Raw genomic sequence first — 56,543 nt, forward strand, 5'->3', positions numbered from 1 at the left:
CCTGGTACATGGACCCGTCGGTCAACATTCCGGCCTATTTCATGCCGCAGGGCGTTTCCGCCGACCTGATCGCCACCAAATACGGCTTCAGCCGCGACGACGTCGATGCCTATGCGGTGGAAAGCCAGAAACGCTCGGCGGAAAGCTGGGACAAGGGCCATTTCGCCAAGTCCGTCATTCCGGTGACGGACCAGAACGGCCTGACCATTCTCGACCGTGACGAGCACATGCGCCCCGGCACCGACATGCAGTCGCTGGCGAGCCTCAACCCGTCCTTCGTCATGCCCGGCCAGATGGGCGGCTTCGAGGCTGTCGGCATCGCCGGCCACCCGGAAGTCGAGGCGATCGACTATGTCCACCATGCCGGCAACTCGTCGGGTATCGTCGATGGCGCGGCGGGCGTGTTGCTCGGCTCGAGGCGCGGCGGGAAATCCATGGGGCTCGAACCGCGCGCGAAGATCAAGGCCTTCGCCAATATCGGCTCCGATCCGACACTGATGCTGACCGGCCCGGTCGATGTGACCGAAAAGCTTCTCAAGAAGGCGAAGATGTCGATCGACGACATCGATCTGTTCGAGCTGAACGAAGCCTTCGCGGCGGTCGTGCTGCGCTACATGCAGGCTTTCGACATCGACCATTCGAAGATGAACGTCGCCGGCGGCGCCATCGCCATGGGCCACCCGCTCGGCGCGACCGGCGCGATGATCCTCGGCACCGTGCTCGACGAGCTGGAGCGCCGCGACCTCAACACCGCCCTGGTGACACTGTGCATCGGCGCCGGCATGGGCACGGCCACGATCATCGAGCGGGTGTGACCTCCATGTACCAGCCGGATTTCTTTCAGGAGAACGACCGCGACAGGCTGGCCGCGCTTGCCCGCGAGATCCAGTTCGGCTGCATCGTCACCGGCGAGGGCGACAGCCTCTACGCGACCCACGCGCCCTGTCTCATACGGCAGGACGGCGACGATCTCTTCGTCGAGTTCCACGTCGCCAAAGGCAACCGGCACTGGCAGATCGATCCTGACGCGCCGACCGTCGCGATCTTCCAGGGCGACCAGTCCTACATCCATCCCGGCTGGTATCCGACAAAGGCCGAGACCGGCAAGGTGGTGCCAACCTGGACCTATGTCACGGTGCACATGCACGGCCGGCTGGAGCCGATCACCGACGCGGGCGAACTCGAGCGCCATCTGGTCGATCTGACGGCGCACAATGAAGAGAGCCAGCCGGAGCCCTGGGCGGTCTCCGACGCCCCGCGGCCCTATACGGAACGGATGATGGCGGCGATCGTCGGGATGCGGCTGCGCGTCGAGCGCGCCGAAGGGGCGCTGAAGCTCAACCAGCACAAGAACGAGCCGGACCGGACCGGCGTGATCGCCGGCCTGCGCGAATCCGGCCCCCTCGCCGCGCGTGTCGCCGACCGCATGGACAGGGCCGGGCGCGGCCCCGGAGACCTGGCGTGACCGGCCTGCAATCCAAAGGCGGGACGGCACTGGTGCTCGTCGACGTGCAGAAAGCCTTCCTTGAATGGGAGGCCGCTGGCATGCGCCGGAACAATCCGAACGCCGTCGACAACATCGCGCGCCTTCTCGCCGCCTTCCGGCGCGCCGGCCTGCCCGTGTTCCATATCCGCCACGCCTCGCGCGAGGCCGGATCGGCGCTGCGTCCGGAGATGCCCGGCTACGAGCCGATCGACGAAGCGCGGGAGCGCGGCGGCGAGCCGGTCATCGTCAAGCACGTCAATTCGAGCTTCATCGGTACAGATCTTGAAGACCGCCTGCGCGCGGCGGGTATCACGACCGTCGTCATTTGCGGGATCACCACCAATCACTGCGTCGAGACCACGACGCGGATGGCGGGCAATCTCGGCTTCGACGCCCGGCTCGTTTCGGATGCCTGCTACACATTCGACCGAACGGGCCATAACGGCCGGCACGAAGCCGCCGAAGACATTCAAGCGATGACGCTGTCCAATCTGGACGGCGAGTTCGCAACGATCGAAACAACCGACAGCCTGCTGGCCGCGCTCGAAACAGGCGTTGCGGCATGAGGGGGTACGGCGTGCATAAACGGGCGATCGCGCCTTGGCCGGGACGGCTGCAGGCCTCAGGCGGCGATATTCACCGCCGAGATCGCCGCTGCGCTGACCGGCGGCAAGGCCTCGACGGCGGGGGGCGCGAACCAGTAGCCCTGGAACAGCGTCACGCCGGCAGCCTTCAACATCAGGAACTCGGCCTCGCTTTCGACGCCCTCGGCGAGAAGCGCGATATCGAGTTCCCGGCAGATGCCGGCGAGACCGGCGACGATCGCCTGACGGGCGCGGCTGGCATGGATGTCGCGAACGAGATGCATGTCGAGCTTGATCAGGTCGGGCTGGAAATCGGCGAGCAGCGCGAGGCCGGAAAATCCGGCGCCGAAATCGTCGATCGCCGTGACGAAGCCCTGCTTGCGGTACTCTGCGATGATGGCGCGCAGGTGAGCGGTGTCGTGGACGATCTCGTTTTCGGTGAACTCGAACATGATCGCGGTTTGCGGAAAATGGCAGCGTCGCGCCGCCGACAGCGTCTTGCGCAGGCAGGCGGCGGGTTCATAGACCGCGTTGGGCAGGAAGTTGATCGACAGTTTCGGCGTGTTCTCCTTCGGGAAGAGCTGCGCGGCGAGTTCGATCGCCTTCACCCGGCAAGCCTGGTCGAAACGGTAGCGCTGCTCGGGGCCGACGCGCGACAGGATCTCGCCCGCGCCTTCGCCAGCGGTGCCCCGGATCAGCGCCTCATAGCCCCAGACGATGCTTTCGGATGTTTCGACGATCGGCTGAAACGCCATCGTGAAATCAAAGCCAAGCGGCTCGCCGGACCGGCATCCCTCGCAGGTGTCAGCCATCTCTCAATTCCCGTTCAAGCGACCAGATTGCACTGAAAAAATTGAAAAAGCCTGAAATACCGCGCCGAAGCGGACGCGGAAACGTTCAAAGGAGAAATCCATGACCTATAAAAACTTCACCGTCGAAACCGACGCCGACGGCATCGCGCTCGTCACGTGGGACATGCCCGACAAGTCGATGAACGTCTTCACCGAGGAAGTGATGGACGAGATCGACGCGATCATCGACGCGGTCGTCGCCGACGACGCGATCAAGGGCGCGGTTTTCACGTCGGGCAAGAAGGACTCGTTTTCCGGCGGCGCGGACATCACCATGCTCAAGAAGATGTTCGACATCATCCAGACCGAGAAGGCCAAGGATCCGGAAAAGGCGGTGCAGATGCTGTTTGACGGCGCCGGCCGGATGAGCTGGCTCTGGCGCAAGCTGGAAACCTGCGGCAAGCCCTGGGTCTCGGCGATCAACGGCACCTGCATGGGCGGCGCGTTCGAATTGTCGCTCGCCTGCCACGGCCGGATCGCGGCTGACAGTCCGGCGGTCAAGATGGCCCTGCCCGAAGTCAAGATCGGCATTTTCCCCGGCGCGGGCGGCACCCAGCGCGTGCCACGCCTGACCAACCAGCAGGACGCGCTGCAGATGATGACGCAGGGCTCCAGCCTGACGCCGTCGCGCGCCAAGGCGATGGGGCTGATCCACGACGTGGTGCCGCCGAAGAAGCTGATCGCGGCCGCCAAGGCAATGATCGCGGCCGGCCTGAAGCCGGTGCAGCCTTGGGACGAGAAGGGCTTCAAGCTGCCCGGCGGCAAGATCTACACGCCGGCCGGCGCCAATCTGTGGCCGGCGGCGTCCGCGATCCTGCGCCGCGAAACCAACATGAACTATCCCGGCGCGGCGGCGATCCTGAAATGCGTCTATGAGGGCCTTCAGGTGCCCTTCGACACCGCCTTGAAGATCGAGCAGCGCTATTTCGCCCATGTCCTGCAGACGACAGAGGCCGGATCGATGATCCGCTCGCTCTTCGTCTCGCTGCAGGAACTCAACAAGGGCGCGCGCCGCCCGGATGGCGTCAAGCCGACCAGGTTCAAGAAGATCGGCGTACTCGGCGCGGGCTTCATGGGCGCGGGCATCGCCTATGTGACGGCGAAGGCCGGCATTCCCGTGGTGCTGCTCGACCGCACGATGGAAGCCGCCGAGAAGGGCAAGGCGCATTCCGAGGGCCTCGTCACCAAGGCGATGCAGAAGGGCCGCGCGACGGCAGAGGAGAAGGAAAAGCTCCTGTCGCTTATCACGCCGACGACCGACTATGCCGAGATCGAGGGCGCGGACCTGATCATCGAAGCAGTGTTCGAGGACTCAGAGGTCAAGAAAACCGCCACCGAACAGGGCGAAGCCCAGCTCAAGCCGTCCGGCATCTTCGCCTCCAACACCTCGACCATTCCGATCACCGCGCTGGCGAAGAATTCGAAGCGGCCGAAGAACTTCATCGGCATCCATTTCTTCTCGCCGGTGGACCGGATGATGCTGGTCGAGATCATCATGGGCAAGCGCACCGGCGACAAGGCGCTGGCAGTGGCGATGGATTATGTCCGCGCCATCAAGAAGACGCCGATCGTCGTCAACGACACGCGCGGTTTCTACGTCAATCGCTGCGTGCTGCGCTACATGAACGAGGCGTTCCAGATGCTCATCGAGGGCGTGCCGCCGGCAATGATCGAGAACGCCGCGAAGATGGCCGGCATGCCGGTCGGCCCGCTGGCGCTAACCGACGAGACGGCGATCGATCTCGCCCAGAAGATCATGAAGCAGACCATCCGCGATCTCGGCGAAAAAGCCGTCGATCCGGAGCAGGTCAAGCTGATCGACACGATGGTCGACACGCATGGCCGCCACGGCCGCAAGAACGGCAAGGGCTTCTACGACTACCCCGCGAAACCCGCCAAGAAGCACCTGTGGCCCGATCTGAAGACGCTCTACCCGCAGCAGGATGCGGACTCGATCGACTTCGAGGAACTGAAGCAGCGCTTCCTGGCCGTCATCGCGCTGGAAGCGGCGCGCGTGATGGAGGAAGGCATCGTCACCGACCCGCGCGAGGCGGATGTCGGCTCCATCCTCGCCTTCGGCTTCGCCCCCTATACGGGCGGCACGCTCTCCTACATCGATGGCATGGGCGTGGCGGAGTTCGTCGCGCTGGCCGAGAAGCTCCGCCGCAAATATGGCAAGCAGTTCAAGGTGCCGAAGCTGTTGAAGGAGATGGCCGACAATGGCGAAACCTTCTACACGCGGTTCGATCCCTATGCGCAGATGGATGAGGCGGCGTAAGCAAGTTGCCTGACTGATTTAGCGAGACCCCGGGGTGAGAGCTCCGGGGTTTTTTTGTTGCCAGTTACACGATGAACCACCGACAAGATAATCGGCGCGCGGGGGCTGACGCTATCGGCGAATTTGCCGAAAAAAGCGCGGACGGTGTTTGGTCAAGGGTGTGAGGAGCGGCTCGTCGATCGCGGCAGTCTGCGCCCTCAAATCGGCCCGAGAGGCCGATTTGAGGGCTTCCTGACAACGGTCATTTCCAGACCGTTTGGAGATCGGTTCAGAACTTGACCTTGACCCCTGCATTGGCAGCGTAATCCCAGGAGTTGTTGTCATACACGCTCGCGTTGGCGCCCGTGAAAACGGTCGTCTGGGAATTGAGTTTCAGTTCCGAGCTGACGCCGATCTTGCCGCCGAACACGTTGCGCTGTTCCGCGCTGGAGATCGTGAAGTCCGTGCCCTGCAACGAGGCGTTCAGGGCGAAATCGCCCATATTGTAGGTATCGAGGATCGTTCCCGTTACCGAATAGCTGGCCGTCTTCCCGTTGGCGAACTGTTGCCGATTGGTGATCTTCAGTTCCATCGCGGCCTGCAGGGCCTCGACCGAGCGGTTGCCGTAGGAGATGTTCTGCGACGAGCCCTGCTCGGCGTAACCATCGAACGACCCATACGTGTAGCGCAGCACGCTCTTCGGGGTCAGCACCCAGCCTGGCGCCACCTCGTAGTCGCCCGAAACGGCGATTTCCGGCGATGCGAACCAGCCATCATAGGTGCCGGTCGCCGTCTCAGCGCCGGCATTGATATCGCGTTCCGACGTCGAGAAGATCCCTCCAGCGATCAGGGACGCATCGAAATAACGACTGCCGGCGTCATGGCGGAGATAGAGGCCGCCGAACGCGGTATTTCCGGTGACTTTCGAGCTGTCGTCATTCGTCTGGTTGCGTATCGCGCCGATGCCGCCCATCGCACCGAAGCGGGTCTGACCGACAACATGATCGATACCGAAGGAAACGCCGTAATGGGAGGCGTTGGTATCGGTGCCGTCGTCGAAGCTCTGGCCGCCGAAACCGCGCAGCCAGACAAGGTTTCCGCCAGGCGCGACAGCAAGGCCTTCGCCAACCACCTTCGCCATGGCTTGTTCGGCATCGGACCCGGCTGCCTCCTCGGCATATCCGAGCGCGCCGTCCGGGCCTGCCCGCTCATCGACCGGTCCGTTGCGATCGATATCGAGGGACAGGATGTCGGTCATGACCATGCCAACGGTGGAGGTGATCGTCTGGGTGGTCGCGAAGGCGGACGCCATGCTGGTCGTCGTATCGACCACGTCGATCGTGCCCGAAGCCGTATCGGGATCGGTGTAGATGACGGATTGCCGGTTGTTGTTCAGCTCAACCGTGTTGCTGCCGGTCAGATACTCCGCGACCGGGATGGAATAGCTGCCGGTGCCGAAGGCCGTCGTGTTGCCCGTGGTGTTGTTGAAAGCCACCAGACCGCTGAATGCCGCGGTGGGCAGGATGTTCAACCGGTTGCCGCCCGCATCGTAGCGGATCGAGGCGGTGCCGCCGGAGATGGTTCCGGTGTTGGTGACCTCGTTGCCACTGCCGGCCAGCACGATGCCGTATTGAGTTCCCGAAATCGAACCGGCATTGGCGAGCGTTGCGCCCTCCATCGTCACGGCGTCGGCAACGCCCGATATCGAACCGTTCACCGCCAGGGTTCCGCCGGTCATGCCGAAGACGCCGCCCACGAAGCTGGATGTGTCGATCGAGAGCAGGCCGTCCTCGATCAGGACGTCGCCGGCATACTCCGAATAGTCGCCGGTGAGGCTGGTCGCTCCCCAGAGGACTTTCAGCGTGCCCGTACCGGTGACGTCCGACGCCAGCACATAGTCGGAGTCGGTGTGATTGAAAACGATCGTTCCGTCGCCGTCGCCGAAGACGATTTTGGGGGAGGTGATCGTTCCGCCACCGATGGCGGCATCGCCTGCCGCCGCGCCGATATTCAGCGTGCCGACCCCGCCCGAAGTCGTCGCGATGCGCAATTCATTGTCGACGGTGAGCGCCGCGCCGTCCGAAACGGTGACAACTGCAGTACCGCCATAGGCGACATAGACATTGCCGAGATAGTTGATCGAGGGAACAGCATAGGCATGCGCCGTGGTGCCTGCGCCCGTCAAGATGAGTTCGCCGGTCGAATCGGTATCCATGCCCACACCGATGGTGGCCGAAGTGACCGAAGCCGCGTCGGAGACGGTGACCGAGCCGTTGCCGCCCCCGCCGCCGCCTTCGTCGCCGCCGATATAGATGCGCCTGGTCGTGTCCCACGTGGTGCCCGGTCCGGTGACAGTCATGGTCGTCGCCTCGGGTCCGCCGCCGCCGATATAGCCGCCGTCGCTGTAGAAATCGACGCCGTCGGAAACGGTGATCTCGCCGCCGCTGAAGTAGACCCAGCTTTTGGATTCGTCGTCGTTCTCATCGCCGATCGTCACGCTCGTGCCGTTGCCGGTGAACAGCATCGTGGCGCCGGTGACGCCATAGACACCGCCGGCAACGGTGGCGGTGGCGCCATCGGAAATGGTCAGGTCTGCCGTCGTATCGCCGCCCCTGGCAAGGTCGACACCGCCCCGTTCCGTCCAGGTCGTCCCCGTACCGGTGACCGTCAGCGATCCGCTGCCCGTGCCGTCGGCTACGTAGTTCCAGCCGCCGATGGCAGTGCCGTTGGTGTCAAGCGACCCGCGATTGTCGACGGTGACGTTCGCCGTGCCCTTATAGCCGATCAGGAAGTCGCCGACCTTCAGGTTTGAGTCGTCGCCCGAAACCGTCACGGTCATGCTGCTGCCGTTTTCCATGGTGGTCCAGGCGCGACTGAGGTCGACCATGCCGCCATTGGAGATCTGCAGCGTGGCCGAACCGGAATAGCCGAGGAAGGTTACGCCGTCCCCGTTCCCGCTTGCCGTCCACTTGGAGCCATTTCCGGAAACAGCCACCGTCCCGGATGTGCCGGTCTGGTGGCCAACGGTCGACGACGTGCCAGGGCCGGTATTCAGAACGGCTCCGTTCAGGATGTTGACCGTGCCGATATCGTTCGTCAGATCGCCGACGACGAAGTTGTCGTAGTTCTCCGTGCCGGTCACGTTGTGGGTTTCGCCGCCCGGCTGGCCGACGATGAGGTCATTGGCAAGGACCGGTTGCCAACCAAGAACGGTGGAGGAGATCAGCGCCGTGACGCCGGACAGGAGTACGGATACCGAAGGGCGAACAATCCCGCGCTTTTCTGCGTATTTGCTCGGCTGCGGCGTTAAGCCGCCGGCTTTCCCCCAATAATTCGTCATTGCACACCCCCAAACGATTCTCATGATCTACATGTTGTCGCCGGTCGGGGCGGGATTTGTACACTATTAGACTTAATAGGATCGGCGATCGCAGGTGACGGAATGGACTTTTGGGTTGGGCAGGATGACTTCGATCTTCGCGGGGTAAGCGAGAAATCGGAGTTGATTCATCGGGCGGAGGCGTTTTGCGAGTCGATCGGCAGCAAGAACTTCAGCTATATGCTGCTGAACCCGCCACGGAACGCTTTGCTCAAGACCGATCCGGTGATAACGAATTGCCCGACCGAGTGGCTTGTCCGCTATACCGAGCGAGACTACCAGTTTCACGACCCTCTCGCGAAAATCTGCAGCCGGTCCCGTCTGCCGTTTCACTGGGGGCACCGGGAATTCTTAAATCTGTTGAATAAAGCGGAACGCGCTGTGCTGCATGAGGCCCGGGATTTCGGCCTCGTCGAAGGCTATGTCGTTCCGATCTCCGGACCCGAAGGCGATATGGGCGGATTGTCATTCTGCGTCGATTCGTCGGGCAGCGTTGCCGATATGGTTTCGGAATCCGCCGCGCGGATACAGCTTTTTGCGGCGGAGTTTCACGCGGCGGCGATTCGCGTCCTCTTCGACAAGGTTCCAACAAAGGCGGTGACCCTGACACCGCGGGAACGGGAAGTCTTGAGCTGGGCGGCCGACGGTCTTTCGAGCGAAGCCACGGCCGACCGGATAGGGCTGACCACGCCGACAGTGAACTACCACATCGCCAATTGTTGCCAAAAGCTTGGAGCCTCCAACAAGATGCATGCGGTTGCCATGGCTCTGCGGCAAGGCCTTATCTAAGAGCTGGTTTCGAAAGCCATTCTACCCGCGCCCGCTCAGGCGGGGCGTTTCGGCTTCTTGCCCTTGTATTTCGGCTTCTCTCCGCGATCCGTCGCCGGGCCTTTCTGTTTGTAGCCTGGCTTGCCGCCTTTCTTGAATTTCGGTTTCGCGTCCCGTGGCTTCGCATCCCGCGGCTTCGAATCCCTCGGATTCTCCTGCCTCGGCCTGCCGCCCGCTTCGCCGGCCGGGGCGATGATGATGCCTTTTTCGACACTCTCGGGCTGGCTGATGCGCTCCGCGAAACTCTCGGCCTTGTCGGCGGAGATTTCGAAACGGGTTTCGGCGGGATCGATCCGGATCGCGCCGACATCGCGCTTGGTCACGCCGCCGGCGTTGCAGATCATCGGCAGCAGGAATTTCGGGTCGGCGCGGTGCTTGCGGCCGAGCGAGATGGTAAACCAGACGCCGCCCTGCATGTCCGGGCGCGGCTCGCGGACCCTTGGCTGGTCTTCGCCGGCCTTGCGGTCGCGGGCAGAGCGTTTGTCGCGCAAGGCTTCGGGGGGAAGCGGCCACAGCTCCTCGGGAACGGGATGGGCGGCCATCTGCTGGCGCAGGAACGCCGCCGCGATACGCTCTGGCCCTGCCCGCTCCAGCAATTCGGCGACGAATTCCGCCTCCGTCTCGTCAGGCTCGGCGGCCGAGGCGGCGGCATCGAGTATCCGGCGGCGGTAACGCGCCTCGATATCTGCAATGCCGGGGGCGGCGCGCACGGTCGCCGTCAGCTTCGCCATGGCGAGCACGCGATGCGCCGCGCCGCGCCTGTGTTCCGGCACGATGAGCACGCAGACGCCCTTTCGGCCCGCGCGGCCGGTCCGCCCGGAGCGGTGCAGCAGGGTTTCGGGGTTGCTCGGCACGTCGGCATGGACCACGAGGTCGAGGTTCGGCAGGTCGATGCCGCGCGCCGCGACATCGGTCGCCACGCAGACACGGGCGCGCCCGTCGCGCATGGATTGCAGCGCGTTCGAGCGCTCCGACTGCGCCATTTCGCCCGACAGCGACACCACCGAGAAGCCGCGATTGGCGAGGCGCGCCGTCAGATGGCGCACCGCTTCGCGGGTGTGGCAGAACACCAGCGCGCTCGTCGAGTCGGTGTCCAGCAGCGCGTTGATGATGGCGTGTTCGCGCTCGTCGCGGCGCACCAGCATCAGCTGGTATTCGATATCCGCGTGCTGTTCGGTGGATGCGGTCGTTTCGATGCGCACCGCATCCGTCTGCACGGTTCTGGCCAGTTCGGCAATGCCGCGCCGCACGGTCGCCGAAAACAGCAATGTCCGGCGCTCCTGCGGCGCTGCGCCGAGGATGAATTCCAGATCGTCGCGAAAGCCAAGGTCCAGCATCTCGTCGGCCTCGTCGAGCACCACGGCGCGGATGGCGCTCAGGTCCAGCGCGCCCCGCGTGATGTGGTCGCGCAGACGCCCCGGCGTGCCGACGACGAGATGCGCGCCACGGCCCAGCGCGCGGCGTTCGTTGCGCATGTCCATGCCGCCCACGCAGGTCGCGATCTTCACCTGTGCCGCAGCATAGAGCCAGTCGAGCTCCCGCTGGACCTGGATGGCGAGCTCGCGCGTCGGGGCGATGATCAGGCCGAGCGGCGCCGCGGCCGCGTCGAAGCGCTCGGCGCTGCCCAGCAGGGTCGATGCGATCGCGATGCCGAAGGCGACCGTCTTGCCCGAGCCGGTCTGCGCCGAGACCAGCAGATCGGCTTCGCCATGGTCTCCACTCGTCATCGCCAACTGGACCGGCGTCAGCTGGCTGTAGCCTTTCGCCGTGAGGGCGGAGGCAAGGGCCGGATGGATGGCGGCGAAGGGGGATGTGCGGTTCTGGTCGGCACTCAACGTCATGGTCACTTTCTCTGAAAGGCGCGGAGTATCACGTTGTGTGCGATTTGGGCAGGAATTGTTTGGGGGGACCGGGCGCTAAATCATAAGCCGTCATCCTCGGGCTTGACCCGAGGACCCATTCCGTGAACTCGCCTACTGCCGGGATCGTGACGAACTCTCACCACCCCATTCCCCCGTATAGTTCGGACCAATCCGGATTCATGGTTTCGATCAGTTCGATCTTCCACTGTCGCCGCCAGCGCTTAAGCGACTTCTCGCGCTGGATCGCGTCGGTGATGTCGTCATATTCCTCATACCAGACGAGCCGGACCGCGCCGTATTGCGAGGTGAAGGCCTTCGCGTTGATGCGCTGCTTGTGGTCGTAGACGCGCTGCGACAGGTCGGCGGTGACGCCGATATAGATCGTGCCGCCCTTCCTGCTCGCCAGCATGTAGACATAGCCGCCCATCGCTCGAGCTTCACGGAATGGGTCCTCGGGTCAAGCCCGAGGATGACGGCGGGTGGGAGAGACGACGCGGCAAACCTCCAAATAGCGTATTGGCGACACTTCATTCCCGCCGTCAGGTCACCCCTCCACAACCTTCTCCAACACCGCCTCCAGCCGCGCCACCGTCCCATTCACATCCGCCAGCTTATCCAGCCCGAACAGGCCGATGCGGAAGGTGCGAAAGTCGGCGGGTTCGTCGCACATCAGGGGGACGCCGGCGGCGATCTGCATGCCTTCGGCGAGGAACTTCTTGCCGGTCTGGATGTCCGGGTCCTTCGTGTAGCTGACGACGACGCCGGGCGCCTCGAAGCCGGGTGCGGCGACCGACTTGTAGCCGTTCGCCCCGAGCAGCGCGCGGACCTTCTTGCCCAGTTCCCACTGCTTTTCCTTGGCGTTTTCGAAGCCGAAATCGCGGGTCTCGACCATGCGGTCGCGCAGCACGACCAGCGCGTCGGTCGGCATCGTCGCGTGGTAGGCGTGGCCGCCGCCGACATAGGCCTGCATGATGTCGTGCCACTTGCCGAGATCCATCGCGAAGCTCGTGCTCTTCGTCTCGGCGAGCCGGGCCAGTGCGCGCGCGCCGAGCATGACGAGGCCGGCCGCCGGCGAGGCGCTCCAGCCCTTTTGCGGCGCGGAGATCAGCACGTCGACGCCGGTTGCCTTCATGTCCACCCAGATCGCCCCCGAGGCGACGCAGTCGAGCACGAACAGCGCGCCGACCTCGTGCGCCGCATCGGCGATGGCCTTGAGATGATCGTCGGGCAGGATGACGCCGGACGCGGTCTCGACATGCGGCGCGAAGACGACGCCCGGGCGCTCTTCGCGGATTTTCGCCGCGAGCGCGTCGGCGCTGTCCGGCGCGAAAGCCGATGTGGTCTCGTTGCCGGTCTGCCTTGCCTTGACCACGACCGTCTCTGAGGGAATGGAGCCCATGTCGAAGATCTGGGTCCAGCGATAGGAGAACCAGCCATTGCGGATGACAAGCGCCTTGGCATTCGTCGCGAACTGGCGCGCGACCGATTCCATCGCAGATGTGCCGCCGCCGGGCACGATGACGGCCGCCTCGGCGCCATAGACGTCCGTCAGCATGGCGTAGAGGTCGTTCATGACGCCCTGGAACTGTTTCGACATGTGATTGAGGGACCGGTCGGTGAAGACCACCGAGAACTCCATCAGCCCATCGGGATCCACCGGTGACGTCGCTGCGTTCATGCCCTCAACTCCTTATGCAAGATGTCCGCATATGCGGATTTCGCCGCACGCTATAGACCCCTTTCCCGGTATGGTGAAGGCAGTAGGGCGAAGTCTGCGCTTTATCCCGGGCTTGACCGGAAAACCCAATCCGGCAAGCTGTGTCGGCCGCACGCTGCGGCGCACGAGACCTCAACGACAGGGTAACGCCATGATCCCGCTCGATCCCCCTTTCCGCCTCGCCACCGAGGCCGACGCGCCGCAACTGGCGGACCTCGTCAATTTCGCCGGGGAAGGTCTGCCGCTTTATCTGTGGCAGGGGCTGGCGGAGGACGGGCAGGACCCGTGGGCCGTCGGTCGGGCACGGCAGGAGGCGAAGGCGCGCGAGGGCCAGATCGTCGTCGCGGATCGCGGTGACGGCGCGGTCGCCAGCCTGACGGGCTACGCGATCGGCCCCGGGCCGGAGCCCATCGGGGACGATTTTCCCGCGCTGTTCCGGCCGCTGCAGGAACTGGAAAACCAGGCGCCGGACAGCTGGTATGTCAACGTTCTGGCCTGCTATCCGCAATTTCGCGGACAGGGGATCGGCGCCGCGCTTCTCGAGATCGCGGACAGGATCGGGCGCGCAGAAGGGCTGACCCGCATGAGCGTCATCGTCGCCGACACCAACACCGGCGCGCGCCGCCTTTACGAACGGCACGGATACGAGGAAACGGCCAGCGCGCCTTGCGTAAAGGAGCAATGGGATACCGGCATGGAAAACTGGGTCCTGCTGATGAAATCGCTCTAGCTTCGCCGGTACGGATCGTCGCCATTTACGGGCCGTCGCGGTCCAGCAGCGCCAGGAAGGATTGCAGCGCGGGCTGGTCCTCGCCGTCCTTCCAGATCATGCAGACCTCGACGGGCGGCGGCGGGTTCTCAAGCGCCAGGTAGCGGGCGCCCTGCCGGCTCATCGCGGTCATCGAGCGGGGCACCAGCGAGACGCCGAGACCGGCGGCCACGAGACCGATGATGGTCTGCATCTGGATTGCTTCCTGGTGGATCCGAAGCGACCGGCCGTGCCGCGCATAATAATCCGACACGATGTCGTAATAGGCCGGCGCGACGTGACGCGGAAAGAAGATCAGCGGGTGTTCGGCGATCTCTTCGAAGGAAACGGTCTGCCGCGCGCAAGCCCAACCTTCGGGGACGACAGCCACCAGCGGTTCGCCCGGAAGAGGGCGATGGGACACCGACGGCCGGAAATCCTCATTGGGCCGGATGATGATACCGGCATCTATCTCGCCTTTCGACAACGCCTCGAACTGCACGTCACTCGTCGCCTCGCGCAGTTCGACGCGGACATCCGGAAAGGCGGCGCGAAAACGGCAGACGAGATCGGGCAAAAGGGCGTAGCTGGCGATGCTCACAAAGGCGAGCCGCAGCTGGCCGAGTTCGCCACGGGCCGCGCGCTGCGCGAAGGATGGAAGGCGCTCCGCTTCTGCAAGCAGCCGACGCGCATGGCCGAGCCAGATCTCTCCCGCCGGCGTCAGCGCCACGCTTCGGCGCGTGCGATGAAACAGTTGCACGCCGAGCGCGTCTTCCAGCGCGCGGATCGCCATGCTCAGCGGCGGCTGGGTCATGTGCAGCCGTTCGGCTGCCCGGCCGAAATGAAGCTCCTCTGCGAGCGTCACGAACTGCCTGATCTGGCGAAGATCGATATCGGCAACCATTGATATATTTTCCAGATTTATTGCGGCTGTCTTATATATTTTACAGCCGCTCCGTCAAAACCTACCCTGCCTCTGGCCGGCCGCCGGGAGAATCAAGGATGCAGCACGAAGCGGGAAAATCGCGGGACAGAACGATCGCGGGGATCGTGATGATGTGCGCCGGTGTCGCCTGCCTCAGTGCGAACGACGCGCTCGCGAAGTTCCTGCTCGCGGACTATTCTCCGTTGCAGATCCTGTTCCTGCGCAACGTCATCGCCCTGCCCTTCGCCATCGCACTCACCGTCCGGATGGGCGGGATCGGCGCGCTGCCCTCCCGCAAGCCGGCCGCGCATTTTCTGCGCGGCTTCCTCTGGATCGTGGCGACGATCATGTTCTTCACGAGCTTCATCCATCTGGACCTCGCCGAGGCGACCGCGCTCATCTTTGTCGCGCCGCTGTTCATCACGGCGATGTCCGCGCTTTTCCTGCGTGAGCGGGTCGGGCCCCGCCGGTGGCTCGCCGTCTGCGCCGGGTTTCTCGGTGTGCTGATCGTCATTCGCCCGGGGACCGCGGCGTTCGAGACCGTCTCCCTGCTGCCGGTATCGACCGCCTTCATCTACGCCCTGCTGATGCTGAGCGCCCGATGGGTCGACGCCCGAGAAAGCGTCTGGACGATGCTGCTTTATCTGACGGGCGCCAGCGCTCTTCTCAGCGCAATCGTCGCGCCCTTTGTCTGGAGCCCGATCAGCCCGGACGACCTCCCGTTCTTCGCGGCGATCGCCCTTTTCGGAACGGCGGGCATGACGATGATGACGCAGGCGTTTCGTCTTGCGCCGGCCGCGATCGTCGCGCCGCTGGACTATACCGGCCTTGTCTGGGCGACGACCTTCGGATGGCTGATCTGGAGTGAAATTCCTGACGGGCCGACCTTTCTCGGCGCGGCCGTCATCATCGCCAGCGGCCTGTACGTCATCTGGCGCGAACGCGGCCAGAAGGGGCCGTGACCGGAGCTCCGGCCTGACGGCCGGAACCCCGATTTTCAAGGACCTCGCATCGCTCGCGGACGAGCGGTAGGGCTGTCCTCAGAGCGCCGCGCAGGCTTCCTCGACGGCTTCCTTCGTGACCTTGACGATCGTGTCGGCCTCATCCTCGGAGAGACAGAGCGGCGGGGCGAAGCCGATGATGTCGCCTTCCGGCATGGCGCGGGCGATGACGCCGCGTTTCAGCATGGCGGCCACGACGACCGGACCGAGCTTGCCGGCGGGCTCGAAGAAGGTGCGGTTCGCCTTGTCGGCGACCAGTTCGACGGCGCACAGCATCCCCTCGCCGCGGACCTCGCCGACATTCGGATGATCGCCGACCGCCTCGGTCATTTTCGCGTTCAGATAGGCACCCACATTGCCGGCGTTCGCGACGAGACCCATCTCGTCGATCAGCTTGAGATTGGCGACGGCGGCCGCCGCGCCGATCGGGTGCGCCGAATAGGTCCAGCCATGGCCGATGGCGCCGAATGTGTCGGTGCCCTGCTCCAGAACGCTCCAGAGCTTTTCGGAAACAATCGAACCGGAAAGCGGCGCGTAGGCCGAGGTCAGCCCCTTGGCGATGGTGATGATGTCCGGCTCGATGCCGTAATGGGCGGAACCGAACATCGTGCCGAGGCGGCCGAAGCCGGTCACGACCTCGTCGGCGATCAGCAACACGTCATGCTTTTTCAGGACGGCCTGGATCTTCTCCCAGTAGCCGGCGGGCGGCGGCACGATGCCGCCTGTGCCGAGCACCGGCTCGCCGATGAAGGCGGCGACCGTTTCCGGGCCTTCCCGCTCGATCAGCGCGTCGAGTTCGGCGGCGCAATGGTCGGAGAACTCCTCCTCGCTCATCGCATCGTCCTTGCGGCGGTAGTAATAGGGCGCCTCGGTGTGGACGACCTGCGGCAGCGGCAGGTCGAACTGCTTGTGGAAGAGGCCGAGACCGGTCAGCGAGCCGGTCATCAGGCCGGACCCGTGATAGCCGCGCCAGCGCGAGATGATCTTCTTCTTCTCGGGACGGCCGAGGACATTGTTGTAGTACCAGACCAGCTTGACGTTGGTCTCGTTGGCGTCCGACCCGCCGAGACCATAATAGACGCGGCTCATATTTGCCGGCGCGCGGTCGATGATCATCTTCGACAGGGTGATGGACGCTTCCGTGCCGTGGCCGACATAGGAGTGATAATAGGCGAGTTCCCTTGCCTGCGCCGCGATGGCTTCGGCGACCTCCTGGCGGCCATAGCCGATATTGACGCAGTAGAGACCGGCGAACCCGTCGAGCAGGCGATTGCCGTCACGATCCTCGATGAAGACGCCCTCGCCGCCGGTGACGATGCGGTTCGGCATCTCGCCGCGCGCGAACTGCGCCAGGTGGGTCGAGGGATGGAAGAAGTGTTCCCGGTCCCACTGTTCCAGAAGATCGTTTCTCAGCATGGTCTCATTCCTTTTTCACGTTCCGGTTTCATGCCCAGTCGCGGCACACATATTTGACTTCGGTGAAGGCCTCCATCCCGATCCGCGATCCTTCGCGGCCGAGACCGGACTGCTTCATCCCGCCGAAGGGGATCGGCGCACCGGTGACCTTGGTCCGGTTGACGGCCACCATGCCGAATTGCAGCGCGCGCGAGGCGCGGTAAATGCGACGCGGATCCTGGGTGTGGAGATAGGCGACAAGGCCGTATTCGGTGTCATTGGCGCGGCGCAGCGCCTCCGCCTCGCCGTCGAAGGCGCAAACGGCAGCGACCGGTCCGAAGGTCTCCTCGTGCATGATAAGGGCGTCCGCCGGCACATCGACCAATATGGTCGGTTCGAAGAAAAGCGGCCCGGCGGCGTGACGCTTGCCGCCGGCCAGAAGCTTCGCGCCTTTGGCAAGCGCGTCGGCGACGTGTTCCTCCTGCTTTCTCACGGCGGCTTCGTTCATCAGCGGGCCGATATCCGGGTCCTCCGCGCCGCGACCGACGGAAAGCGCCTTCGTCCGTTCGGTGAATGCCTTGCAGAACGCGTCATGGATTGGACGTTCGACGAAGAAGCGGTTGGCGCCAAGGCAGTCCTGTCCGGAGGTGGCGAACTTCGCCTTCACCGCCTCGTCGACGGCCTGGTCGAGATCGGCGTCGGCGAAAACGAGGAAGGGCGCATGGCCGCCCAGTTCGAGAACGAGGCGCTTCACCGTGTCAGCGCCCTGGCGGTAGAGCAGCTTGCCGATTTCGGTAGACCCGGTGAAGGACAGGGCCCGCACCCGTTTGTCCGCCATCCATGCGCCGACGATCTCGGGCGCATCGCCGGTGACGACGTTGAAGACGCCGGCCGGAAGCCCGGCGCGTTCGCCGAGTTCCGCCAAGGCCAGCGCCGAGAGCGGCGTCTCGATCGACGGATGGACGATCACCGTGCAGCCGGCGGCGAGCGCCGCGGCGGCCTTGCGGGTGATCATGGCCGACGGGAAGTTCCACGGCGTGACGAGGGCGGCGACGCCCAGCGGTTCGCGCCAGACCTCCACCTCGGCATCGCCCAGATGCGAGGTCACGCCCTCGATGTTCGGACGCTTGGCCTCCTCGGCATAGAATTCCACGAAGGAGGCAGCATAGTCGATCTCGCCCCGGGATTCGGAAATCGGCTTGCCCTGCTCCGCCGTCATGAGGACGGCGAGGTCTTCGCGGTTCTCGATCATCAGATCGAACCAGCGCCGGAGGATCTTCGACCTTTCCTGCGGCAGCAGGCCCGCCCAGGCTGGAAAGGCCGCATCCGCCACATCGACAGCCGCCGTCGCGCCATCCGTGTCGATCCGCGCGACTTCCGCCAGCAGCGCGCCGTCCGCCGGATCGGTCACCGGTACGGAGACGCCGTCGCGGCCGGCAGTCCACTGCCCGCCGACATAGGCGAGCGACCGCATCAGGCGGCGGTCGGCGAGGTCAAGCGGCGAATCGGTTCGTTTGGCGAGGTCGGCCATGGCGCGGCTCCTTCGGGTTAGGCGCCAAGCCTATCAGCCTGCCCGGCGAGGAAGCCTCCGAAGCCGGAAACGGAGCAAGAGGATTTTTCTTTTTATCGGCCGCGAAACAGCGGAATTCACTCCCCGGCGCCCAGCAGCAATTCGAGCGGCAGCGTGCCCGGGGCCTTCACCTCCTTGGTGACGATGTAGGTGAAATAGCGCGCCATGGCCGCCTTGCGCTCCAGCATGTCGTCGATCAGCCGCTGGTAGGAATCGATGTCTCGTGCGACCACCTGCATCAGGTAGTCATAGCCGCCGCCGAGCGCCCAGCAGGCGACGATCTCGTCATAGCGGGTGACCGCGGTCTCGAAGGCCTGAAAGTCTTCCGTGCGATGGCTTTCCAGTTCCACCAGAACAAAGACAACTACATGCGACGCAACGGATTTCAGGGATATGCCAGCCCGGTATCCCTCGATGATGCCGGCCTTTTCGAGCCGTTTCAGGCGGTCCCAGCAGGGCGTCGGTGACAGGTTGATCCGGCGCGCCAGCTCGGTCTTGGAGATACGCCCCTCGCGCGACAGGATGGAGAGAATCCTGATATCCCTTTCGTCGAGCTTGAGCATCGCGCCGTTCCTGTTTCGCCGGGTGCCGGACGGCATGTCCGGTGTCGGGATTCATACGCGGCGATGCCGCCCGGCGACAAGCGCCGTGTCGGATTTCGTCAACAATACGGGGACGTTGCGGCGCGGAAAATTTTCTTGACGATCCAGACGCGGTGCCGCCTGTTTGCGCGTCAGGCAGAGACGACAAGCGGAGAGCGGGCATGGCCGAACCGAGACGCGATTTCACGCCGGAGGAATACCGGCAACGCATCGAGCGAATCCGATCCGTCATGGCGGAGAAGGGCCTCGACCTACTCGTGATCTCCGATCCGTCGAACATGCACTACGTCACCGGCTATGACGGCTGGTCGTTCTACACGCACCAGGCGGCGCTGCTTGCGATGGAGGGCGATCCCGTCTGGTGGGGGCGCGGCATCGACGCGCTCGGCGCAAAGCGCACCGTGACGATGGATGACGAAAATATCGTCGGCTACGAGGACAGCTACGTCCAGAATCCCGAAAAGCATCCGATGGAAACCCTCGCAGCGCTGCTCAAGGAACGCGGCTGGGACAAGGGCCGGATCGGCGTGGAGCTGGACAATTACTATTACTCGGCCGCCGCGCATCAATCGCTGACGGGCAACCTGCCCGAGGCGCAATTCGTAGACACGACGGGGCTCGTCAACTGGCAGCGCGCGATCAAGAGCGAAAAGGAACTCGAATACATGCGCCGGGCCGCGCGCATCGTCGAGGCGATGCACAAGGCGATCGTCGAGAAGGCGGAGCCCGGCATGCCGAAGAACGAGCTGGTGGCCGAAATCTACCGGACGGGCATTATGGGGGCCGACGGCCATTGGGGCGACTACACGGCCATCGTGCCGATGGCGCCATCGGGCATGGACGCCACCGCGCCACACCTGACCTGGGACGACTACCCGCTCCAGAACAACGAGAGCACCTTCTTCGAGATCGCCGGCGCGCATCTGCGTTACCAGTGCCCGCAGTCGCGCACGCTGTTCATCGGCAAGCCGCCGCAGAAGTATCTCGATGCGGAAAAGGCGGTGCTGGAAGCGGTCGAGGCGGGGCTCGAACAGGCGAAGCCCGGCAATCGCTGCGAGGACATCGCAAACGCCTTCAACGCGACGCTGAACAAGTTCGGCTTCGTCAAGGACAATCGCTGCGGTTACGCCATTGGCGTTTCCTACCCGCCCGACTGGGGCGAGCGCACGATGAGCTTCCGGCGCGGCGACAAATCGGTGCTGAAGCCGGGCATGACGTTCCACTTCATGCCCGCGCTCTGGCTGGACGATGGCGGGCTGGAGATCACCGAGCCGATCCTGATCACCGAAACCGGCGTCGAGTGCTTGTGCACGACGCCGCGCGAACTCTTCGTGAAGGGCTGAGACCGTGACTGCCAATCCGATCGTGCCAACAATTCCGTTCGACGATGACGGCGCGCATCACGGCTTCCTGCGCCTGCCCTACAGCCGCGACGATTCCGCCTGGGGCTCGGTGATGGTCCCGATTACCATCGTCAAGAACGGCGACGGACCGACGGCGCTGATGACCGGCGCCAATCACGGCGACGAATATGAAGGCCCCATCGCGCTGCAGGAACTGGCGGCGACGCTCAAGCCGGAGAACATTACCGGCCGCGTCATCATCGTGCCGTTCTTCAACTATCCGGCTTTTCGGGCGGGAACGCGCACGTCGCCGATCGACCGGGGCAATCTCAACCGGCTCTTTCCGGGCAGGCCCGGCGGCACCGTGACCGAGAAGATCGCGGACTATTTCACCACCGTTTTGGTGCCGCATGCGGATATCGTTCTCGATTTCCACTCCGGCGGAAAGACGCTCGATTTCCTGCCGTTTGCCGCCGCCCATATCCTCGACGACGCGATGCAGCAGCATGCCTGCGTGGCAGCGATGGAAGCGTTCAACGCGCCCTATTCGATGACCATGCGCGAGATCGACAATGTCGGCATGTACGACACGACGGTCGAAGACCAGGGCAAGGTGTTCGTGACGACGGAACTCGGCGGCGGCGGCACGGCGACCGCGAAATCCGTCGCGATCGCGCGCAAGGGCGCTCGCAACGTGCTGATCCATGCCGGCATTCTTTCCGGTGAACTTGAAACGGGACCGAGCATCGAACTCGACATGACGCATGACGACTGTTTCGTCTTCGCGAGTGATGACGGGATGATCGAGCCCTGCGCCGATCTCGGCGATACGCTGGAAGCCGGCGATTGCCTTGCCCGGATCTGGCCGGTCGACCGAAGCGGCAAGCCGCCGCTCGAATATCGTGCCAGACGCGGCGGCCTGCTCACCGCGCGCCACTTCCCCGGTCTCGTCAAGGCCGGGGACTGTCTCGCGGTGATCGCCGACGTCAAATCCTAATGCGCTGATCCCGAAAGCGCGGCCCTGCGCATGGCTTCCGGTGTCGTTCCGGTCCAGCCGTGGAAGGCGCGGGCGAAGGAGTTCGGATCATCATAGCCGAGAAGGTAGGAGATTTCCGAACTCGTATGTGCCGTGTTGCGCAGATAGTCCGTCGCCAGCCTCGTCCGCAAGGCGATCAGTTCCGCCTGGTAGCTGGTGCCCGCCTCGCCGAGCTTTCGCTGCAGGCTGCGCGCGCTGAGGCCGAGCCTCGGCGCGACATCGCCGATCGCGGTTCGCCCGGAGGGCAAGGCCGCCATCAAGGCGGCGCGGAGCCGGTCGGCGAGCGGCGCCTCTCGCGTCATCTCCTCAAGGCGCGTGCGCAGTTCCGGCTGGAAGACCGCATACATGGCCGGATTGACGCTAAGAAACGGGCGCGCCGCATCGCGGGCGGAAAAGACCAGCCGGTTGCGATCCGCCTTTCGGACCCTCACGCCGAAGTAAGCGTCATAGGGGCCGGCAGGCGGCGGTTCGGTCATCTCGACACGCAACGGCTCGATATCCGCCCGCGTCGCAAGGCGCGCGAGGGAGACGAGGAAGACAAGCTCGGTTGCGACGAATTCGGAGGGCAAGTGCAGTCCGTCCTCCGCCGCGTAGGTGACGCTCAGCGCGTCGTCGCTCGCGGCAACGTCGAGCGTGAGCGGCCCGAGCAACGGCTTGAAAACCGAAAGGCGCTGCATCGCGACCTTGAGATCGGGACTGCAGAACGCCGCGAAGAGCGGCGGGCTGAAGGAGTCTGACGGTACCGACCGGCCCAGCGCGAGCCCGGGCGCCGGGTCGTCGATCATCGCCATCAGCGTGCGCCAGAGACGGAAGAAACTCTCCGGATCGAGCGCGGGACGCTCGCGGCGGAAAAGGTCGGCGGGCAGCGCCGCGGCCCGCAACAGATCATTCGGATCGATCCCGAGCGGATCGAGCAGCGCCGCCCAGCCGACATCGATGGCGAACGGCCGCGTCACGAAACCTGACTCATGACGAGCCTGTCGAAGATGCGGTCGCTGACGAGCCAGCGCAGGAAGATCAGCGGCTTCGCCATCGCGCCGGCCGCATAGCGGGTGCGCGGCCGACGAGCGGTCATCGCCTCGACGACGACATCGCTGATGACACTCGGCGGCGAGCCGCTTCCGCCCGAATAGGATTCCTCGCTTGCCTTGCGCATCTTCTCGGCCAATGCGGCATAGGCGCTGTTTTCCTTCAGGGCGAAACGCTCGGTCAGCGCGTCGGCAAAGCCGGTGCGAATGATGCCCGGTTCGACGATGACGACATCGATACCGAAATCCTTCAGTTCGAGGCGCAGGCAGTCAGACCAGCCTTCAAGGGCGTATTTCGTGGCGTGATACCACGCACCGAGCGGCGTGAAGATCTTCCCGCCCATGGAGGAAATGTTGACGATCAGCCCCTTGTTCCTGTCGCGCATCGCCGGGATCAGGAGCTGGGTCAGCCGCGCAAGGCCGAACAGATTGACTTCGAACTGGTAGCGCGCCGTATCGATCGGCGTGTCCTCGACCGGGCCGTACTGGCCATAGCCGGCATTGTTGACGAGAACATCGACGCCACCACGCTCTTCAAGGATGCGGTTGACGGCGGCCTCGACCTGATCGTTCTTCGTGATGTCCATGGCGAGAACGATCGCGCCTCGCGCGGCGAGATCGTCCATCTTGCCGACGCTGCGGGCGGCGGCATAAACCGTGTAGCCTTCCTCGAGGAGGCGGCTTGCGATGTCCTTGCCCATGCCCGAGGACGCACCGGTGACGAGGACCGTTTCGTATTTGCGTGTCATATCTCAGCGCTCCGATTGGATCGATAGCGCCGAGATAGGGCGTAAATCACGCCATTGCACTCGCAGATCGCGCCAATCCGCTTGCGGAAGGCGCCAAGAGCAAGATCAGGCCGCGCGGCTTTTGCGGTTGCGGCGCCATTTCGGACGGCTGGATGGGCGTTCCTGCGCACCGGCCGCCTGTTCGCCGGTCGCAGTCTTGCCGCGATGCGGGCGCTTGCGGTTCTGGTTGTCGGACTTGCGCGCTTCGCCCTGGCCCTGCGGACGTCCGCCGCCGGAACCCCGGTTACCGCCGCCGCCATTGCCGCCGCGTCCGCCACCGTCCTTGCGGCTGCCGGCGCCAAAGCCCGGATGCTCGCCGCTGGCGACCGTAATGGTTATACCGGTCAGCTTCTCGATGTCGCGAAGCATCTTGGTTTCGTCCTCGGCGCAGAAGGAAACCGCCCTGCCCTCGGCGCCGGCGCGCGCGGTGCGGCCGATGCGGTGGACATAGCTTTCCGGGACCTGCGGCAGGTCGTAATTGTAGACGTGGCTGACGCCCGGAATGTCGATGCCGCGCGCGGCGACGTCGGTCGCGACGAGAATGCGGGTGTCTCCGCTCTTGAAGTCGCGAATGGCGCGATCACGCTGGCCCTGGCTCTTGTTGCCGTGGATCGACGCGGCCGAGAAACCGTTGGCGACGAGGTGCTTCATCAGCTTTTCGGCGCCGTGCTTGGTGCGCGCGAAGACGAGCGAGAGATCGTCGGCACGTTCGGAGAGCTGTTTCTTCAGGAGATCGGTCTTGCCGCGCTGGGAAACAAAATGCACCGACTGGTCGATCTTGTCGGCGGCCTTGCCGGGCGGGGTCACCTCGATGCGGACCGGATCGTTCAGATAGGTCTTCGACAGGCTTTCGATCTCCTTGGGCATCGTCGCGGAGAAGAGCAGTGTCTGACGCTCCTTCGGCAGAACCTTGGCGATCTGGCGAAGCGAATGGATGAAACCGAGATCAAGCATCTGGTCGGCCTCGTCGAGGACGAGGAAGTGGGTCTGGGCCAGGATCACGGCTTTGCGCTCCATAAGGTCGATGAGGCGGCCCGGCGTGGCGACGATGATATCCTTGCCGCGGTGAAGATCGCGGATCTGGACGTTGATCGACTGGCCGCCGACGACGGTGGCGATCTGGAGTTTCGACCGTTTCACAAAGCCGCGAAGGTTCGCGGTGATCTGGTTGGCGAGTTCGCGGGTCGGGGCGAGGATCAGCGCACGCGCGCTTTTCGGAAAGGGCTTCTGCGGATCGGCGAGAAGCTTCTCGATCAGCGGCAGGCCGAAGGCGGCCGTCTTGCCGGTGCCGGTCTGGGCGAGGCCCATGATGTCGTGGCCCGCGAGCACGGCCGGGATCGCAGCTTCCTGGATCGGCGTCGGCGAGGTGTAACCCGCGGCCTCGACAGAGTGGAGAATACGTTCGGAAAGTCCGAGATTGGAAAAGTCAGTCAAAGTCATGCCTTTCGTGGCATTGGCGCGCGGAGTTGCCCACGCACATGCAAAAACACACGCGTCCCGTCCGCCTTACGCGGATGGGCGCGTCATGAGGTTTGCGATCCAACTGCTATCCCGGACCGAAGTGTCCTGTGGATCAGCGGATCGTCAGCACCCCGCGTGAAATGGGAACCTGTTGGAAAATCCGGCGCCTGGCTTTGCGGCCGGAAGGAAATGCGTTTTGCACCTGACGAACAGAAATGTCGTTGAGACGGTACGGGCTGCTCACGCGGCAGCCAAATCGCTTTCACATACGGCATATCGGCTTTGTGCACTGCAATGTCAAGCGACACGAGACGCGGCTTGCCGGTTCCCGGCGAATCTTATATTCAACCATTTAGTTGACAATAAAATCAGAGAAGGTTATTCAACCAAATGGGTGAACATTCGCAGGAGCATCGCCTTTCGGAGATCCTGAAAGCGGTGAGCGACCAGACCCGGCGGTCCCTTCTCACCACTCTGGTGCAGGAGGGACCGCTTCGGGTGACGGAACTGGCCGGGCGTTACGACATGTCACTGAACGCGGTTTCAAAGCACATCAAGGTGCTGGAGGCCGCAGGACTGGTGACGCGCAAGACGCTCGGGCGAGTGCATCTGATCGAGGCCGATCTCGATCCGGTGCATGCGGTCGATGACTGGTTCGGGCAACTCCGCTCGATCTGGGAGCTGCGGCTGGAGCGCCTTGGTGAGTTGCTCGAAGAAGGAAACGATCGAGATGAGTGAACTGTCCCTGACCCTAAAGAAAACGATCCCCGCCCCCGTCGAAAAGGTTTTCGATGCCTGGCTGGACGGCGCGATGCTGGCGAAATTCATGATGCCCGCGGCGGGCATGACCGTGCCGAAAGCCGAGGCCGACGGCCACGAGGGCGGGCGTTTCGAAATCATCATGGCAGCCGGCGACCAGGAAATCCCGCATTCCGGCACCTATCTCGAAGTGACGCCGCACAGCCGCATCCGCTTCACCTGGGAATCGCCGCATTCCATCGACGGCTCCGTCGTGACGCTCGACTTCACGCCGGCCGGAAACAAGGCGACCGAGGTGGAACTCACGCAGGTGAAGTTCGCCAGCGAGGAGGCGCGCGACAATCACAAGGGCGGCTGGACAGCGATCCTCGAAAAGCTGGGCGAGATCGCCGGCTGACCGAGCATGCCGGCCGCGCGCCGGTTCCCCGTCCGGCGCAGTAACCCGAGGCGCGTTCACCCCTTGCGGGAGGGCGACGCCAAAGGTATTTATTCCTGAAATCATCAGGAAGCGCCATGCTCTCCCACAAGCGAATCTGGGCCGCCATCGACGCGCTCGCCGAACGAAACGACCTTTCGCCATCCGGGCTGGCGAAGCGCGCGGGGCTCGATTCCACCACCTTCAACAAGTCGAAGCGGTTCGCCGCCGACGGACGGCCGCGCTGGCCCTCGACGGAATCGCTCGCCAAGATCATGGAGGCCACCGGCTCGTCGCTGGACGTGTTCATGGGGCTGGTGCGCGGTGACAGCGCGCCCGCCGACACCGAACCGGCCTCACCGATGCCGCATCCGCGCGCCATCGCGCTCAGCGAAGTGCCGATCATCGGCATGGCGCAGGCCGGCGCAGGCGGTTATTTCGACGATGCGGGATTTCCGGCCGGCCAGGGCTGGGACATGGTGGCCTTTCCCGGCGCGGACCTCGAGGACGATGCCTATGCGCTGGAAATCACCGGCGACTCCATGCTCCCGCTCTATCGCGAGGGCGACACGATCATCGTGTCACCGACAGCACAGGTCCGGCGCGGAGACAGGGTCGTCGTCAAGACGCGCGGCGGGGAAGTGATGGCGAAGACGCTGCTGCGGCAATCCTCGCTGATGGTCGAACTGGAGTCGGCCAACCCGGCCCATCCGCCGCGAAAACTGCCGGCCGCCGATGTCGAGTTTATGGCCCGGATCATCTGGGCGAGCCAATAGCCGAAGACGGGATTTGCATCGCGGCGCGATCGAACCCATCTCGACTGCATGACCTCAATTGAAACAGCCGGATAATCGAATGGCCAAGCCAGTCACAGTCACGATCTCACACGAACTCGGACGCGAGGAAGCCTATCGCCGGATCGACGAAGGATTCGGAAAAGTCGCGGACGGTCTCGGCTTCGCCCTGAAGCTCGACCAGCACTGGGAAGGCGACACGCTCGCCTTCGAGGCGCGCGCCATGGGCCAGGTCATCAATGGCACGGTCGATGTCGCCGAGGACAATGTCGTCATCACGGTCGTGCTGCCCCTGTTCCTCGCCGGACTGGCGGAGCGCATCAAGGGCAATCTCGAAAAGGAAAGCACGCTGCTGCTTGAAAAGAAGTAGCGGTCAGGCCTGTTCGAGCGCCAGTTCTCCGGCCAGCGCCTTGTTGACGAGGGCGACAGTGTTGGAAATGCCGTAGAGAGCCGCAAACGAGCCGAAGCGCGGGCCGCGCTCCTGCCCGAGCAGGACCTGGTACAGCATCTGGAACCAGTCGCCGGTCACCGCAGGGCCGCCGTCGGGACCCTTTTTCGACGGATCCTGGTAGCGCTCGAAACCGCGCGCGACATCGAGGGCGGCATCCTGGATCGCCGCGCCGTCGGCGTCCGCCGGCAGCGCTTCGAACGCCGCGACCAGCATGGCCAGCGCCTCGCGTTCCGTATCGTCGGGCGCACGGAACGTCTTGGTCGGTTTGACGAAGTCGTCGAAGTAGCGGATCGCGTAACCGACCAGTTCGTCGAGCTTCGGATGGGTCTCCGCGGTCACGCCCGGCGCATAGCGCGAGATGAAGCCCCAAAGCACGTCCTTGTCGTGTGCGTTCGATGCACTGACGAGGTTGAGCAGCATGGAGAACGGCACCGGCATGTCGGCCGCAGGCGGTTGCCCGGAATGGATGTGCCAGACCGGATTGTTCAGTTGGCCCGCCGCGTCCTGCCGCCCATAGGCGCCGAGGAAGGAAAAATACTCGTCGACCGCCTTGGGAATGACGTCGAAATAGAGGCGCTTGGCGGTGCGCGGCTTCTGGAACATGTAGAGCGCGAGGCTCTCGGTCGGCGCGTAGGTCAGCCATTCGTCGATGGTCAGGCCGTTGCCGCGCGACTTGGAGATCTTCTCGCCATTCTGGTCGAGGAAGAGTTCGTAGACGTAGTGCTCCGGCGGACGGCCGCCAAGTGCCGAGCAAATACGGTCATAGACCGGCATGTTGGGGCCGTGATCCTTGCCGAACATCTCGAAATCGACGCCGAGCGCGGCCCAGCGGGCGCCGAAATCCGGTTTCCACTGCAGCTTGACCTGGCCGCCCGTGATGGCTTGCGTCATCTCCTCGCCGTCCTCGTCCACATAGGTGATCGTGCCGGCCCCGGAATCAACAGCCTTCATCGGCACGTAGAGCACCCGGCCGGTCTTCGGCGAGATCGGCAGGAAAGGCGAATAGGTCGCGCGGCGCTCCTCGCCGAGCGTCGGCAGCATGATGTCCATGACCGCGTCATAGCGCTCGGCGACGCGCTGGATGATCGCGTCGAAGCGGCCCGATTTGTAATATTCGGTTGCGCTTGCGAACTCGTAGTCGAAGCCGAACGTGTCGAGGAAACGGCGCAGCATCGCGTTGTTGTGATGGCCGAAACTCTCGAAATCGCCGCCGAACGGGTTCGGCACCGCGGTCAGCGGCTTGTGAAGATGCGGCTCCAGGAAGGACCGGTCCGGCACGTTGTCCGGGATCTTGCGCATGCCGTCCATGTCGTCGGAGAAGCAGAGAAGCTTGGTCGCGACCTTGTCCTCCGTTAGCACGCGGAAGGCGGTGCGAACCATGGTCGTGCGGGCCACCTCGCCGAAAGTGCCGATATGCGGCAGGCCCGACGGGCCGTAACCCGTCTCGAACAGGACGACATCCGGAAATCCGGACTTCTCATAGCGTTTGACGATCTTGCGCGCTTCCTCGAAAGGCCAGGCCTTGGTCTTGCCGGCGGCTTCCAGAAGCTCCGGTGAAAATTCGAGTTGGGGCAAGGCCGGATTGGCGCTCATTTCTTTTTCGTCCTGATCGTCGGGTGGTTTCACGGTCCGCGGTCAGCACCGCGCGGCCATTTGTCCGCCTGCCTTTACAGTCTCCGGCTTGCGAAGCCAAGCATGCGCGACTACCTGTTGGCCCGACACGCCACGGGGAATTCGATGAGCACACTCTCTCAACCAGAAGCGCTGGCCTTTATCATGGTCACGATGGCCGCCGCCGACACGACGCTTTCCGAGCGCGAACTCGCGCGGATCGGCAACACGGTCGACACGCTGCCGATCTTCGACGGTTTCACGCGCGACCAGCTCGTCGAAGCCGCCAATCGCTGCACGGCGATCATCAACGAGCCATCGGGGCTCGACCAGATTCTCGCCATGGTCAAATCGAGCCTGCCGGAGCGTCTCTACGACACGGCCTATGCGGTAGCCGTGGAAATAGCCTCGGCGGACCTGCATGCCGAGCAGGAGGAACTGCGGTTCCTGCAGATCCTTCGAGACGAACTGGATCTGGACAACCTCGTCTCCGCGGCCATCGAGCGTTCCGCCCGGGCACGCTTCCGCCTGCCCTGACGCGGAATTGACTTGCTGTTGATGCGCCGCCGTCCGATCAGGGACCGGCGCATCACGAAAGCACGATAGGGCGATGGAAATTTCCGAAGCAAGCATCCGGCTGGCGGCCTTCCTGACGATTTTCGTTTCGATGGCGATCTTCGAATTGTGGTCGCCGCGCCTCGAACGCGAGGAGATGAAAGGCGCCTGGAAGTCGAAGCGCTGGTTCACCAATCTCTCCGTCGTCGTGCTGTCGTCGGTGGCGCTGAGGATTATCTTTCCCGCCGCGGCGGTCGGCACCGCGATCTTCGCGCAGGAAAAGGGCTGGGGCCTGTTTCCGGCCATAGGCATGCCGCCGCTCGTTGCCGGCATTCTCGCCTTCGTAATTCTCGATTTCGCCGTCTGGCTGGAGCATGTCGCCAGCCACAAAATTCCGATCCTGTGGCGCATCCACCGCATGCACCATGCCGATAACGGGTTCGACGTGACGACTGCGTTGCGCTTTCATCCGATCGAGATCGTGCTGTCGATGTTCTGGAAGGCGGGCATCGTGATCGCGCTCGGCGCGCCGGTGCTCTCCGTGCTGCTTTTCGAGATCGTCCTGAACGGGACGGCGATGTTCAACCATTCCAACATCAACCTGCCGCAGCCGATCGACCGATGGCTGCGCAGGGCGATCGTCACGCCGGACATGCACCGCGTGCATCACTCGTCGACGCCGCGCGAGACCGATTCCAATTACGGTTTCAACTTCCCGTTCTGGGACCGATTGTTCGGCACCTACATCGCGCAGCCAAAGCTGGGGCACGAGGACATGGAAATCGGACTGAAGGAATATCGCGGGCCGATGTCAGCCGGATTGCTCTGGGCTTTGCGCCTGCCCTTCGTCCGACGGTAGCGTCGGCGCGCCGATTCCGTCGGCGAAGGGATCGAGCGGGAAATAGCGCTGGTAGATTTCGCGGTAGACGCCTTTTTCCTCGATGGCGTTGAGCGCGGCATTCAGCGCCGTCATGACCGGCGCGCTGTCCTTGCGCATGACGATGGCCATGCCGGGGCCAAGATAGCGATCCGACAGGAACGGCCCGGATACGAAGCTGCAGCACGATCCCGCGCTCAGCGAGGCAAGCCAGAACGAGAGCGCCACGCCATCGCCGAACACCAGTTCGACTTCTTCCCTTTGAAGCGCCGTGTAAGCCGCCGCCTCGTCCTGGACCTCGACCGGCACGGCTTCGCGGAACCAGGATTTCAGCATCTCGGCATGGGCGCTTCCCGCCACCACCGCGACCTTCCGGTCGCGCGCGAGCGAGTACATGTCCGTGGTCGGCGCCCGGAAATCGGATCGCGCGACGAAACGCGCCGGAAATTTGAAATAGGGCCGAGAGACAACGCGATTGGCGCGCAATTGCGTGCTGATGCCGTGGCCGGCGATGATCGCCTCGCCGCGCAGTCCGTCCAGCGCGAGGTCGAGCTCCTCCCAGGGCATCGCCTGGATTTCGCATTTTGCCTCGATGCCGAGTTCGGCGCAGATCGCCCTTACGATCTCGACATTGAAACCGGTCGGGCGGCGCTGCGGATCAGCGAAATTGAAAGGCGGAAAATCGAGCGTGGTCAGGAAACGCAGCCGCAAAAGACCCGTGAGATCCGTCGGCGCGATACGACTGTTCGGATCGGACAGGCGCGGCGGATCGCCCGCGCCGGCCGGCATGACGGCTGCAAGGACGAGAACGAGGGCTGCGACGGCTCTGGACACGACGGAATAGCGCATGCCTTCGCTTATCGGAACCGGCCGTGGCGTTCCAGAGGGATTTGGCGCCTTCTCTCGAAAGTTGCCGCGCTTGCAAAACTCGCGCGCGCCGATAGTGTTTGCAGTTGCGGATAATGGGGTTGGGTATTTTGAGTTCCGCAGGGGCGACGGATCAGGCCGGAGGATCGACTTCCGGATCGACGGGGCAACCGGCAAGGCCGGATGCCATGCTGAGGCATGAGCCGATTACCGGCCGGCTCGATCAGGCGCGTGCCCTGACACGCAAACGGCCGGGCAAGCCCGCCGACAACGAAAACCGCTACTGCGAGACAATCGCATTCCTTTCCGATCACGCCTATCCCGCCTCCTATCTGTCGCGCGCGAGCCGGATGGCGATCCGCAACGACACGACCGGCGTCGAAGAGCTGCTGGCCAGCGGACTGATCACGGAGGAAATCTACTACCGCACCCTCGCGGAGCACGCGGGGCTGGAGTTCATCGCGCCGGACACGATCATCGAGATCCTGAATCGCGACGAGCCTGCCCACGCGGGGACTCTCGTGTCTCCGACCGGCTGGTGCCGGCTGGCCGACGGCACCGTGCGGGCTGTGGTCGCGCCCTCGCCGGGGTCGGGGTCGGCGCTGATCACGGACAAGCTGCTCCGCCAGAAACGCAAGGCCGACGCGCGCATTGCGATCACGGTGCCCTCTGCGCTTCGAAAGGCATCGATCGGACGGATGCGCCAGAGGCTTGCCGAGGAAGCGGGATTTCGGCTGTCGAACGACATGCCCGCCGCCTCGGCGAAACATGGCGCCAGCGCCTGGCACGGTTTCGTGCTGGCGGCGCTGATCTCGGCCGTGACGACAGGACTGATACTCTCGCCGGCGATTGCGATCGTCGCCGTGCATGTCGGCGCTTCGCTGTTTTTTCTGTCCAGCATCCTACTGCGTCTGGTTGCCGCGATCGGCTACGAACGGGTGGAGCCGAGACCGCTGGCGAAATTCAAGAATTCCGAACGCCCGGTCTATACGGTGATCGTTGCGCTCTATCGCGAGGCGCCGGTCGTCGATGACCTGATCACCTCGCTGAAGCAGCTGAACTGGCCGCGAAGCAAACTCGAAATCAAGCTGGTCTGCGAGGACGATGACGACCAGACGCTGGCGGCGCTGGAGCGTCAGAAGCTCGACCGCCGTTTCGAGGTGATTGCGGTGCCGCGCATCGGGCCTCGAACGAAACCCAAGGCGTTGAACCACGCCCTGCCCTTCTGCACCGGTTCGCTGGTAACGCTCTTCGATGCGGAGGACCGGCCTCACCCGGACCAGATGGAGGAGGCCTGGCAGATCTTCCGGCGCGCGCCGAACCGCGTCGCGGCCTTGCAGGCTCCGCTGGTCATCGCCAATCCACGGCGCAACTGGATCGCTGGGCTGTTCCATGTCGAATATGCGGCGCAGTTCCGCGCGCTCCTGCCATTCCTGACACGGCACGGCCTTCCGGTGCCGCTTGGCGGCACATCCACCCATTTCCGGAGGACGGCGCTGGAGCGCTGCGGCGCCTGGGACCCGCACAATGTGACCGAGGACGCCGATCTCGGCTTCCGGCTCTGGCGCGCCGGCTTCCGCATCGGGACGATCACGCGTCCGACGCTTGAGGACGCGGCGTACAAGCCGTCGATCTGGCTGCGCCAGCGAACGCGGTGGATCAAGGGCTGGATCCAGACCTGGATCGTCAACACGAGGCTCGGCGCGTTGCGGTCGCGGCGGATGCCGATCGCGGGAACACTGATCCTGCACGCCCTTCTGGCCGGAACCGTCATCTGCTCGCTGTTCTTTCCGATGACGCTCCTCATGATCGCCGGCGTCGCCGCGTGGGGCGTGTTCCAGAGCGACGTCCCGATCGCCTGGTCATGGCTCGCGGCCGCCGACTGGGCGAACATCCTGCTCGCCTTCGGCGTGCATGCCGCGCTCGGACTGCGCGCGGTCGACGGCCCGGAAAAGGGGCTTGCGCTGAAGATCCTGCCGGCGCTGCCGGCCTACTGGCTGCTGATGTCTGTCGCGGGCTGGCGAGCAGCGGTGCAGTATTACCGCAATCCGTTCCTCTGGGAGAAAACCCCGCACGCGCCGCACGATCCGAATGGGGTCCGGCATCGCATCTGACATCTCGCAAAGACGCGGACCGGGAATCTAAGGCTGCAAACCTCCTGAAAGCGGAATTGAAGCGAAAGGGCGTGACCTACGCCGGGCTGGTCGAGAAGCTGGGAGAGATCGGCGTTGACGAGAAAGAGGCCAATGTAAAGAATAAGCTCTCTCGGGGGAAATTCACGGCAGCATTTATGCTGCAATGCCTATCTGCGATTGCCACGACGGTTGTGCATCTGGACTAGTCCGGGAAGTCAACAACTTGATGAACATCAGTGACCACGTACGCGACAACCCGCCCGTCTTTTAGCCGGGCATTCGCATCGACGACAAAGCCTTTTTTGTAAATGTTGTCGTCGGCTTCTCGGATCTCATGCTTGATTTTTTTCTCGATCAGTTCAGACCCGTAGATCAATGCTTTTGGCTTCTCTGTGACTTCCTCGATCACAACTAGCTCGCCGGTCGGCTTGTCGAGATCGGTGTCAGACTTCCGCGACCGTTCAAACGTCATCAAGACGCGCTCGTGATCGACGTGTGAAACGGCATCTAGCGCCTTTTTCTGGTCAGCCAATGTCCGCTCTGCTTCCCGCGCCTCCGATGCAGAGAAAGAGATTTCGAGGTTCTTACTCCAAACGCCCTGTTCGAATTTGAGGGATTCAATCTGCATCGTGCCGCCCGTGTCGTGGGACACGGCGCGGATCGTTTCGCCGATTTCCTTTATGTCGCTTTTCTTGGCGTCTTCTATGTACTGCCCGGAGATCAGATTTCGGATACGCTTACTGAATAGCGATCCAAACCCTAGAACGATCAGAATGCCGTCCATATACCCAATTAGATCGGGGATGTTCGGAAACAGGTCTGCGACGATTGAGCCCTGGCGTACTTCACGCACATACATTTGCGCCTTGCCGCGCAATTGCGGATGATGCTCTCGTAAATAAGCCTCGAATTGCTCACCAATACCCGCGAACATCGCCGCAAAATCGCCGATCTCTACCGGCTCGTCGAGATCAAGCGTGATTGTGATGTACGCGTTACTTTCCCACATGAGTTGAGAATACGTTTTCATTTCCGATTGTCATTCTTTTTGTGACAACCAGCAAAAGATGCGGCACCGAAACGCTTGGTGCGTTTGCTACCTAATGCCCTTCCTCTGGGAGAAAACCCCGCACGCGCCGCACGACCCGAATGGCGCGGGGCATCGCATCTGACATCTCGCAAATCGTCCCGCGCTCCCCATATTGACGAGCGAAACCGCGACCCTGGCACCGGACGAAAAAGAGCCCATGCAACGTCTCGCAACCCTCGTCGAATCGCAGCGCTTCGAGCAGGCGATCGTCATCCTGATCATCATCAATGCCGTTAGTCTCGGCCTGGAAACCTCGTCCGCCGTCATGGCGCAGGCGGGCGGGCTGATCATGGCGGTCGACCGGATCATCCTTGGCGTCTTCGTCGTCGAACTGATCGCGCGGTTCGCCGTCTACCGGGGTGCGTTCTTCAGGAGCCCGTGGCGCATCTTCGATCTCTTCGTGGTCGGGATCGCGCTCATCCCCTCGGCCGGCGCGTTCTCCGTGCTGCGGGCGTTGCGTATCCTGCGCGTGATGCGGCTGATCAGCGTCGTGCCGTCGCTGCGCCGCGTGATCGGCGGATTGCTGGCCGCGCTGCCGGGAATGGGCTCGATCATGATGCTGCTCGGCCTGTTCTTCTACGTCTTCTCCGTGATGGCGACGAAGCTGTTCGGCGCGACCTTTCCGGAATGGTTCGGCTCGATCGCCGCATCGGCCTATTCCCTGTTCCAGATCATGACGCTGGAAAGCTGGTCGATGGGCATCGTCCGGCCGGTGATGGAGGTCTATCCATGGGCCTGGGCGTTTTTCATCCCCTTCATCCTGTGCACCACCTTCACGGTGCTGAACCTCTTCATCGGCGTGATCGTCTCGGCGATGCAGAAGGAGCATGACGAGGAGGCCGCCTCGGACCGGGCGACGCTGCATGACGACCAGACCGCGATCCTGTCGGAACTCGGCAAACTCAGGGAAGAGATCAAGGCATTGCGCGCCGAGCGCACCTCACAATGAGCGGAAGTGCTTGGAGAGCTTCAGGCCCTGGGCCTGGTAGTTGGACTTGAGATCGATGCCGTAGAGATGGTCCGGGCGCTTTTCCATGCGCTCATAGACAAGGCGGCCGACCGTCTGGCCATCCTCCAGGACAAAGGGCACTTCGTGGCTGCGCACCTCCAGCACGGCGCGACTGCCTGTTCCGCCCGCCTCGCTGTGGCCGAAACCGGGATCGAAAAACCCCGCATAATGGACGCGGAATTCGCCGACCAGCGGATCGAAGGGCGTCATCTCGGCGGCATAGTCCGGCGGGACATGCACTGCCTCGCGGCTGACGAGGATGTAGAATTCGTCCGGGTCGAGGATCAGTTCCTTGCGGTCGCGCACATAGAGCGGCTCCCAGAAATCCAGAACGTCGAGCGCGCCGCGCTTGTCGACATCAACCACCGCCGTGTGATGCTTGCCGCGATAGCCGACAAGGCCCTGCTTGTCGCCGGACAGATCGACCGAAACGGCAATGCCGGCATGGGTGACGATCGGATTGTCGCCGGCGACCAGCGTTTCTGTTTCATGCAGCGCCGACAGATCATCCGCGCCGAGGATCGTGTTGGCCGAGCGGAAACGGACCTGCGACAGGCGCGAGCCGGTGCGCACCACGATCGGGAAGGTGCGCGGGCTGACCTCCAGATAGATCGGCCCGCGATAGCCGGCCGGGATCTTGTCGAACTCGATGCCGTGGTCGGTCATGACGCGGGTGAAGATGTCGAGCCGGCCGGTGGAACTCTTGGGATTGGCCGATGCGGCGATACCGTCGGGCAGCGCCAGTTCCTCGAGCAATGGCACGATATAGACGCAGCCGGTCTCCAGCACCGCGCCCGCCTCGAGATCGATCTCGTGCAGCTTCAGCTGTTCGAGCTTGTCGACCACCTTGAAGTCACGCCCCGGCATGAAGCTCGCGCGCACCCGATAGGCTTTCGCGCCAAGCCGCAGGTCGAGGCTGGCCGGCTGGATCTGGTCGGGATCGAGGGCCCGGTCGGATTTGAGTGCAGACGCCTCGAACAGGGCGCGTATGGCACTGTCGGGCAGGATTCCGCCGGTCATTTGTTGAGGTTCCCCATCATGGCGCGCACCATTCCCGAGCGGATTTGTTGACGCAAGCACCGCGAAGCCTTATGGACAGCTTTCGTTCGTGGTGATTTGGCCGGTCGGCTTGCAGCCACGTTAAACAACTCGCTAAAAGGCCGCGCGGCACGTCAGGAGACGTGGTTCAACCGGTTTTGCGGCGACGCATGCCGGTTTTTTTGTATGGAGACTCCAGATGGCTTCTGACTGGTCGAAATTTTCCGCCGCAACGCAGATGGTACATGGCGGCACGTTGCGCTCGCAGTTCGGCGAGACTTCGGAAGCCATGTATCTGACGCAGGGGTTCGTCTACGACAGCGCCGAAGCCGCCGAGGCCCGCTTCAAGGGTGAGGAAGAGGGCTTCATCTATTCGCGCTATGCAAACCCGACCAACGAGATGTTCGAGCAGCGCATGTGCCTGCTGGAAGGCGCGGAAGCGGCGCGCTCAACCGCCTCGGGCATGGCCGCGGTTGCATCAGCATTGCTTTGCCAGGTGAAGGCCGGTGACCACGTGGTCGCGGCGCGCGCGCTGTTCGGCTCCTGCCGCTGGATCGTCGAGACGCTGATGCCGAAATACGGCGTCGAGACGACGCTGGTCGACGGCACGGACCCGAACGCCTGGGAACAGGCGGTGAAGAAGAATACCAAGGTGCTGTTCTTCGAAAGCCCGACCAATCCGACGCTGGAAGTCATCGACATCGAGCACGTGGTCGCCGTCGCACGATCGGTCGGCGCGAAGGTTGTGATCGACAACGTCTTCGCCACGCCGATCTACCAGAAGCCGATGGAACTGGGCGTCGACATCGTCGTCTACTCGACCACCAAGCACATTGACGGCCAGGGCCGGTGTCTCGGCGGCGTGGTGCTGGCGAGCGAGGAATGGATCGACGAGAACCTGCACGACTATTACCGCCACACCGGTCCGTCGATGAGCCCCTTCAACGCCTGGGTGATGCTCAAGGGGCTGGAGACGCTGCCGCTGCGCGTGAAGACCCAGACCGCGAATGCCGGCAAGGTCGCCGACTTCCTGGCGTCGCGCCCGGAAGTGAAGCGCGTGATCTATCCGGGACGTCCGGACCACCCGCAGGCCAACATTATTCCCAAGCAGATGAAGGGCGGCTCGACGCTGGTCTGTTTCGAGCTGAAGGGCGGCAAGAAAGAGGCCTTTGCCTTCGAAAACGCGCTCGGGATCGTCAGCATCTCCAACAACCTCGGCGACGCCAAGAGCCTGATCACGCATCCGGCGACGACAACGCACAAGAACCTGTCGCCGGAAGCGCGCGAGGAACTCGGCATTTCGGACGGCACGCTGCGGCTTTCCATCGGGCTGGAGGATGCCGACGACCTGATGAACGATATCGACGGGGCGCTGGCGAAAGTGGGCTAATCGGTCTGCTTCCGCACCAGCCGTTCGAAGATCGCCAAAGCCTGCGGGATGATCGCGTCGGGGAAATCGTAGTCCGGATTGTGCAATTGCGGTTGATCCTCGCCCGCGCCAAGCACGAAGAAGGCGGAGGGCGCGGCGGAGGAGAACAGGCCGAAATCCTCCGACCAGCGGAACGGGCCATCGACCTCGCCGCAGGCGACACCGGCCTCCGCGCAGGCTTCGCGCACCATGGCAGTCGCCTCAGCGTCGTTGAAACAGGCGGCGAAACGCTCCGACGTCTCAATGTCGATCTCAAGCCCGGCGGCTTTCGCGGCCGCTTTGGCGCTTTCGCGCGCGGCGGCCATCAGCCTTTCCTGCAATTCGTCCGTGCGCGCACGCAGCGTCGCCATGATCCACGCCTCCCCCGGCGCGATGCCGAAGGCGGCCTCTCCGAGACGGGCATGCGACAGCGTCACGAGCGCGTCGCCGGGGGCGATGCCGAGTTCCTCGGGCAGCTTCGGCAGGCGCGTCACGAGGTCCGACATCGCGTTGGCGGGACTGCGGCCATCTTCCGGATGGGCGGCATGCGACGTCCAGCCGGTCAGATGGATCTGTATGCCTTCGGAGGCGAAACAGACAGATCCCTCGCGGATCGCCGCCTCGCCCGGCTTCATGCCGGGAAGGTTGTGCAGCCCGAAGGCAAAATCCGGCCGAATCTGTTCGAAGCGGGGATCGTCGAGGACGCCCCGCGCGCCGACGCCGGTTTCCTCGGCGGGCTGATAAAGCAGGACGACGCGGCCGCGCGCCGGCCGTTCGGTTTGCAACCGCCGCGCCATTCCGCACATGATCGCCATGTGCCCGTCATGGCCGCACATGTGACCGTTGCCCTCGATCTGCGAACGCCAGTCCGGCGACCCGGTCTCGTGGATGGGCAGGGCGTCGAGTTCGCAGCGCAGGAGGACCGTCGGCCCCGGCGTTCCGCTGTCGAAGATGCCGGCCACGCCGTAACCGCCGAGGCCCTCGATCACCTCGTCGGCGCCGCAGTCGCGCAGCCAGACGCTCATGCGCGCCGCCGTTCTCTCCTCCTCGCCGGAGATTTCCGGCATGCGGTGCAGGTCTCGGCGCAGCGCGGTCAGTTCGGCGATCAGGTCGTAATTCTCAAGCATCGTCTTTCCCGGTGAGGCTCAAACCGCGTTTCGTCATAACGATGCGCGACAGCGCCGTGTAGAGGCAAATCGCCGCGAAGACCCAGGCGAGGACGGGGAACCAGCCGGGAAAGAGGCAGGCGAAGACAAAGACGGCGATGGTCTCGGTCGCCTCTGCCAGGCCCGTCGTGAAGAACAGCGATTTCTCGCCACGCTGGTCGGTCGTCATGCCATGCTTCTCGGCCATGATGGCGAAGGCAAGGAAGCTCGCGCCGTTGACATAGAAGGAGAAGATCAGCGCCGCGCCCGCGATGGCATTGGCGGCAGGGTCGGCGATGACGAAGCCGAGCGGGACGATGCCATAAACGGCGAAATCGAGCACGATGTCGAGGAAACCGCCGAAATCGGTCTTGCCGTTGACACGGGCGACCGCGCCATCGAGGCCGTCGCAGAGCCGGCTTGCCAGAAGGACGATCATGCCCGCGAGATACCATTGCAAGGCGATCAATCCCGCCGCGGCAACTCCGAGAAGAAGGGCCGTGACCGTCACGGTGTTGGCGGTTGCCCCGGTTCGCGCAATCGCGCGGCCCGCGGCATCGATCAGCGGCTGGATCCTCTCGCGCACGGCGCCATCGAGCATGTCACTTTTCCTCGGTCTCCGACGCGTGACTTAATCGCCCATTCCGCCGATGTCATGCCACGATCCTTCATATCCGTTCACGCAAGCGTGTGTGCGGCGGGATGCGCCTTCTCATGACGGGGATCATCAGCTAAATCTCGCGCATGTACCGAGAAACGACAGACGGCGTCGAGATCATCGTCGAACCGCATTATCTGGACGAGGAGTCCGAGCCGGATGAGCACCGCTTCGTGTGGGCCTATACCGTCGTGATCGCCAACGGGTCTGATCATCGCGTCCAGCTCGAGACGCGCTACTGGCACATAACCAATGCCATCGGCCAGGTCGAGGAAGTCGAAGGGCCGGGAGTTGTCGGGGAACACCCCGTTCTTTCGCCGGGCGACACCTACCACTACACGTCGGGCTGTCCGCTCAACACGCCGTCCGGCACGATGGTCGGCCACTACGTCCTGCGGCGCGACGACGGAACGCGATTCAAGGCGCATATTCCGGCCTTCTCGCTCGACATTCCCGATCCGGCGCGGCGCCTCAATTGAGCGCGGTCCTCGATCTCAGGCCGGTTATCCTCGTCACGGGCATCCTGCTGACGACGCTCGGCGCGGCGATGCTGATCCCGGCGCTGGTGGACATGGTCGCGGGCAATCCCGACTGGCAGGTCTTCGCCGGGTCCTCGGCGGCAACAACGCTGGTCGGCGTGGCCTTCTTCACCGCGACGCGCGGCCTCTCGCGCAGCCTGTCGACGCGGCAGGCGATGCTGATGACGGTGGTTGTCTGGCTGGCGCTGGTGACGGCGGGCGCCCTTCCCTTCCGGTGGTCCGGCATCACGCCGACCTTCACCGACGCCTTCTTCGAGGCGATGTCCGGGCTGACCACGACCGGGGCGACCGTCATCACGGGGCTCGATCACGCGCCGCCGGGTATCCTCCTGTGGCGCGGCATGCTGCAATGGCTGGGTGGCCTGGGGATCATCGTCATGGCGGTGGCCGTGCTGCCGATGCTGCAGATCGGCGGCATGCAGGTGTTCAAGGCCGAAGCGTTCGAGACCCCGGAAAAGATCTTGCCGCGCGCGACGCAGATTTCCGGCTCCATGACGCTGGTCTTCGTGGCCTTCACCGCGCTGTGCGCGGCTGCCTATCTCATCGCCGGAATGCGACCGGACGATGCCCTGATCCACGCCATGACCACGGTGGCGACCGGCGGGTTCTCGACGCGCGACGCCTCTCTCGGCTTCTACCAGGACCCGTCGATCGAATGGATCGCGATCCTGTTCATGATCACGGGGTCCATACCCTTCCTGCTTTATGTGCAGGTGCTGCAGGGCCGCCCGCTGTCGCTGTGGCGCGACCAGCAGGTGCGCACCTTTCTCGCCGTTCTCGGCGTTCTGATCCTGCTCGGCTGGGTCGTCGCCGACCATTCGCTGGCTGGCTTCACGCGGGAATCGGATTCCTTCCGCGCGGCGGTCTTCAACACGGTCTCGGTGATGACGGGAACCGGCTACGCCTCCGCCGATTACGGCCTGTGGGGCGCGCAGTCGATCTCGTTCTTCTTCATCATCATGTTCATCGGCGGTTGCGCCGGATCGACCTCCTGCGGCATCAAGATCTTCCGGTTCCAGGTGCTGTTCGCTGAGGTCCGGGTACGGCTCGCCAAGGTGCTTTATCCGCACGGTGTCTTCGTGAAGCGCTTCAACGGGCGGCCGCTCGACGATCGCGTTCCGCTCGCGGTGACGACCTTCATCTTTCTCTATCTTGCAGCCTTCATCGTGCTGTCCATCGCGTTGCGGCTGACCGGCCTCGATTTCCTGACGGCGATCTCGGGCGCGGGCTCGGCGATCTCTAATGTCGGGCCCGGTCTCGGGTCGATCATCGGGCCAGCCGGCACCTACCAGCCGCTCAACGACACGGCGAAATGGCTGCTGTCCTTCGGCATGCTTCTCGGGCGGCTGGAACTGTTCACCGTGCTGGTGCTTTTCCTGCCGCGTTTCTGGCGAAGCTAGTGCATTTCAGGTTGCAATAGAATCAGTACGCGCTGTCTCTCACCTTCGGCTCGAACGCGCATTCCGATGCTGATGTTTCAACCAAAACCTGAATTGCACTAGGACGCTTCCGGCTTTCGGCCGACGATGAAGACGGCCTTGCCCTCGCCGGGCTTCCAGTCGTGTTCGATCGCAAAACCGGCACGCTCGAAACTGGCACGCAATTGCTCGCGGGTGAAGACGCGGATGAGCGGCAGCAGGCCGACGGACCGCCCGAGCGGCGCGATGAAGCGGATCCAGGCCATATCGTCGCCGACGCAGCCCGTCGAGGACACCAGCACGCCGCCGGGCTTCAGCGCATCGAACAGCCTGGCGATCACGGCGTCCCGGTCGTCGACGAGATGCAGGATACTGAGCGCCAATACGACATCGTAGCGCGCAGGCGGCACGTCCAACCCGTCAATGTCGGCCTTCTCGAAGTCGATATTCGTGACGCCGGCTTCCAGCGCCTTTTCGCGGGCGATGTCGAGCATGTTGGCCGAGCAGTCGACGGCGCGGATATGGCGAACGCGCGGCGCGTGCAGGATGGCGGTCGAGCCGGTGCCGCAGCCGATCTCCAGCACGTCCGACGTCTCGTCGAGATAGGCGCGGGTGATCTCCAGCTTCTTCTGGTAGGACGCCTCGTCGGCGACCGGCCGGGCCGCGTATCTCTTCGCGATGCGGTCCCAGAACCTGTCTGTCCGGCTCATGAAGCCTCCGATCGGCGTTTCCTAGTTCGGCTTGTCGAAATCCGACAGCTTGAAGCGATAGACGGTCGAGCAGAACTCGCACTTGACGACGATCTCGCCGTCCTCAAGCGATTCCGCGCGCTCTTCCGGCGACAATGACTGCAACACGCCGGCAACCTTCTCGCGCGAGCAGGTGCAGCGATCATGCACCGGACCCGCTTCGTTGACCGTCACACCACGCTCGTGGAAAAGCCGGTAGAGAAGCGTGTGGACGCCGACACTCTCGTCGACCAGTTCATCGTCGCTGACCGTGTCCAGCAACGCCTTGACCTCCTGCCAGGCGTAGTCCTCGTCCAGCTCGTGGATTTCGGCATCGTCGGGCGCGTCGCCGGGGTGCAAATCGGACATGCGGGCGCGTTCCGGCGCCTCGGGCAGGAACTGGGCCAGTATGCCGCCCGCGCGCCAGTGATTGCGCACATCGCCATCATCGCCACGCACCGTCAGCCGCGCGACCGCGAGACGCAGTTCGGTCGGGATCTGCTCGGACTGGCGAAAGTAATTGCGCGCGACTTCTTCCAGCGATGCACCGTCGAGCTGGACGATGCCCTGGTATCGCTGCATGTAGGCGCCCTGATCGACGGTCAGGGCGAGCGTGCCCTTGCCGAGCAGGCTTGCGGGATCATCCGTTCCGGCCTTTTGCGCAGCCTCGACGGCGTCTTCGTCCCAACGGGCATAGGCGCGCACGCCGTCCGGCGTCGCGAAATCGCAGACCAGCAGGGACACCGGACCGTCGGTCTGGCTCTGGACGATGAATTTTCCCTCGAATTTCAGCGAGGTGCCGAGAAGCACCGTGAGCACGATCATCTCGCCGAGCAGCCGGGCAACGGGCTCGGGATAATCGTGACGGTCGAGGATCGCATCGAGCATGGGGCCGACCATGACCGCCCGGCCGCGCGCATCCAGCGCGTCGACGCGGTAAGGGACTACCGCGTCGATCGGATCCGTGTCGCTCATGCCCGTAAAGGCGACGTGTTCGCTCATCGTGCGCCGATCCCCACGCCAAGACACCAGGCGATGATTTCCTTTTGCGCATGAAGCCGGTTCTCGGCCTCGTCGAAGACGACGGATTGCGGGCCGTCGATCACGCCGTCCGTCACCTCCTCGCCGCGGTGTGCGGGAAGGCAGTGCATGAACAGGGCGTCCTCGGAAGCCTGTTTCATCAGGCGCTCATTGACCTGGTAAGGCATGAATATGTTGTGGCCGCGCGCCTTTTCCTCCTGGCCCATCGACACCCATGTGTCGGTGACGACGGCATCCGCGCCGGCGACCGCGGCCTCGGGATCATGGCCGATCTCCACCTTGCCGCCACGCGACCGCGCCCAGTCGACATAGCGCTGCCCCGGCTCGTTGCCCTCGGGCACGGCGACCGAAAGGTCGAAACCGAATTGCGGCGACGCCTCGATCAGCGAGTGCAGGACATTGTTGCCGTCGCCGGTCCAAGCGATGCGATGGCCCTCGATCGGCCCGCGATGCTCCTCATAGGTCATCACGTCGGCCATGATCTGGCAGGGATGGGTGTCGTCGGTCAGCGCGTTGATAACGGGCACCGTCGCGGCATCGGCCAGTTCCATCAGCCGGTCGTGTTCCTTGGTGCGGATCATGATGATGTCGACATAGCGCGACAATACCCGCGCCGTATCGGCGATGGTCTCGTCACGGCCGAGCTGCATTTCGGTCCCGGTCAGCATGATCGTCTCGCCGCCGAGCTGGCGCATGCCGACATCGAAGGACACGCGCGTGCGCGTCGACGGCTTTTCGAAGATCATGGCCAGCGCCTTGCCCGCGAGCGGCCTGTCGGCGGTGCCCGCCTTCTGAGCGGCCTTGCGCTGTTTCGCGCCTTCGAGGATTACGCGCAGTTCTTCCGCCGGGATGGCAGCGATATCGAGAAAATGACGGACACTCATGGTTCGGAATCCAAAAGGGGTTCGTATGACGGATCGGTTTTACCGGTCACGTCCCGTTGCGGACAGATGCGATACGGCCTCTTCGACGCGTTCAAGCGCGATCTTGATATCCTCGTCTGTCGAGGTCAGAGGCGGAAGGATGCGCACGACATTGTCGCCCGCCGGTATCGTCAACATGTGGTTTGCGTAAAGCTGCTTCACAAGGGCGGTGTTGGGCACGACGCATTTGATGCCGAGCATCAGCCCCTCGCCGCGCACTTCGGCCAGCACATCGGGATAACGGTCGACGATCGAGGCGAGCCCCTGCTTCAGGCGCAGCGCCTTGTCGTGCACGCCTTCCAGGAAGCCGTCGGCGAGGATGACATCGAGCACGGCATTGCCGACCGCCATGGCAAGCGGATTGCCGCCATAGGTCGTTCCGTGCACGCCGGGCACCATGCCGCTCGCCGCCTCTTCGGTCGCCAGGCAGGCGCCCATGGGAAAGCCGCCGCCGATCGCCTTGGCCACGGCCATGATGTCCGGTTCAATGCCGGCCCACTCATGCGCGAACAGCTTGCCGGTCCGGCCCATGCCGGACTGGACCTCGTCGAAGATCAGGAGCAGGCCCTTGTCGTCGCAGAGCGCGCGCAAATCGCGCAGGAAGCTCAGCGCGACCGGACGGATGCCGCCCTCGCCCTGCACGGGCTCGATGAGCAGCGCCGCGGTCTCGTCCGTGATCGCCGCCTTCAGGGCGTCCATGTCGTCGAAGGGCACCTGGTCGAAACCTTCGACCTTGGGACCGAAGCCCTCGAGATATTTCGGCTGACCGCCGGCGGCGATGGTCGCCAGCGTCCGGCCGTGAAAGGCGCCCTCGAAGGTGATGATGCGGAAGCGCTCGGGATGCCCCTTGGCATAGTGATAGCGCCGCGCCGTCTTGATGGCGCATTCAAGCGCCTCGGCACCGGAATTGGTGAAGAAGACCTTGTCGGCGAAGGTCGCGTCGACGAGGCGCTGGGCCAGCCGGCGCTGTTCCGGCACCTCGTAGAGATTGGAGGTGTGCCAGAGCTTGCCGGCCTGCTCGCGCAGTGTCTCCACGAGATGCGGATGCGCATGACCGAGCGCGCTGACGGCGATGCCGCCGCCGAAATCGAGATATCGCTCGCCGCGCGTGTCCACGATCCAGGAGCCTTCTCCGTGATCGAAGGCGATGTCGGCCCGCGCATAGGTCTCGAACAGCGGCGATGGTTGCGTCATTTGATTGCCCCGCATGGTGTGCAAACGAAAAAAGCCGCCTGTTCCGGCGGCATTCCGGTTTTAAGATCAGACCGCGCTTGCGTCAATCGGGCTGGAGATTCCGCGTCTCTTGGGGCCGTCGGCAGGATAAAAAATGCAAGTTGTTGAAAACCGCGAAATCGGATTCACGGATGTCCGGCGACTCTTGTCAGCGAGTCAGCGGCCATAGTAGTTTCCTTTCAAGCGGGGCCAACCACGCAGAGTTTACTCCCAAGTTTCGCGTTCGGGTGCCGGTTTTTCTTGGAAAAACCGAGCCACGGAGAAGGATTCTGCGCACAGTCATTGGATGGAGAGACGGAAGTGAGCTGGACTGACGAACGCGTCGAAATGTTGAAGAAGCTATGGGCCGACGGCCTGAGCGCCAGCCAGATCGCCGCACAACTCGGCGGCGTGAGCCGCAATGCCGTGATCGGCAAAGTCCACCGGCTGAAATTGTCCGGCCGGGCGAAATCGGTTTCCTCGGGCGCACCCAAGACCAAGCGCAGCGTTGCGCCGCGGGCCTCCACGCCACGGGGCGGCGGTTATTCCGGCGGTGGCGGCGGCGGCGGTGGTGCCGGCGGACGCACCCTCACGACGGTTACGCATGCCGTCGGCGCGACGGTGATGAAGAACGAAGTCAGCACGGTGGCCTTCGCGGAAGCCGACCGGCGTCCGATCGAGGACGTCGTCGTCCCGATCTCGAAGAACCTGACGCTGGTCGAGCTCAATGAGAACACCTGCAAGTGGCCGCAGGGCGATCCGTTGTCGGAAGACTTCCATTTCTGCGGACACCAGTCCGAGGAATCCTCGCCCTATTGCAAATACCACGCGAAACTCGCCTTTCAGCCGACATCCGAGCGCAAGCGCTCGCGCTGAGCGGGAAGACATCAGGAAAAAGAAAAGGGCGGCCAATGGCCGCCCTTTTTCATACGGAACTGGCGGGCGTCAGACTGCTTCCAGCGAATAGCCCGCCCCGCGAACCGTGCGGATCGGATCCCTCATCTTTCCAATATTGATGGATTTGCGCAGGCGACCGATATGCACGTCGACCGTGCGATCGTCGACATAGATGTCCTCGCCCCACACGCCATCGAGCAGTTGCGCGCGCGAGAACACCCGGCCAGGGGCCTGCAGGAAGAACTCCAGAAGGCGGAATTCCGTCGGTCCGAGCTTGATCTCGCGCCCGTTGCGATAGACGCGATGGGTCTCGCGGTCGAGTTCGAGCTCCCCGACCTTGAGCACGCTGGCGACGATTTCGGGGCGGGCGCGGCGCAACATGGCCTTGACCCGCGCCATCAGTTCAGGCGTCGAGAATGGCTTGACGACATAGTCGTCCGCACCGGTCGAAAGCCCGCGAATACGCTCGCTTTCCTCGCCGCGCGCGGTGAGCATGATGATCGGCAGGCGCTGCGTCTCCGGCCGCGCACGCAGCCGACGGCACAATTCGATGCCGCTGAGACCCGGCAACATCCAGTCGAGTATCAAGAGATCGGGCACGGATTCACGGAGCGCTATCTCGGCCTCGTCACCGCGCAGTTCCGCGTCGACCCGGTATCCTTCCGATTCCAGATTGTACTTCAGCAGAACGCTAAGCGCTTCTTCATCCTCGACAACCATCACCTTTGGCTGATTGCCCATGCCTATACTCCCATGCATCAAGCGTCGGGCTGATCCACGACGATCTTGTGCGTCTTGTCTTCTTTCGGGCGAAAGGCGGACAGATGCTCGCCCGTCACGATGTAATAGACGGATTCCGCGATGTTGGTGGCGTGATCGCCGATGCGCTCGATGTTCTTGGCGCAGAACAGCAGATGCGTGCAGGTCGTGATGTTGCGCGGATCCTCCATCATGTAGGTGAGGAGTTCGCGGAACAGCGACGTGTACATCGCGTCGATCTCGTCATCGCGGTCGCGGACCATGTTGATGCGCGTGACCGAGCGCGAGCCGAAAGCGTCGAGCACTTCCTTGAGCTGGGCCAGGGCGAGATCGCCGATATGGTCGATGCCGCGGACCAGATTGACGGAATGGCCGCGCTCGGAAATCGCGACAACGCGTTTGGCGATGTTCTTGGCTAGGTCGCCGATACGCTCGAGGTCACTGGCGATGCGAATGGTCGAGAAGACCTCCCGCAGGTCGCTGGCGACGGGCTGGCGCTGTGCGATGATCTGCACGACCTTGTCGTCGAGCGTCGCCTGGGCCTCGTCGAGAACGAGATCGTCGGTGATGACCTTCTGCGCGAGCGGAATGTCCGACTTGATAAGCGCGCGGATGGAGCTTTCCACCATGCGCTCGGCAAGACCGCCCATTTCGGCGATCTTGTGGGCGAGGAATTTCATGTCCTCGTCGAAAGCGGTCACCGTATGGCTCGTTGGCACCATCGGACTGTCCTTCCCTTGTTTCGTTATCGCTGTTTCACCACCCGAGCCGGGAATTACCCGAACCGGCCGGTGATGTAGTCCTGTGTGCGTTTTTCGGTCGGGTTGGTGAAGATCTCCTTCGTATCACCAAACTCGACGAGCTCTCCGAGGTGGAACATCGCCGTGCGCTGCGACACGCGGGCTGCCTGCTGCATGGAGTGCGTCACGATGACGATCGTGTAGCTCTCGCGCAGCTCGTCGATCAGTTCCTCGACCTTTGCGGTCGCAATCGGATCGAGAGCCGAGCAGGGTTCGTCCATGAGGAGCACTTCCGGTTCCGTCGCCACCGCGCGGGCGATGCACAGACGCTGCTGCTGGCCGCCGGAAAGGCCGGTGCCGGGTGCGGTCAGGCGGTCCTTGACCTCGTCCCAGATCGCACCGCGGCGCAGCGATTTCTCGACGATCACGTCGAGATCGGCCTTGGACTTTGCGAGCCCGTGAATGCGCGGGCCGTAGGCAACATTGTCATAGATCGATTTCGGGAACGGGTTCGGCTTCTGGAACACCATGCCGACCTTGGCGCGAAGCTGAACGGGGTCCACCTTCTTGTCGTAAATGTCCTCGTCGTCGATCGTGATCTCGCCTTCGACGCGCGCCACGTCGATCGTGTCGTTCATCCTGTTCAGGCAGCGCAGGAAGGTCGACTTGCCGCAGCCCGACGGGCCGATGAAGGCGGTGACGGCCTTGTCCTCGAGATCGACATCGACATCTTTGATCGCGTGGGTGTCGCCGTAATAGACCTGCACCTTGCGAGCCTTGATCTTGGTGTCTCTCGGGCCCGCGGCCGGCACGGTCGCGACTGTGTTGTCCGCTTCGGTCAGCATCGTTTTCATGGTCTTTCTCCTTACCAGCGGCGCTCGAAGCGGCGGCGCAGAATGATGGCAATGATGTTCATGGTCATGAGGAACAATAACAGGACGATGATCCCGCCCCATGCTTTTTCGTAGAAACTCGCATCGGCGCGGGCCGCCCAGGTGTAGATCTGGGCAGGCATGGCCGAGTTGGCCTCGGTGAAACCGGTGAGGAAGCTGTCCGGATAGCCGCGCGCCACGAAGCCGACCATGCCGATCAGCAGCAACGGCGCGGTTTCGCCAAGCGCCTGGGCCAGTCCGATGATCGTTCCCGTCAGGATGCCCGGCATGGCGAGCGGAAGCACATGGTGGAAGACGGATTGCATCTTCGACGCGCCGACGCCCAGCGCGGCGTCACGGATCGACGGCGGAACCGCTTTCAACGAGGCTCGGGTGGAGATGATGATCGTCGGCAAGGTCATCAGCGTCAGCACAAGGCCACCGACCAGTGGCGCAGACTGCGGCAAACCAGCAAATTGGATGAACACAGCCAGACCAAGAATACCAAACACGATCGACGGCACGGCGGCCAAGTTGGAGATATTCACCTCAATCAGGTCGGTGAACCAGTTTTTCGGTGCGAATTCTTCGAGATAGATCGAGGTAGCGACGCCTATGGGGAGGCTTAGCGCCAGCACGACAATCATCATAAAGAAGGAGCCGACCACGGAAGCGCCGATACCAGCGCCGCCCGGGTTGTCCACGCCGGAATCGGCGCCAGTGATGAACGTCCAGTTGAAGTCGCTCTTGATGATGCCCGCTTCGTACAATTCGTCAGCGAGATCCAGATCGCTGGCCTCAAGGAAACGGCTGTCGCTCACGTCCTCGCGCTTCAGGCGGCCATTGAAATAGCCGTCGACGCGTGAGGAGGTCGGCAGTTCGAAGACCACTTCCTCGCCGATCTTGTCCGGGTTTGCGGCGTAGAACTCGCGCATGATACCGCCGACCTTGCCGATCAGACGATCGAGGACGGCCGCGTCATACTCCACCTCGACACCGCGTTCCTCGAGCGCTTTGTCGAAACCCTCGACGAAGTAGCCCTGATAGGCGCCCGTCTTGAGAAGCTGGCTCTCGGCCTCGTCGAACTGCGCCTGCGTCAGGGTGAAGTCGAGCTCCACGACCATACGGGTGAAGGCGGGGATGCCGTTCGAGATGATCGAAACGAACAGCACGACCAGGAAGAAAAGGCCGGCAAGGACCGCGGCCAGACCATAGGCCTTGAACCGGGCTTCGGTGGCGTTGCGGCGTTTGGTGTGCTCGTCCAGCGTCAGAAGTGACGCAAACGGGCGGCGGGCTTGGGCGGGTGCGCCAGTGGCTGCGGTCGCGTCGGTCATCAGTCGTACTGCTCCCGGTACTTGCGGACGATATAAAGGGCGAGAATATTCAGACCCAGCGTGATGACGAAGAGCGTCATGCCGAGGGCGAAGGCCACGAGGGCCTCGGGCGAGGCAAAGTCACTGTCGCCGGTGAGCTGGCTGACGATCTTTGCCGTGACGGTGGTCATGGCTTCAAACGGATTGAGCGACAGTTTCGCGGCCGCGCCTGCGCCGAGCACCACGATCATCGTTTCACCGATGGCGCGCGAGGCGGCCAGCAGGATGGCGCCGACGATGCCGGGAAGCGCGGCGGGAAGAATGACCTGGCGAACCGTTTCGGAATGCGTCGCACCGAGGCCGAGCGAGCCGTCGCGCATGGCCTGCGGCACTGCGTTGATGATGTCATCCGACAAGGACGACACGAAGGGGATCAGCATGATGCCCATGACGAGACCGGCGGTCATGACGGCGGTCCCTGCCTGCATCCAGCCAAGCCCTCCTTCTCCGAACACGCTCAGCAGCATCGGGCCAACCGTCAGGAGGGCGAACAGACCGTAGACGATGGTCGGGATACCGGCCAGAACCTCGATCAGCGGCTTGGCGATGGCGCGCATGTGCGGGCCGGCATATTCAGACAGGTAGATCGCCGCGAAGAGCCCGATCGGCACCGATACCGCCAGCGCGATAAAGGAGATATAAAGCGTACCCCAGAGGAGCGGCACGAAACCCAGCTCCGACGAACCGCCCCGGCCTGAGAAGCTCGGCGACCATGTCGTGCCGAAGAAGAACTCCGTCCAGGAGTAGAGCCGGAAGAATTCCCAGGTGTTGAAGACCAGCGAGAGAACGATGCCGATCGTCGTGAGGATCGCGATCGAGGCCGCACCGATCAAAAGGTAGCGAATTGTCGTTTCGACGACGTTTCGGGCGCGAAAATCCTTGTGCGACCGCAGGTAGGCCAGGATGAAACCTGCCGCCGCCAGGCCGAGCACGACCACCGCCATGAACATGTGGCCGGTAGCGTTCAGTGACCGGTAGCGCTGCGCCGCGCGCAGAACCGCCGGACCGACATCGGAGCCAAGGGCCACACCGATGGCGCCGAGACGATCGCGCACATCGGTAAATTCAGCGCGGATGTTGGATGCGGCTTCGGGATCCATCGCGCCCTGCGACACGGCCTGATCGAGGCCGTCGGCGACGCGACGCACGTCCGACATCATAAGGCCGAGCGTGCTGCCCTCCCGGACCATTTCGGGCGGAATATTGGCCGCCACCTGGTTTTCTATGACGATAGGCTGAACGATCAGCCAGACGATAAGGACGAGAAACGAGAACACCATCGTGAAGATGGCAACGCTTGAGCCGTAATAGCTGGGAAGCGAATGCAAATTCCGCGGATCGCCACCTGCGCTGGCCAGCGCTCTTTGGCGCCCCATGACGTAGCCGATCGCGGCCATCGCCAAAATAATTATGACGATCCAAAGCACAGGCATTGCGCGTCCCCTAAAAGCTAGCCGTCAGTATTTCAGGAAGTGAGAGGCGGCCCGTATACCGGACCGCCTCGTGATCAGACCGAAGCCTGATTACATGGTGTTTTCGTCAGCAACCATTGCCTGGGTCTCGGCAAGTTCCGGGTCGGAAACGAGGCCGTAATTGGCCAGCGGGCCATTCGGGCCGGCGATCTCGTCGGAGACGAAGAACTGGGCGTATTCCTTCAGACCGGGGATCACGCCGATATGTGCCTTCTTGATGTAGAAGAACAGCGGACGCGAAACCGGGTATTCGCCCGAAGCGATGGTTTCCGTCGAAGGCGCGATGCTGGACATGGTCGCGACCTTGAGCTTGTCGGTGTTGTTTTCGTAGAAGGCCAGGCCGAACACGCCGATGCCGTCCGGATTCGCGTCGATGCGAGCCAGGGTCTCGGTGTAGTCGCCGTCGATGTCGACCGACTTGCCGCCGTCCGTACGCACGGCGAGGCAAGCGTCCTCGGCGTCGTCTTCGGACATGCCGCCGGAGATCATGGCTTCCATCGCGCCGGTGGCTTCACAGCCGATCAGCAGGACTTTTTCCTCGAAGACTTCGCGGGTGCCGTGCTTGGTGCCCGGGATGAACATGGAGATGCCGACATCCGGCAGGTCCGGGTTGAATTCGGCCCAGTTATTGTACGGGTTGTCGACGACTTCGCCGTTCACCAGAACCTTGGCGCCGATGGCGTTGAAGATGTCGGAAGGCTCGAAAGCAGTGAAAGCCGGGCCGTCCTTCTGGCTGGCGAACACGATGCCGTCATAGCCGATGCGCACCTGGATGATGTCGGTCACGCCGGCATCGGCACAGGCAGCGACTTCCTTCTCACGAATGGCGCGCGATGCGTTCGCGATGTCGATGGTGTTTTCGCCAACGCCTTCGCAGAAGCGCTTAAGGCCAGCAGAGGAGCCGCCCGATTCCACGACCGGGGTCGGGAAGTCGGTGTTCTCGCCGAAGAGTTCAGCGACGATCGAAGCATAAGGCAGAACCGTGGAGGATCCTGCGATCTGGACGTTGTTGCGCGACTGGGCCACGGCAGCCGAAGTCAGCGCGGTCGCTCCGAGTGCTGCGACAAGTGCAATCTTGAGGGTTTTCATGGAATTCTCCCGTTTGGGCATGTGTGAGCTCTGACCGGCGCTCGCCGGACAAGGGCGTTCTATCGCTCTCTCGGTAGAGCTTTTATGACGAATACAATACAGTTGTGTGACAGCATAAATTATTGATTATAATATGCTTTCAGGATCCCGAATGTCCGTCTTCTCAATCCAGACCGGGATTGTGACAACAAACGAGGCCCCCTCGCCCATCTGCGAGGTGATCGACAGGCGCCCGACGTGGCGGGTCAGGATATGCTTGACGATCGCGAGGCCCAGACCGGTCCCCTTCTTGGCGCGGCTGGATTCGACATCGACCCGGTAGAAACGCTCCGTCAGGCGCGGGATATGGTCGGCCTCGATGCCCGGGCCATAGTCGCGAACCGTCACGCGAATGCTGTCGACGCCCGAAACCGGCACCCTCTCGGCACCAACGTCGATCCGCTTGCCGGTTCCCGCATAGCGGATGGCATTCTCGATCAGGTTGGAGAAGACCTGGATCAGTTCGTCGCGACTGCCCCATACCCTGCATTCGGGATCGTCGATGGCGGCGATGTTCTCGTTGATCGCCACATCCGCCTCGTTCGCCGTGGGTGCGAGCGTCATGCGCACATGGCGCAGGACTTCGGCGATATCGACGGGTTCGAACTCGGTGTTGGCCAGCGCCGTTTCCAGACGGCTCAGCGACAGGAGGTCGTCGATGAGCCGCGACATGCGGCTCGTCTGCTCCAGCATGATGGCGAGGAAACGGTCGCGCGCCGCGGTATCGTTGCGCGCGGGGCCAGCCAGCGTCTCGATGAAACCGGAGAGCGACGCAAGCGGCGTGCGCAGTTCATGGCTCGCATTGGCGATGAAATCGCTGCGCATGCGATCGATCCGGCGCGTTTCGCTGAGATCGCGGAAATGCAGCAGGTATGGCGTATCGCCGGCGACCTCGGCGGGAAGGCGCACGACCGTCGCCTCGAACCAGCGTTCGATCGGGTAACGTTCCATGACCTCGACGGGCCCGGGCGTTCCGCCGGCGAGCGCGCCATTGATCATGGCGATGAGTTCCGGGCTGCGGAAGCGCATCAGGACCGAGGATCCCGTTTCAAGCGTATCGCCGAAAAAGCGGTGGCAGGCCCTGTTGACCACCAGAATTGTTCCGCGCCGGTCAAGCAGCATCACGGGATTCGGCAGGCTGTCGAGAACAGCCCTGGAGCGTTTCGCGTCGGGACCGGCGGATGTCTGTTGCGTCAGGGCAGCCCTGCGCTGGCTGAAGCTGCGCACCGGCGCGAACATGCTGACCGCGGCCATCGCGGCCATAAGCGCCAATGCAAGGGTCCATGGCAGGACCTGCGCGACGCCGAGCCCGGCAAAGATCGCGATCGACGCGGCCAGCGGATAGCGGTTGGAGAAAAGACGCCGCAGAACCGCCTGGCCCAACCCCTCGCGCGGGGATCGCTCGTCCGCCCCGTCGCGCGGCTCATCCATTGATCGCTCCCTGCGTCAATTCTTCCCGGTCGCAAGCTTTCGGCATCTGGACGCTTCCAGCGTGAAGCCATAGGTTGGCCGACCTGAGCGAAACTGGAAAACGGCGATCGGACATGGCGACGGAATCACGCGCGGTTGAATTCGACATCGACGGAAAGAAAAGGGTCTTCGACATAGACGACCCGAAGCTGCCGGACTGGGTTGACGACAATGACATAACCGCAGGCGGCTATCCCTACAAGAAGCGGATGGACAAGGGCGAGTACAAGGACACGCTCGAGGCGCTGCAGGTCCAGATCGTCAACATGCATACCCACATGCAGGAAACCGGCAAGCGGCTGATCGCGGTGTTCGAGGGACGCGACGCCGCCGGCAAGGGCGGATCGATCAGCGTCCTGCACGAGTTCCTCAATCCGCGCACCGCGCGCAACGTGGCTTTGTCCAAGCCCTCCGACGTCGAGCGCGGACAGTGGTACTTCCAGCGCTATATCGAGCATTTCCCGACGACCGGCGAACTCGTGAGCTTCGACCGCTCCTGGTACAATCGCGGCGGCGTCGAGCCGGTGATGGGATTCTGTACACCGGAGCAGCACAAGGCGTTCCTGCACGACACGCCGGAATTCGAGAAAATGATTGTCGAGGAAGGCATCATCTTCTTCAAGTTCTGGCTCAATATCGGGCTCGAAACGCAGTTGAAGCGCTTCCACGACCGGCGTCACAGCCCGGTCAAATACTGGAAGTTGTCGGGCATCGACATCGTCGGCATGCAAAAGTGGGACGACTACACGCTGGCGCGCGACACGATGATCCAGGCGACGCATTCGAGCCATGCGCCATGGACGGTCATTCGCATGAACGACAAGCGGCGCGGGCGTATCGAGGTGCTGCGCCATATCCTGCGCAACACGGATTACGAGGGCAAGGATACCGATGCCATCGGCAGCCCCGATCCGAAGATCATCGGTTCAGGCCCGATGGCGCTCGAGGAACTCTAGGCGGCTTCGCCCGGTCAGGGCTTCAGTTCGCGCACCCGCACGCTCGAGATCTTCACCGCCCGGCCGGCACCGGAAATGTCGGTAACGATCTTCAGACGGCCGGGTCCCGATACGCCGACGCCGCCCGGAAGATCGACGCTGAACAGGAATTCGTTGTCGCTGGCGATGACATCGAAGCGCCGGCGGCCGCACTCGCCAAGGTCTGCGAGTTCGCAGGTTACCGACATCTGCGTCTCGGCATCGTCGTCGGCACGAGCGACGAAGGAGAACTGTGCCGTCTTGCCGGCCAGCATTTCCAGCGTTCCCGGCGGCACGTCGATACCGATCACGTCCTGCACGGTGGGCGAAACCATGCGGGCGAAATCGCCGAAGGGATCGCTGTCGATGGCGGCGCTGGCATTGCCCTCCAGCGTAACGGTCGTCGGATCGGCAGGATCGAACAGGGTCACCCAGCCGCTTTCGGCCTCCGAACGTGCGGCGATGCGCGCCGGACCGGCAGAAGACGCGTTGTCGCGAGACCCGGGGAAACTCTCGTTTTCGAGTTCGAGCGGCGGATTGGGGACAGACGTGTCGCGTTCTTCCGTGCTCTGGAACGCGCCGGTCGAGAATACCCACCATGCGCCGGAGCCGAGAAGCGCAACCGCCACGACTGCCGTCAGCATCAGGGCGAAGGGCGCGCGCCTTGCCCGCGACCCCTGCCCGGTACCGCGGTCGTCACCGCCGATATCCGGAAAGGACGGACCGGATGACGCCCGCTCCATACGCGGCTCGGCACGCAGTTGTGGCGTTTCGGATTGCGGACGCGGCGCCGGGCGGCGGCGCGGTTCGGGGCGCACGCTCACGGCCGGCGGCTCGTCGCGACCGGAGGCCTCGGGCCGAGTGCGTTGCCGACGGTGGTGTGCCTCGGTGGCGCGGATCGCGTCCATGAGACGCTGCCTTTGCCGGCTGCGCCGATCCGGATCCGGGTGATCGGCCAGCGCGCGTTCCATCGCGGTCATGGCGGATCGGTAGACCCGCTGGCGAAACGCCGGATCCGACGCGTCTCCCTTGGAGAGCGTGTTCCTCAGTGCGGTTTCCAAATCACTCACTGGCGGTTGCCCCGTTTCCGGTCCGCCTCTCGGCCGGATCTTTCAAGTTACAGCGTTCCGGCATTTGACATAATCGTCAATCCAATGAAAGCGCACGTGCCAATCTTCCCAAAAAACTGGCAATGTTGCGGCAGCCGGCCGCGTATGGCCGCTTGCCTCGCACGCGCAACACAGTTAGGTCTTACGTTTACGAAAACGTCAAAATTTGGGAGGAGCCGATGGCGCTGCCGTCAGTCCTGAAGGAAAATCTGCAA

Annotated in this window: 54 protein-coding genes and 1 riboswitch (2 of these 55 only partly in view); of the genes, 24 read left to right on the forward strand and 30 right to left on the reverse strand. The window is 63.5% G+C overall.

The genetic code is table 11. From position 1 onward, the window contains the following. The 3 genes in view from LC343_RS07225 to LC343_RS07235 are tightly spaced (at most 5 nt apart) and all read left to right on the forward strand, a layout consistent with a single transcriptional unit that may run on beyond the window. On the forward strand, positions 1-815 hold the 3' portion of the coding sequence (locus LC343_RS07225; RefSeq protein WP_223476435.1) for an acetyl-CoA C-acetyltransferase. It extends 394 nt beyond the left edge of the window; only the last 815 of its 1,209 coding nucleotides appear in the window; its start codon lies off the left edge, out of view; it ends in the stop codon at positions 813-815. 5 nt (positions 816-820) lie between these two features. Beyond that, positions 821-1,465 carry an FMN-binding negative transcriptional regulator gene (locus LC343_RS07230; protein ID WP_223476436.1) on the forward strand — a complete coding sequence of 215 codons (645 nt, stop codon included), beginning with the start codon at positions 821-823 and terminating at the stop codon, positions 1,463-1,465. After that, entirely contained in the window at positions 1,462-2,052 is a 591-nt protein-coding gene (locus LC343_RS07235; protein WP_223476437.1) for a cysteine hydrolase family protein, read from the forward strand. Before LC343_RS07230 ends, LC343_RS07235 begins: the two co-directional genes overlap by 4 nt. Before the next feature lie 56 nt (positions 2,053-2,108). Here the strand turns inward: LC343_RS07235 and LC343_RS07240 are convergent, their stop codons facing one another. Further along, the gene (locus LC343_RS07240; RefSeq protein WP_223476438.1) at positions 2,109-2,882 is read right to left on the reverse strand and encodes an EAL domain-containing protein; all 774 of its coding nucleotides are present in this window, start codon (positions 2,880-2,882) and stop codon (positions 2,109-2,111) included. Between the two features lie 100 nt (positions 2,883-2,982). On the opposite strand from LC343_RS07240, the gene LC343_RS07245 reads away from it, so the two are divergent. After that, positions 2,983-5,199 (forward strand): 3-hydroxyacyl-CoA dehydrogenase NAD-binding domain-containing protein, encoded by a 2,217-nt coding sequence (locus LC343_RS07245; RefSeq protein WP_223476439.1) that lies wholly within the window; start codon positions 2,983-2,985, stop codon positions 5,197-5,199. Between the two features lie 268 nt (positions 5,200-5,467). On the opposite strand, the gene LC343_RS07250 is transcribed toward LC343_RS07245, so the two are convergent. Continuing rightward, complete coding sequence (locus LC343_RS07250; protein WP_223476440.1) at positions 5,468-8,518, reverse strand: autotransporter family protein; 3,051 nt, start codon at positions 8,516-8,518, stop codon at positions 5,468-5,470. Positions 8,519-8,620: 102 nt separating this feature from the next. On the opposite strand from LC343_RS07250, the gene LC343_RS07255 reads away from it, so the two are divergent. Next, positions 8,621-9,346: a helix-turn-helix transcriptional regulator gene (locus LC343_RS07255; RefSeq protein ID WP_223476441.1), complete on the forward strand. Its 726-nt coding sequence runs from the start codon at positions 8,621-8,623 to the stop codon at positions 9,344-9,346. 35 nt (positions 9,347-9,381) lie between these two features. On the opposite strand, the gene LC343_RS07260 is transcribed toward LC343_RS07255, so the two are convergent. From LC343_RS07260 to LC343_RS07270, 3 genes are all read right to left on the reverse strand, one after another. Continuing rightward, positions 9,382-11,226 (reverse strand): DEAD/DEAH box helicase, encoded by a 1,845-nt coding sequence (locus LC343_RS07260; protein WP_223476442.1) that lies wholly within the window; start codon positions 11,224-11,226, stop codon positions 9,382-9,384. Between the two features lie 157 nt (positions 11,227-11,383). Continuing rightward, positions 11,384-11,674, reverse strand: a complete 291-nt coding sequence (locus LC343_RS07265; protein WP_223476443.1) for a GIY-YIG nuclease family protein — start codon at positions 11,672-11,674, stop codon at positions 11,384-11,386. Between the two features lie 117 nt (positions 11,675-11,791). Next, positions 11,792-12,925: an aminotransferase class V-fold PLP-dependent enzyme gene (locus tag LC343_RS07270; RefSeq protein ID WP_223476444.1), complete on the reverse strand. Its 1,134-nt coding sequence runs from the start codon at positions 12,923-12,925 to the stop codon at positions 11,792-11,794. Between the two features lie 190 nt (positions 12,926-13,115). On the opposite strand from LC343_RS07270, the gene LC343_RS07275 reads away from it, so the two are divergent. Further along, on the forward strand, positions 13,116-13,694 hold the full coding sequence (locus tag LC343_RS07275; RefSeq protein ID WP_223476445.1) for a GNAT family N-acetyltransferase: 579 nt from the start codon (positions 13,116-13,118) through the stop codon (positions 13,692-13,694). A 25-nt stretch (positions 13,695-13,719) separates the two neighbouring features. Here the strand turns inward: LC343_RS07275 and LC343_RS07280 are convergent, their stop codons facing one another. After that, positions 13,720-14,616 (reverse strand): LysR family transcriptional regulator, encoded by an 897-nt coding sequence (locus LC343_RS07280; protein WP_223476446.1) that lies wholly within the window; start codon positions 14,614-14,616, stop codon positions 13,720-13,722. Between the two features lie 98 nt (positions 14,617-14,714). On the opposite strand from LC343_RS07280, the gene LC343_RS07285 reads away from it, so the two are divergent. Then, positions 14,715-15,599 carry a DMT family transporter gene (locus LC343_RS07285; RefSeq protein WP_223476447.1) on the forward strand — a complete coding sequence of 295 codons (885 nt, stop codon included), beginning with the start codon at positions 14,715-14,717 and terminating at the stop codon, positions 15,597-15,599. A gap of 78 nt (positions 15,600-15,677) precedes the next feature. On the opposite strand, the gene LC343_RS07290 is transcribed toward LC343_RS07285, so the two are convergent. The 3 genes from LC343_RS07290 to LC343_RS07300 form a co-directional block, all read right to left on the reverse strand. Further along, positions 15,678-17,054, reverse strand: coding sequence for an aspartate aminotransferase family protein (locus LC343_RS07290; RefSeq protein WP_223476448.1), 1,377 nt, complete (start codon positions 17,052-17,054; stop codon positions 15,678-15,680). Between the two features lie 28 nt (positions 17,055-17,082). Continuing rightward, positions 17,083-18,564, reverse strand: coding sequence for an NAD-dependent succinate-semialdehyde dehydrogenase (locus LC343_RS07295; RefSeq protein ID WP_223476449.1), 1,482 nt, complete (start codon positions 18,562-18,564; stop codon positions 17,083-17,085). A 116-nt stretch (positions 18,565-18,680) separates the two neighbouring features. Continuing rightward, a complete protein-coding gene (locus LC343_RS07300; RefSeq protein WP_223476450.1) occupies positions 18,681-19,166 on the reverse strand; it encodes an Lrp/AsnC family transcriptional regulator in 486 nt (161 codons plus the stop codon). A 200-nt stretch (positions 19,167-19,366) separates the two neighbouring features. On the opposite strand from LC343_RS07300, the gene doeA reads away from it, so the two are divergent. After that, complete coding sequence (gene doeA, locus LC343_RS07305) at positions 19,367-20,548, forward strand: ectoine hydrolase DoeA (RefSeq protein ID WP_223476451.1); 1,182 nt, start codon at positions 19,367-19,369, stop codon at positions 20,546-20,548. Between the two features lie 4 nt (positions 20,549-20,552). After that, positions 20,553-21,545 carry a N(2)-acetyl-L-2,4-diaminobutanoate deacetylase DoeB gene (doeB, locus tag LC343_RS07310; RefSeq protein WP_223476452.1) on the forward strand — a complete coding sequence of 331 codons (993 nt, stop codon included), beginning with the start codon at positions 20,553-20,555 and terminating at the stop codon, positions 21,543-21,545. Here the strand turns inward: doeB and LC343_RS07315 are convergent. From LC343_RS07315 to LC343_RS07325, 3 genes are all read right to left on the reverse strand, one after another. After that, on the reverse strand, positions 21,542-22,540 hold the full coding sequence (locus tag LC343_RS07315) for an AraC family transcriptional regulator (RefSeq protein WP_223476453.1): 999 nt from the start codon (positions 22,538-22,540) through the stop codon (positions 21,542-21,544). The genes doeB and LC343_RS07315 overlap by 4 nt on opposite strands. Further along, on the reverse strand, positions 22,537-23,361 hold the full coding sequence (locus tag LC343_RS07320; protein WP_223476454.1) for an oxidoreductase: 825 nt from the start codon (positions 23,359-23,361) through the stop codon (positions 22,537-22,539). Before LC343_RS07320 ends, LC343_RS07315 begins: the two co-directional genes overlap by 4 nt. 105 nt (positions 23,362-23,466) lie before the next feature. Beyond that, a complete protein-coding gene (locus LC343_RS07325) occupies positions 23,467-24,840 on the reverse strand; it encodes a DEAD/DEAH box helicase (RefSeq protein ID WP_487345354.1) in 1,374 nt (457 codons plus the stop codon). Positions 24,841-25,251: 411 nt separating this feature from the next. Here LC343_RS07325 and LC343_RS07330 point away from each other — a divergent pair, with 411 nt between their 5' ends. The 4 genes from LC343_RS07330 to LC343_RS07345 all read left to right on the forward strand — a co-directional run bounded on the left by LC343_RS07330 (position 25,252) and on the right by LC343_RS07345 (position 27,199). Continuing rightward, positions 25,252-25,599: an ArsR/SmtB family transcription factor gene (locus LC343_RS07330; protein ID WP_223476455.1), complete on the forward strand. Its 348-nt coding sequence runs from the start codon at positions 25,252-25,254 to the stop codon at positions 25,597-25,599. Continuing rightward, positions 25,592-26,017 (forward strand): SRPBCC family protein, encoded by a 426-nt coding sequence (locus tag LC343_RS07335; protein ID WP_223476456.1) that lies wholly within the window; start codon positions 25,592-25,594, stop codon positions 26,015-26,017. The genes LC343_RS07330 and LC343_RS07335 overlap by 8 nt, the downstream gene beginning before the upstream one ends. A gap of 116 nt (positions 26,018-26,133) precedes the next feature. Then, positions 26,134-26,811 (forward strand): S24 family peptidase, encoded by a 678-nt coding sequence (locus LC343_RS07340; protein WP_223476457.1) that lies wholly within the window; start codon positions 26,134-26,136, stop codon positions 26,809-26,811. 79 nt (positions 26,812-26,890) lie between these two features. Next, positions 26,891-27,199: a polyhydroxyalkanoic acid system family protein gene (locus tag LC343_RS07345; protein WP_223476458.1), complete on the forward strand. Its 309-nt coding sequence runs from the start codon at positions 26,891-26,893 to the stop codon at positions 27,197-27,199. Positions 27,200-27,202: 3 nt separating this feature from the next. Here the strand turns inward: LC343_RS07345 and LC343_RS07350 are convergent, their stop codons facing one another. Further along, positions 27,203-28,873, reverse strand: coding sequence for a lysine--tRNA ligase (locus LC343_RS07350; RefSeq protein WP_223476459.1), 1,671 nt, complete (start codon positions 28,871-28,873; stop codon positions 27,203-27,205). A gap of 144 nt (positions 28,874-29,017) precedes the next feature. Between LC343_RS07350 and LC343_RS07355 the strand changes: the two genes are divergently transcribed. Continuing rightward, on the forward strand, positions 29,018-29,428 hold the full coding sequence (locus tag LC343_RS07355; RefSeq protein WP_223476460.1) for a tellurite resistance TerB family protein: 411 nt from the start codon (positions 29,018-29,020) through the stop codon (positions 29,426-29,428). Positions 29,429-29,501: 73 nt separating this feature from the next. Beyond that, complete coding sequence (locus LC343_RS07360) at positions 29,502-30,305, forward strand: sterol desaturase family protein (RefSeq protein WP_223476461.1); 804 nt, start codon at positions 29,502-29,504, stop codon at positions 30,303-30,305. On the opposite strand, the gene LC343_RS07365 is transcribed toward LC343_RS07360, so the two are convergent. Next, the gene (locus LC343_RS07365) at positions 30,258-31,172 is read right to left on the reverse strand and encodes a transporter substrate-binding domain-containing protein (protein WP_223476462.1); all 915 of its coding nucleotides are present in this window, start codon (positions 31,170-31,172) and stop codon (positions 30,258-30,260) included. The two genes, LC343_RS07360 and LC343_RS07365, sit on opposite strands and share 48 nt — an antisense overlap. Positions 31,173-31,378: 206 nt before the next feature. Here LC343_RS07365 and LC343_RS07370 point away from each other — a divergent pair, with 206 nt between their 5' ends. After that, complete coding sequence (locus LC343_RS07370; RefSeq protein WP_223476463.1) at positions 31,379-33,304, forward strand: glycosyltransferase; 1,926 nt, start codon at positions 31,379-31,381, stop codon at positions 33,302-33,304. Then, a complete protein-coding gene (locus tag LC343_RS07375) occupies positions 33,301-33,531 on the forward strand; it encodes a DUF6471 domain-containing protein (RefSeq protein WP_223476734.1) in 231 nt (76 codons plus the stop codon). Before LC343_RS07370 ends, LC343_RS07375 begins: the two co-directional genes overlap by 4 nt. Here the strand turns inward: LC343_RS07375 and LC343_RS07380 are convergent. Beyond that, positions 33,528-34,355: a hypothetical protein gene (locus tag LC343_RS07380; RefSeq protein ID WP_223476464.1), complete on the reverse strand. Its 828-nt coding sequence runs from the start codon at positions 34,353-34,355 to the stop codon at positions 33,528-33,530. The two genes, LC343_RS07375 and LC343_RS07380, sit on opposite strands and share 4 nt — an antisense overlap. Before the next feature lie 217 nt (positions 34,356-34,572). Here LC343_RS07380 and LC343_RS07385 point away from each other — a divergent pair, with 217 nt between their 5' ends. Next, positions 34,573-35,364 carry an ion transporter gene (locus LC343_RS07385; RefSeq protein WP_223476465.1) on the forward strand — a complete coding sequence of 264 codons (792 nt, stop codon included), beginning with the start codon at positions 34,573-34,575 and terminating at the stop codon, positions 35,362-35,364. On the opposite strand, the gene LC343_RS07390 is transcribed toward LC343_RS07385, so the two are convergent. Next, positions 35,356-36,444 carry a 2'-deoxycytidine 5'-triphosphate deaminase gene (locus LC343_RS07390; RefSeq protein ID WP_223476466.1) on the reverse strand — a complete coding sequence of 363 codons (1,089 nt, stop codon included), beginning with the start codon at positions 36,442-36,444 and terminating at the stop codon, positions 35,356-35,358. The two genes, LC343_RS07385 and LC343_RS07390, sit on opposite strands and share 9 nt — an antisense overlap. Positions 36,445-36,522: 78 nt before the next feature. Next, positions 36,523-36,600, forward strand: a riboswitch (SAM riboswitch). A 61-nt stretch (positions 36,601-36,661) separates the two neighbouring features. On the opposite strand from LC343_RS07390, the gene LC343_RS07395 reads away from it, so the two are divergent. After that, the gene (locus LC343_RS07395) at positions 36,662-37,852 is read left to right on the forward strand and encodes an O-succinylhomoserine sulfhydrylase (RefSeq protein ID WP_223476467.1); all 1,191 of its coding nucleotides are present in this window, start codon (positions 36,662-36,664) and stop codon (positions 37,850-37,852) included. Here the strand turns inward: LC343_RS07395 and LC343_RS07400 are convergent. Together LC343_RS07400 and LC343_RS07405 are read right to left on the reverse strand one after the other, a co-directional pair. Beyond that, on the reverse strand, positions 37,849-38,997 hold the full coding sequence (locus LC343_RS07400; RefSeq protein ID WP_223476468.1) for an amidohydrolase: 1,149 nt from the start codon (positions 38,995-38,997) through the stop codon (positions 37,849-37,851). The two genes, LC343_RS07395 and LC343_RS07400, sit on opposite strands and share 4 nt — an antisense overlap. After that, the gene (locus LC343_RS07405; RefSeq protein ID WP_223476469.1) at positions 38,990-39,616 is read right to left on the reverse strand and encodes a CDP-alcohol phosphatidyltransferase family protein; all 627 of its coding nucleotides are present in this window, start codon (positions 39,614-39,616) and stop codon (positions 38,990-38,992) included. The genes LC343_RS07400 and LC343_RS07405 overlap by 8 nt, the downstream gene beginning before the upstream one ends. A 143-nt stretch (positions 39,617-39,759) precedes the next feature. Here LC343_RS07405 and apaG point away from each other — a divergent pair, with 143 nt between their 5' ends. Then, entirely contained in the window at positions 39,760-40,152 is a 393-nt protein-coding gene (gene apaG, locus LC343_RS07410; RefSeq protein WP_223476470.1) for a Co2+/Mg2+ efflux protein ApaG, read from the forward strand. Then, entirely contained in the window at positions 40,149-41,612 is a 1,464-nt protein-coding gene (locus LC343_RS07415; RefSeq protein WP_223476471.1) for a TrkH family potassium uptake protein, read from the forward strand. The genes apaG and LC343_RS07415 overlap by 4 nt, the downstream gene beginning before the upstream one ends. Before the next feature lie 98 nt (positions 41,613-41,710). Here LC343_RS07415 and LC343_RS07420 read toward each other — a convergent pair whose 3' ends face one another. From LC343_RS07420 to LC343_RS07435, 4 genes are read right to left on the reverse strand one after another with little or no spacing between them, the layout of a single operon-like run. Further along, positions 41,711-42,340 carry a class I SAM-dependent DNA methyltransferase gene (locus LC343_RS07420; RefSeq protein ID WP_223476472.1) on the reverse strand — a complete coding sequence of 210 codons (630 nt, stop codon included), beginning with the start codon at positions 42,338-42,340 and terminating at the stop codon, positions 41,711-41,713. Positions 42,341-42,361: 21 nt separating this feature from the next. Continuing rightward, positions 42,362-43,360: an Hsp33 family molecular chaperone gene (locus LC343_RS07425; RefSeq protein ID WP_223476473.1), complete on the reverse strand. Its 999-nt coding sequence runs from the start codon at positions 43,358-43,360 to the stop codon at positions 42,362-42,364. Continuing rightward, on the reverse strand, positions 43,357-44,283 hold the full coding sequence (gene argF / locus LC343_RS07430; protein WP_223476474.1) for an ornithine carbamoyltransferase: 927 nt from the start codon (positions 44,281-44,283) through the stop codon (positions 43,357-43,359). Before argF ends, LC343_RS07425 begins: the two co-directional genes overlap by 4 nt. A 39-nt stretch (positions 44,284-44,322) precedes the next feature. Then, on the reverse strand, positions 44,323-45,516 hold the full coding sequence (locus LC343_RS07435) for an aspartate aminotransferase family protein (RefSeq protein ID WP_223476475.1): 1,194 nt from the start codon (positions 45,514-45,516) through the stop codon (positions 44,323-44,325). Between the two features lie 339 nt (positions 45,517-45,855). Here LC343_RS07435 and LC343_RS07440 point away from each other — a divergent pair, with 339 nt between their 5' ends. Further along, on the forward strand, positions 45,856-46,410 hold the full coding sequence (locus LC343_RS07440) for a GcrA family cell cycle regulator (RefSeq protein WP_223476476.1): 555 nt from the start codon (positions 45,856-45,858) through the stop codon (positions 46,408-46,410). Positions 46,411-46,479: 69 nt separating this feature from the next. Here LC343_RS07440 and phoB read toward each other — a convergent pair whose 3' ends face one another. The 7 genes from phoB to LC343_RS07475 form a co-directional block, all read right to left on the reverse strand. Next, entirely contained in the window at positions 46,480-47,172 is a 693-nt protein-coding gene (gene phoB / locus LC343_RS07445) for a phosphate regulon transcriptional regulator PhoB (RefSeq protein WP_223476477.1), read from the reverse strand. A 17-nt stretch (positions 47,173-47,189) separates the two neighbouring features. Next, positions 47,190-47,909, reverse strand: a complete 720-nt coding sequence (phoU, locus tag LC343_RS07450; RefSeq protein WP_223476735.1) for a phosphate signaling complex protein PhoU — start codon at positions 47,907-47,909, stop codon at positions 47,190-47,192. 56 nt (positions 47,910-47,965) lie between these two features. After that, positions 47,966-48,775, reverse strand: coding sequence for a phosphate ABC transporter ATP-binding protein PstB (gene pstB, locus LC343_RS07455; RefSeq protein ID WP_223476736.1), 810 nt, complete (start codon positions 48,773-48,775; stop codon positions 47,966-47,968). 20 nt (positions 48,776-48,795) lie between these two features. Further along, positions 48,796-50,136, reverse strand: a complete 1,341-nt coding sequence (pstA, locus tag LC343_RS07460) for a phosphate ABC transporter permease PstA (RefSeq protein WP_223476478.1) — start codon at positions 50,134-50,136, stop codon at positions 48,796-48,798. Next, positions 50,136-51,608, reverse strand: coding sequence for a phosphate ABC transporter permease subunit PstC (pstC, locus tag LC343_RS07465; protein ID WP_223476479.1), 1,473 nt, complete (start codon positions 51,606-51,608; stop codon positions 50,136-50,138). The genes pstA and pstC overlap by 1 nt, the downstream gene beginning before the upstream one ends. Positions 51,609-51,698: 90 nt before the next feature. After that, on the reverse strand, positions 51,699-52,736 hold the full coding sequence (locus LC343_RS07470) for a substrate-binding domain-containing protein (RefSeq protein ID WP_223476480.1): 1,038 nt from the start codon (positions 52,734-52,736) through the stop codon (positions 51,699-51,701). A 126-nt stretch (positions 52,737-52,862) separates the two neighbouring features. Beyond that, on the reverse strand, positions 52,863-54,206 hold the full coding sequence (locus LC343_RS07475) for an ATP-binding protein (protein ID WP_223476481.1): 1,344 nt from the start codon (positions 54,204-54,206) through the stop codon (positions 52,863-52,865). Between the two features lie 113 nt (positions 54,207-54,319). Here LC343_RS07475 and ppk2 point away from each other — a divergent pair, with 113 nt between their 5' ends. Then, positions 54,320-55,201 (forward strand): polyphosphate kinase 2, encoded by an 882-nt coding sequence (gene ppk2 / locus LC343_RS07480; RefSeq protein ID WP_223476482.1) that lies wholly within the window; start codon positions 54,320-54,322, stop codon positions 55,199-55,201. 14 nt (positions 55,202-55,215) lie between these two features. On the opposite strand, the gene LC343_RS07485 is transcribed toward ppk2, so the two are convergent. Next, on the reverse strand, positions 55,216-56,289 hold the full coding sequence (locus LC343_RS07485) for a hypothetical protein (protein WP_223476483.1): 1,074 nt from the start codon (positions 56,287-56,289) through the stop codon (positions 55,216-55,218). 218 nt (positions 56,290-56,507) lie between these two features. Here LC343_RS07485 and LC343_RS07490 point away from each other — a divergent pair, with 218 nt between their 5' ends. Then, a protein-coding gene (locus LC343_RS07490) for an NAD(P)H-dependent flavin oxidoreductase (protein ID WP_223476484.1) crosses the window boundary here: on the forward strand, positions 56,508-56,543 show its beginning. The gene runs 927 nt beyond the window's last position; the window shows 36 of its 963 coding nt (coding positions 1-36); it begins with the start codon at positions 56,508-56,510; the stop codon falls past the right edge of the window.

Source organism: Oricola indica, from assembly GCF_019966595.1.
GTDB lineage: Bacteria > Pseudomonadota > Alphaproteobacteria > Rhizobiales > Rhizobiaceae > Oricola > Oricola indica.

Coding starts and splice junctions, on each gene's coding strand:
- LC343_RS07230 (WP_223476436.1), top strand. CDS start 821: ATGTACCAGCCGGATTTCTTTCAGGAGAACGACCGCGACAGGCTGGCC.
- LC343_RS07240 (WP_223476438.1), bottom strand. CDS start 2,882: ATGGCTGACACCTGCGAGGGATGCCGGTCCGGCGAGCCGCTTGGCTTT.
- LC343_RS07245 (WP_223476439.1), top strand. CDS start 2,983: ATGACCTATAAAAACTTCACCGTCGAAACCGACGCCGACGGCATCGCG.
- LC343_RS07250 (WP_223476440.1), bottom strand. CDS start 8,518: ATGACGAATTATTGGGGGAAAGCCGGCGGCTTAACGCCGCAGCCGAGC.
- LC343_RS07255 (WP_223476441.1), top strand. CDS start 8,621: ATGGACTTTTGGGTTGGGCAGGATGACTTCGATCTTCGCGGGGTAAGC.
- LC343_RS07260 (WP_223476442.1), bottom strand. CDS start 11,226: ATGACGTTGAGTGCCGACCAGAACCGCACATCCCCCTTCGCCGCCATC.
- LC343_RS07265 (WP_223476443.1), bottom strand. CDS start 11,674: ATGGGCGGCTATGTCTACATGCTGGCGAGCAGGAAGGGCGGCACGATC.
- LC343_RS07270 (WP_223476444.1), bottom strand. CDS start 12,925: ATGAACGCAGCGACGTCACCGGTGGATCCCGATGGGCTGATGGAGTTC.
- LC343_RS07275 (WP_223476445.1), top strand. CDS start 13,116: ATGATCCCGCTCGATCCCCCTTTCCGCCTCGCCACCGAGGCCGACGCG.
- LC343_RS07280 (WP_223476446.1), bottom strand. CDS start 14,616: ATGGTTGCCGATATCGATCTTCGCCAGATCAGGCAGTTCGTGACGCTC.
- LC343_RS07285 (WP_223476447.1), top strand. CDS start 14,715: ATGCAGCACGAAGCGGGAAAATCGCGGGACAGAACGATCGCGGGGATC.
- LC343_RS07290 (WP_223476448.1), bottom strand. CDS start 17,054: ATGCTGAGAAACGATCTTCTGGAACAGTGGGACCGGGAACACTTCTTC.
- LC343_RS07295 (WP_223476449.1), bottom strand. CDS start 18,564: ATGGCCGACCTCGCCAAACGAACCGATTCGCCGCTTGACCTCGCCGAC.
- LC343_RS07300 (WP_223476450.1), bottom strand. CDS start 19,166: ATGCTCAAGCTCGACGAAAGGGATATCAGGATTCTCTCCATCCTGTCG.
- doeA (WP_223476451.1), top strand. CDS start 19,367: ATGGCCGAACCGAGACGCGATTTCACGCCGGAGGAATACCGGCAACGC.
- LC343_RS07320 (WP_223476454.1), bottom strand. CDS start 23,361: ATGACACGCAAATACGAAACGGTCCTCGTCACCGGTGCGTCCTCGGGC.
- LC343_RS07325 (WP_487345354.1), bottom strand. CDS start 24,840: ATGACTTTGACTGACTTTTCCAATCTCGGACTTTCCGAACGTATTCTC.
- LC343_RS07330 (WP_223476455.1), top strand. CDS start 25,252: ATGGGTGAACATTCGCAGGAGCATCGCCTTTCGGAGATCCTGAAAGCG.
- LC343_RS07335 (WP_223476456.1), top strand. CDS start 25,592: ATGAGTGAACTGTCCCTGACCCTAAAGAAAACGATCCCCGCCCCCGTC.
- LC343_RS07340 (WP_223476457.1), top strand. CDS start 26,134: ATGCTCTCCCACAAGCGAATCTGGGCCGCCATCGACGCGCTCGCCGAA.
- LC343_RS07345 (WP_223476458.1), top strand. CDS start 26,891: ATGGCCAAGCCAGTCACAGTCACGATCTCACACGAACTCGGACGCGAG.
- LC343_RS07350 (WP_223476459.1), bottom strand. CDS start 28,873: ATGAGCGCCAATCCGGCCTTGCCCCAACTCGAATTTTCACCGGAGCTT.
- LC343_RS07355 (WP_223476460.1), top strand. CDS start 29,018: ATGAGCACACTCTCTCAACCAGAAGCGCTGGCCTTTATCATGGTCACG.
- LC343_RS07360 (WP_223476461.1), top strand. CDS start 29,502: ATGGAAATTTCCGAAGCAAGCATCCGGCTGGCGGCCTTCCTGACGATT.
- LC343_RS07365 (WP_223476462.1), bottom strand. CDS start 31,172: ATGCGCTATTCCGTCGTGTCCAGAGCCGTCGCAGCCCTCGTTCTCGTC.
- LC343_RS07370 (WP_223476463.1), top strand. CDS start 31,379: ATGCTGAGGCATGAGCCGATTACCGGCCGGCTCGATCAGGCGCGTGCC.
- LC343_RS07380 (WP_223476464.1), bottom strand. CDS start 34,355: ATGAAAACGTATTCTCAACTCATGTGGGAAAGTAACGCGTACATCACA.
- LC343_RS07385 (WP_223476465.1), top strand. CDS start 34,573: ATGCAACGTCTCGCAACCCTCGTCGAATCGCAGCGCTTCGAGCAGGCG.
- LC343_RS07390 (WP_223476466.1), bottom strand. CDS start 36,444: ATGACCGGCGGAATCCTGCCCGACAGTGCCATACGCGCCCTGTTCGAG.
- LC343_RS07395 (WP_223476467.1), top strand. CDS start 36,662: ATGGCTTCTGACTGGTCGAAATTTTCCGCCGCAACGCAGATGGTACAT.
- LC343_RS07400 (WP_223476468.1), bottom strand. CDS start 38,997: ATGCTTGAGAATTACGACCTGATCGCCGAACTGACCGCGCTGCGCCGA.
- LC343_RS07405 (WP_223476469.1), bottom strand. CDS start 39,616: ATGCTCGATGGCGCCGTGCGCGAGAGGATCCAGCCGCTGATCGATGCC.
- apaG (WP_223476470.1), top strand. CDS start 39,760: ATGTACCGAGAAACGACAGACGGCGTCGAGATCATCGTCGAACCGCAT.
- LC343_RS07420 (WP_223476472.1), bottom strand. CDS start 42,340: ATGAGCCGGACAGACAGGTTCTGGGACCGCATCGCGAAGAGATACGCG.
- LC343_RS07425 (WP_223476473.1), bottom strand. CDS start 43,360: ATGAGCGAACACGTCGCCTTTACGGGCATGAGCGACACGGATCCGATC.
- argF (WP_223476474.1), bottom strand. CDS start 44,283: ATGAGTGTCCGTCATTTTCTCGATATCGCTGCCATCCCGGCGGAAGAA.
- LC343_RS07435 (WP_223476475.1), bottom strand. CDS start 45,516: ATGACGCAACCATCGCCGCTGTTCGAGACCTATGCGCGGGCCGACATC.
- phoB (WP_223476477.1), bottom strand. CDS start 47,172: ATGGGCAATCAGCCAAAGGTGATGGTTGTCGAGGATGAAGAAGCGCTT.
- pstB (WP_223476736.1), bottom strand. CDS start 48,775: ATGCTGACCGAAGCGGACAACACAGTCGCGACCGTGCCGGCCGCGGGC.
- pstA (WP_223476478.1), bottom strand. CDS start 50,136: ATGACCGACGCGACCGCAGCCACTGGCGCACCCGCCCAAGCCCGCCGC.
- pstC (WP_223476479.1), bottom strand. CDS start 51,608: ATGCCTGTGCTTTGGATCGTCATAATTATTTTGGCGATGGCCGCGATC.
- LC343_RS07470 (WP_223476480.1), bottom strand. CDS start 52,736: ATGAAAACCCTCAAGATTGCACTTGTCGCAGCACTCGGAGCGACCGCG.
- LC343_RS07475 (WP_223476481.1), bottom strand. CDS start 54,206: ATGGATGAGCCGCGCGACGGGGCGGACGAGCGATCCCCGCGCGAGGGG.
- ppk2 (WP_223476482.1), top strand. CDS start 54,320: ATGGCGACGGAATCACGCGCGGTTGAATTCGACATCGACGGAAAGAAA.